At 65.3% G+C, this 57,671-nt stretch carries 50 protein-coding genes, 1 tRNA gene and 1 pseudogene (1 of these 52 cut by a window edge); 19 read left to right on the top strand and 33 right to left on the bottom strand.

Translation table 11 applies throughout. From position 1 onward, the window contains the following. The 3 genes in view from G6N15_RS03535 to G6N15_RS03525 are tightly spaced (at most 44 nt apart) and all read right to left on the bottom strand, a layout consistent with a single transcriptional unit that may run on beyond the window. Nucleotides 1-70, bottom strand: partial view of a DUF447 domain-containing protein gene (locus G6N15_RS03535; protein WP_083088538.1) — the 5' end (the start) only. It extends 467 nt beyond the left edge of the window; only the first 70 of its 537 coding nucleotides appear in the window; it begins with the start codon at nucleotides 68-70; its stop codon lies off the left edge, out of view. Between the two features lie 44 nt (nucleotides 71-114). Further along, on the bottom strand, nucleotides 115-1,638 hold the full coding sequence (locus tag G6N15_RS03530) for a multicopper oxidase family protein (RefSeq protein ID WP_083088557.1): 1,524 nt from the start codon (nucleotides 1,636-1,638) through the stop codon (nucleotides 115-117). Continuing rightward, a complete protein-coding gene (locus G6N15_RS03525) occupies nucleotides 1,635-2,090 on the bottom strand; it encodes a hypothetical protein (protein WP_232070340.1) in 456 nt (151 codons plus the stop codon). Before G6N15_RS03525 ends, G6N15_RS03530 begins: the two co-directional genes overlap by 4 nt. 122 nt (nucleotides 2,091-2,212) lie before the next feature. Here G6N15_RS03525 and G6N15_RS03520 point away from each other — a divergent pair, with 122 nt between their 5' ends. From G6N15_RS03520 to G6N15_RS03510, 3 genes are read left to right on the top strand one after another with little or no spacing between them, the layout of a single operon-like run. Further along, on the top strand, nucleotides 2,213-3,049 hold the full coding sequence (locus G6N15_RS03520) for an NAD(P)H-binding protein (RefSeq protein WP_083088537.1): 837 nt from the start codon (nucleotides 2,213-2,215) through the stop codon (nucleotides 3,047-3,049). Between the two features lie 15 nt (nucleotides 3,050-3,064). Further along, on the top strand, nucleotides 3,065-3,514 hold the full coding sequence (locus G6N15_RS03515; RefSeq protein WP_083088536.1) for a nitroreductase family deazaflavin-dependent oxidoreductase: 450 nt from the start codon (nucleotides 3,065-3,067) through the stop codon (nucleotides 3,512-3,514). A 4-nt stretch (nucleotides 3,515-3,518) separates the two neighbouring features. After that, on the top strand, nucleotides 3,519-3,884 hold the full coding sequence (locus tag G6N15_RS03510) for a DoxX family protein (RefSeq protein WP_083088535.1): 366 nt from the start codon (nucleotides 3,519-3,521) through the stop codon (nucleotides 3,882-3,884). Between the two features lie 7 nt (nucleotides 3,885-3,891). Here the strand turns inward: G6N15_RS03510 and G6N15_RS22940 are convergent, their stop codons facing one another. Then, nucleotides 3,892-4,314, bottom strand: a complete 423-nt coding sequence (locus tag G6N15_RS22940; protein ID WP_083088534.1) for a MerR family transcriptional regulator — start codon at nucleotides 4,312-4,314, stop codon at nucleotides 3,892-3,894. Between the two features lie 159 nt (nucleotides 4,315-4,473). On the opposite strand from G6N15_RS22940, the gene G6N15_RS22935 reads away from it, so the two are divergent. After that, complete coding sequence (locus G6N15_RS22935) at nucleotides 4,474-4,782, top strand: MBL fold metallo-hydrolase (protein ID WP_197910679.1); 309 nt, start codon at nucleotides 4,474-4,476, stop codon at nucleotides 4,780-4,782. A 3-nt stretch (nucleotides 4,783-4,785) separates the two neighbouring features. Here G6N15_RS22935 and G6N15_RS03490 read toward each other — a convergent pair whose 3' ends face one another. Together G6N15_RS03490 and metG are read right to left on the bottom strand one after the other, a co-directional pair. Next, on the bottom strand, nucleotides 4,786-5,724 hold the full coding sequence (locus G6N15_RS03490) for a questin oxidase family protein (RefSeq protein ID WP_083088533.1): 939 nt from the start codon (nucleotides 5,722-5,724) through the stop codon (nucleotides 4,786-4,788). 127 nt (nucleotides 5,725-5,851) lie between these two features. Continuing rightward, on the bottom strand, nucleotides 5,852-7,396 hold the full coding sequence (gene metG, locus G6N15_RS03485; RefSeq protein WP_083088532.1) for a methionine--tRNA ligase: 1,545 nt from the start codon (nucleotides 7,394-7,396) through the stop codon (nucleotides 5,852-5,854). A 19-nt stretch (nucleotides 7,397-7,415) separates the two neighbouring features. On the opposite strand from metG, the gene G6N15_RS03480 reads away from it, so the two are divergent. The 5 genes from G6N15_RS03480 (at nucleotide 7,416) to G6N15_RS03460 (ending at nucleotide 13,417) form a co-directional block, all read left to right on the top strand. Continuing rightward, entirely contained in the window at nucleotides 7,416-8,273 is an 858-nt protein-coding gene (locus G6N15_RS03480) for a TatD family hydrolase (protein ID WP_083088531.1), read from the top strand. A gap of 150 nt (nucleotides 8,274-8,423) precedes the next feature. After that, complete coding sequence (locus tag G6N15_RS03475) at nucleotides 8,424-9,551, top strand: resuscitation-promoting factor (protein WP_083088530.1); 1,128 nt, start codon at nucleotides 8,424-8,426, stop codon at nucleotides 9,549-9,551. Beyond that, nucleotides 9,515-10,444 carry a 16S rRNA (adenine(1518)-N(6)/adenine(1519)-N(6))-dimethyltransferase RsmA gene (gene rsmA, locus G6N15_RS03470; protein ID WP_083088529.1) on the top strand — a complete coding sequence of 310 codons (930 nt, stop codon included), beginning with the start codon at nucleotides 9,515-9,517 and terminating at the stop codon, nucleotides 10,442-10,444. Before G6N15_RS03475 ends, rsmA begins: the two co-directional genes overlap by 37 nt. A gap of 77 nt (nucleotides 10,445-10,521) precedes the next feature. Continuing rightward, nucleotides 10,522-11,472 (top strand): 4-(cytidine 5'-diphospho)-2-C-methyl-D-erythritol kinase, encoded by a 951-nt coding sequence (locus G6N15_RS03465; RefSeq protein ID WP_083088528.1) that lies wholly within the window; start codon nucleotides 10,522-10,524, stop codon nucleotides 11,470-11,472. A gap of 310 nt (nucleotides 11,473-11,782) precedes the next feature. Then, nucleotides 11,783-13,417, top strand: a complete 1,635-nt coding sequence (locus tag G6N15_RS03460; protein WP_083088527.1) for a fatty acyl-AMP ligase — start codon at nucleotides 11,783-11,785, stop codon at nucleotides 13,415-13,417. 79 nt (nucleotides 13,418-13,496) lie between these two features. Here the strand turns inward: G6N15_RS03460 and pth are convergent, their stop codons facing one another. The 8 genes from pth to G6N15_RS03420 all read right to left on the bottom strand — a co-directional run bounded on the left by pth (nucleotide 13,497) and on the right by G6N15_RS03420 (nucleotide 19,523). Continuing rightward, nucleotides 13,497-14,093, bottom strand: a complete 597-nt coding sequence (pth, locus tag G6N15_RS03455; protein ID WP_083088526.1) for an aminoacyl-tRNA hydrolase — start codon at nucleotides 14,091-14,093, stop codon at nucleotides 13,497-13,499. A 3-nt stretch (nucleotides 14,094-14,096) separates the two neighbouring features. Next, entirely contained in the window at nucleotides 14,097-14,762 is a 666-nt protein-coding gene (locus tag G6N15_RS03450) for a 50S ribosomal protein L25/general stress protein Ctc (protein WP_083088525.1), read from the bottom strand. Between the two features lie 127 nt (nucleotides 14,763-14,889). After that, on the bottom strand, nucleotides 14,890-15,756 hold the full coding sequence (locus G6N15_RS03445) for an oxidoreductase (RefSeq protein WP_083088524.1): 867 nt from the start codon (nucleotides 15,754-15,756) through the stop codon (nucleotides 14,890-14,892). A gap of 41 nt (nucleotides 15,757-15,797) precedes the next feature. Next, complete coding sequence (locus tag G6N15_RS03440) at nucleotides 15,798-16,454, bottom strand: LpqN/LpqT family lipoprotein (protein ID WP_083088523.1); 657 nt, start codon at nucleotides 16,452-16,454, stop codon at nucleotides 15,798-15,800. Then, on the bottom strand, nucleotides 16,451-16,807 hold the full coding sequence (arsC, locus tag G6N15_RS03435) for an arsenate reductase (glutaredoxin) (protein ID WP_083088522.1): 357 nt from the start codon (nucleotides 16,805-16,807) through the stop codon (nucleotides 16,451-16,453). Before arsC ends, G6N15_RS03440 begins: the two co-directional genes overlap by 4 nt. After that, nucleotides 16,808-17,788, bottom strand: coding sequence for a ribose-phosphate diphosphokinase (locus G6N15_RS03430; RefSeq protein WP_083088521.1), 981 nt, complete (start codon nucleotides 17,786-17,788; stop codon nucleotides 16,808-16,810). Between the two features lie 66 nt (nucleotides 17,789-17,854). Then, the gene (gene glmU, locus G6N15_RS03425; protein ID WP_083088520.1) at nucleotides 17,855-19,330 is read right to left on the bottom strand and encodes a bifunctional UDP-N-acetylglucosamine diphosphorylase/glucosamine-1-phosphate N-acetyltransferase GlmU; all 1,476 of its coding nucleotides are present in this window, start codon (nucleotides 19,328-19,330) and stop codon (nucleotides 17,855-17,857) included. A gap of 121 nt (nucleotides 19,331-19,451) precedes the next feature. Further along, nucleotides 19,452-19,523 (bottom strand) — tRNA-Gln (locus G6N15_RS03420). Between the two features lie 113 nt (nucleotides 19,524-19,636). Here G6N15_RS03420 and G6N15_RS03415 point away from each other — a divergent pair. Continuing rightward, complete coding sequence (locus G6N15_RS03415; protein WP_163748242.1) at nucleotides 19,637-20,230, top strand: TetR/AcrR family transcriptional regulator; 594 nt, start codon at nucleotides 19,637-19,639, stop codon at nucleotides 20,228-20,230. A 4-nt stretch (nucleotides 20,231-20,234) separates the two neighbouring features. On the opposite strand, the gene lysA is transcribed toward G6N15_RS03415, so the two are convergent. Continuing rightward, nucleotides 20,235-21,539 carry a diaminopimelate decarboxylase gene (gene lysA, locus G6N15_RS03410; protein WP_083088518.1) on the bottom strand — a complete coding sequence of 435 codons (1,305 nt, stop codon included), beginning with the start codon at nucleotides 21,537-21,539 and terminating at the stop codon, nucleotides 20,235-20,237. A 205-nt stretch (nucleotides 21,540-21,744) separates the two neighbouring features. Here lysA and mfd point away from each other — a divergent pair, with 205 nt between their 5' ends. From mfd to G6N15_RS03375, 7 genes are all read left to right on the top strand, one after another. After that, nucleotides 21,745-25,377 carry a transcription-repair coupling factor gene (mfd, locus tag G6N15_RS03405; protein WP_083088517.1) on the top strand — a complete coding sequence of 1,211 codons (3,633 nt, stop codon included), beginning with the start codon at nucleotides 21,745-21,747 and terminating at the stop codon, nucleotides 25,375-25,377. Between the two features lie 31 nt (nucleotides 25,378-25,408). Continuing rightward, a complete protein-coding gene (locus tag G6N15_RS03400; RefSeq protein WP_083088516.1) occupies nucleotides 25,409-26,467 on the top strand; it encodes a nucleoside triphosphate pyrophosphohydrolase in 1,059 nt (352 codons plus the stop codon). Between the two features lie 251 nt (nucleotides 26,468-26,718). Beyond that, entirely contained in the window at nucleotides 26,719-27,450 is a 732-nt protein-coding gene (locus G6N15_RS03395) for a lytic transglycosylase domain-containing protein (RefSeq protein ID WP_083088515.1), read from the top strand. 84 nt (nucleotides 27,451-27,534) lie between these two features. After that, the gene (eno, locus tag G6N15_RS03390) at nucleotides 27,535-28,824 is read left to right on the top strand and encodes a phosphopyruvate hydratase (RefSeq protein ID WP_083088514.1); all 1,290 of its coding nucleotides are present in this window, start codon (nucleotides 27,535-27,537) and stop codon (nucleotides 28,822-28,824) included. Between the two features lie 15 nt (nucleotides 28,825-28,839). Next, a complete protein-coding gene (locus G6N15_RS03385) occupies nucleotides 28,840-29,505 on the top strand; it encodes an FtsB family cell division protein (RefSeq protein ID WP_083088513.1) in 666 nt (221 codons plus the stop codon). Beyond that, nucleotides 29,498-29,989: a DUF501 domain-containing protein gene (locus G6N15_RS03380; protein WP_083088512.1), complete on the top strand. Its 492-nt coding sequence runs from the start codon at nucleotides 29,498-29,500 to the stop codon at nucleotides 29,987-29,989. The genes G6N15_RS03385 and G6N15_RS03380 overlap by 8 nt, the downstream gene beginning before the upstream one ends. Beyond that, on the top strand, nucleotides 29,980-30,924 hold the full coding sequence (locus G6N15_RS03375) for a Ppx/GppA phosphatase family protein (protein WP_139797889.1): 945 nt from the start codon (nucleotides 29,980-29,982) through the stop codon (nucleotides 30,922-30,924). The genes G6N15_RS03380 and G6N15_RS03375 overlap by 10 nt, the downstream gene beginning before the upstream one ends. 27 nt (nucleotides 30,925-30,951) lie before the next feature. On the opposite strand, the gene G6N15_RS03370 is transcribed toward G6N15_RS03375, so the two are convergent. The 9 genes from G6N15_RS03370 to G6N15_RS23060 form a co-directional block, all read right to left on the bottom strand. Then, on the bottom strand, nucleotides 30,952-32,385 hold the full coding sequence (locus tag G6N15_RS03370) for a PPE family protein, SVP subgroup (protein WP_083088510.1): 1,434 nt from the start codon (nucleotides 32,383-32,385) through the stop codon (nucleotides 30,952-30,954). A gap of 4 nt (nucleotides 32,386-32,389) precedes the next feature. Further along, complete coding sequence (locus tag G6N15_RS03365) at nucleotides 32,390-33,817, bottom strand: PPE family protein, SVP subgroup (protein ID WP_163747920.1); 1,428 nt, start codon at nucleotides 33,815-33,817, stop codon at nucleotides 32,390-32,392. 343 nt (nucleotides 33,818-34,160) lie between these two features. Continuing rightward, the gene (locus G6N15_RS03360) at nucleotides 34,161-35,924 is read right to left on the bottom strand and encodes an NAD-binding protein (RefSeq protein WP_083089844.1); all 1,764 of its coding nucleotides are present in this window, start codon (nucleotides 35,922-35,924) and stop codon (nucleotides 34,161-34,163) included. A 930-nt stretch (nucleotides 35,925-36,854) separates the two neighbouring features. Next, a complete protein-coding gene (locus G6N15_RS03355) occupies nucleotides 36,855-37,535 on the bottom strand; it encodes a response regulator (protein ID WP_083089846.1) in 681 nt (226 codons plus the stop codon). Then, nucleotides 37,532-40,144 (bottom strand): sensor histidine kinase, encoded by a 2,613-nt coding sequence (locus tag G6N15_RS03350; RefSeq protein WP_083089847.1) that lies wholly within the window; start codon nucleotides 40,142-40,144, stop codon nucleotides 37,532-37,534. Before G6N15_RS03350 ends, G6N15_RS03355 begins: the two co-directional genes overlap by 4 nt. Next, the gene (locus G6N15_RS03345; RefSeq protein WP_083089848.1) at nucleotides 40,144-41,067 is read right to left on the bottom strand and encodes a potassium-transporting ATPase subunit C; all 924 of its coding nucleotides are present in this window, start codon (nucleotides 41,065-41,067) and stop codon (nucleotides 40,144-40,146) included. Before G6N15_RS03345 ends, G6N15_RS03350 begins: the two co-directional genes overlap by 1 nt. Nucleotides 41,068-41,069: 2 nt before the next feature. Then, nucleotides 41,070-43,226 (bottom strand): potassium-transporting ATPase subunit KdpB, encoded by a 2,157-nt coding sequence (kdpB, locus tag G6N15_RS03340; protein ID WP_083089849.1) that lies wholly within the window; start codon nucleotides 43,224-43,226, stop codon nucleotides 41,070-41,072. A gap of 3 nt (nucleotides 43,227-43,229) precedes the next feature. Then, entirely contained in the window at nucleotides 43,230-44,900 is a 1,671-nt protein-coding gene (gene kdpA / locus G6N15_RS03335; protein WP_083089850.1) for a potassium-transporting ATPase subunit KdpA, read from the bottom strand. Beyond that, nucleotides 44,900-44,989 (bottom strand): potassium-transporting ATPase subunit F, encoded by a 90-nt coding sequence (locus G6N15_RS23060; RefSeq protein ID WP_139798034.1) that lies wholly within the window; start codon nucleotides 44,987-44,989, stop codon nucleotides 44,900-44,902. The genes kdpA and G6N15_RS23060 overlap by 1 nt, the downstream gene beginning before the upstream one ends. A gap of 337 nt (nucleotides 44,990-45,326) precedes the next feature. Between G6N15_RS23060 and G6N15_RS03325 the strand changes: the two genes are divergently transcribed. After that, nucleotides 45,327-45,770, top strand: coding sequence for a CBS domain-containing protein (locus G6N15_RS03325; RefSeq protein ID WP_083089852.1), 444 nt, complete (start codon nucleotides 45,327-45,329; stop codon nucleotides 45,768-45,770). A 58-nt stretch (nucleotides 45,771-45,828) separates the two neighbouring features. After that, the gene (locus G6N15_RS03320; RefSeq protein ID WP_083089853.1) at nucleotides 45,829-47,121 is read left to right on the top strand and encodes an ArsB/NhaD family transporter; all 1,293 of its coding nucleotides are present in this window, start codon (nucleotides 45,829-45,831) and stop codon (nucleotides 47,119-47,121) included. A 16-nt stretch (nucleotides 47,122-47,137) separates the two neighbouring features. Here G6N15_RS03320 and G6N15_RS03315 read toward each other — a convergent pair whose 3' ends face one another. From G6N15_RS03315 to G6N15_RS03275, 9 genes and pseudogenes are all read right to left on the bottom strand, one after another. Then, nucleotides 47,138-48,523, bottom strand: coding sequence for a DUF2254 domain-containing protein (locus G6N15_RS03315; RefSeq protein ID WP_083089854.1), 1,386 nt, complete (start codon nucleotides 48,521-48,523; stop codon nucleotides 47,138-47,140). Nucleotides 48,524-48,608: 85 nt separating this feature from the next. Beyond that, a complete protein-coding gene (locus G6N15_RS03310) occupies nucleotides 48,609-50,432 on the bottom strand; it encodes an APC family permease (protein ID WP_232070339.1) in 1,824 nt (607 codons plus the stop codon). 325 nt (nucleotides 50,433-50,757) lie between these two features. Then, a pseudogene (locus tag G6N15_RS03305) lies at nucleotides 50,758-52,683 on the bottom strand (APC family permease); the annotation flags it as partial. A gap of 716 nt (nucleotides 52,684-53,399) precedes the next feature. Further along, nucleotides 53,400-53,684: a WXG100 family type VII secretion target gene (locus G6N15_RS03300; protein ID WP_163747919.1), complete on the bottom strand. Its 285-nt coding sequence runs from the start codon at nucleotides 53,682-53,684 to the stop codon at nucleotides 53,400-53,402. A gap of 28 nt (nucleotides 53,685-53,712) precedes the next feature. Then, a complete protein-coding gene (locus G6N15_RS03295; RefSeq protein WP_083090076.1) occupies nucleotides 53,713-54,009 on the bottom strand; it encodes a WXG100 family type VII secretion target in 297 nt (98 codons plus the stop codon). 122 nt (nucleotides 54,010-54,131) lie between these two features. Continuing rightward, nucleotides 54,132-55,331 carry a PPE family protein gene (locus tag G6N15_RS03290; RefSeq protein WP_083089786.1) on the bottom strand — a complete coding sequence of 400 codons (1,200 nt, stop codon included), beginning with the start codon at nucleotides 55,329-55,331 and terminating at the stop codon, nucleotides 54,132-54,134. 73 nt (nucleotides 55,332-55,404) lie between these two features. Next, a complete protein-coding gene (locus tag G6N15_RS03285) occupies nucleotides 55,405-56,259 on the bottom strand; it encodes a PPE family protein, SVP subgroup (protein ID WP_083089787.1) in 855 nt (284 codons plus the stop codon). Between the two features lie 211 nt (nucleotides 56,260-56,470). After that, nucleotides 56,471-56,620 carry a hypothetical protein gene (locus G6N15_RS03280; protein WP_163747917.1) on the bottom strand — a complete coding sequence of 50 codons (150 nt, stop codon included), beginning with the start codon at nucleotides 56,618-56,620 and terminating at the stop codon, nucleotides 56,471-56,473. A 632-nt stretch (nucleotides 56,621-57,252) separates the two neighbouring features. Beyond that, on the bottom strand, nucleotides 57,253-57,594 hold the full coding sequence (locus tag G6N15_RS03275) for a DUF732 domain-containing protein (RefSeq protein ID WP_083089788.1): 342 nt from the start codon (nucleotides 57,592-57,594) through the stop codon (nucleotides 57,253-57,255). Nucleotides 57,595-57,671: the final 77 nt, after the last annotated feature.

Raw genomic sequence — 57,671 nt, 5'->3', positions numbered from 1 at the left:
CCTCGTCCACCCGAGACCAGTCGATCGGTTGTGCACCGTAGCCGTCGAGATTGCGCCATGTGATCGTCATACCGATAGAGACCGCTGCCAAGGCGGAAACTCACCGCTACGGGATCATCGCTCGGTAACAAAGTCGGCCATCATCGCCATGTCTTCGTGCTCCAGGTTGTGGCAATGCAGCAGGTATGAACCGGTGTAGTCGGTGAACCGGGTGACGACCTCTACCGCCTCGGACGGGCGGATGTCGACAGTGTCCTTCCAGCCGCGGTCGAATGGTCCAGGGGCGCGGTTGTTTCGAGCGACCACCTGGAACTGGTTCAGGTGCACATGCACTGGGTGGCGGAACTCGGTGACGAATCGCCAGATCTCGACAGCACCGAGCTTGGGCGTCGCCAGCGCACGGCCGGGCTGATAGGCCAAATCGTTGATCGTCCACACGCCGCCGCGGCCTTGGCGGAACAAGAACGTGCGGGTGGCCACCGCCTGATGCGGATCCAAGACGCTGCTGGTGCTAAGCCGATGCGGCACAGCGGAATCATCAGAGCGATCTGCGCCCGTGACGTCGAATCGCATGACCTCAGCGGCGGTTCCAGTACCTAGACGGTTGACCAGTCGAACCTGTGCTCCGTGCTGGTAGCGAGAGAAGTCGACGATAACGTCGAAACGTTCGGCTGGAGCGATGTCGATCCAGTCGTGGGTTACCGGTCGGGTGAGCAGTCCGCCGTCGCCGCCGATTTGCACCAACGCGGAGCCGCCGGGCGGCTGCGGATCCAATTGCAGTCGGTAGCGGCGGGCGTTCGACGCATTGAGCAGTCGCAGCCGATACCGCGCCGGATCGGTGTGCAAGACCGGCCATGGTGCGCCGTTGACGAGGATGACGTCTCCCAGCACACCGTTCATGTAATCGCTTGTGACACGGGCGGATTCCATGGCTGGATAGCGGAAGGAGCCGTCGGCCGCGAATGCCCGATCGGTGACCATCAGCGGGATGTCACGATGGTCGCGGGGCAGTGGCAGCGCGTCTTCCTCGTCGTCGTGGACCAGGTGAAACCCGGCCAGACCGCGCCACACCGCCGCGCCGGTATAGCCCATGCGGTGATCGTGGTACCACAGCGTGGCAGCCCGCTGGTGCATCGGATATATGTACTCCCTTTGTCCGACAACGGCATTGCGCGCCATGCCCTCGGCCATCGAGCCCGATGTCGGCCAGATGAGGTCGGTCGGGTAGCCATCATGGTCGGCTGGGGTGTGGCCACCATGCAGATGCACCACCACTGGCACTGGCAGGGTATTGCGGTGGCGGACGACGGTGCGCCGGCCCGAGCGTGAAACGATCGTCGGTCCGGGAAAGCTGGTGCCGTACGTCCATGCTGGTGTCCTAAGCCCAGGCAATATCTGCAAATTCGTCGTCTGCTGGGTGACCTGGTAATAGTCGGCGACCCCATCGCTGGTGACCGGTTGCAACCGCTCGGGTATGGGCAGTGGCACCTGACAGGGGGCGGGCAGTCGGGTTTGACTGCGCAACAGCCGACCTGGCTCTGGTGAGCCCAGCAGCGCGTTGGCCAGCGGCCAGCTCGAACCCACGACGGCGAGGCCGGCTGTGGCGGCGCCGAGCCGCAGTGCGCTGCGCCGATTCACAGTGACGCCTGCGAAGGCTCGGCGGGCCGGCGCGTGGTGGGCAACCGCCACACCCAGGCGGTGAGCTGCAGAATAAAGGCGACTAACAGCACTCCGAGTGGGACGTGCAGACCGGTCAGCCGCAATTCGCCGGACGCGAACTCCGCGACCAGCAGTAGCGGGAGAACCAATCCGACCGCCATCAGCCGTCTCGGGCCGCCGGCCCTGATGACGAACACCAGCACGATGACTTGAACGGCCGAAAGCAGCGTGGTGGCTTTGGCTCCCACCGAGTGCAGCATCAGCGCGTTGTACTGGCCGCCGAGAAAACTCCCGGCGAACACCGCCTGTGTCACCGCCAGCACCGTCAACGCTGAGGTGGTGGCGCGGGCCAGCCAAAACGGCCAGCGCCGGTTGCGCTTGGCGTCGACGTCGCGAAACGGCACCTCCGCGTACGGTTTTGCGTCGGTCATGATCTCACGACGAAACAGCGCCACGAAAAGTTACGCGCTCCACGTGTAACTTTCTGAGCTCTCGACTCGTCGTTGCTGACAGGGCCGTACTGGCCACCACATCAAGGAATTGGAGTCAGACCATGACAATCGTCGTCACCGGAGCAACCGGCAATGTCGGCCGCCCGCTTGTTACTCAACTTGTCAACGCCGGCGTGAAGGTGCGCGCCGTGAGCCGTCATCCGGAATCCGCCGGGCTTCCTGCCGATGTCGACGTGGTGGACTCCGCCGCCGCGGCGATCCCGGGCGCATCAGCGGTCTTCCTCAACTCGCGTGCGCTGGGACAGGAGTTGAACGCCGTGGTGGACCAAGCGGTACGAGAAGGAGTCACCCGCTTGGTCGCACTGTCGGCGATCAACGCCGACGACGACTTCTCGCGCCAACCGTCGCGGACACGCGGCGACCGCAACAAGGAGGTGGAACAGTTCGCCGTCGAATCGGGGCTGGAATGGGTGAGCCTGCGGCCGTCGGTCTTCGTCACCAACTTCGTCGGCATGTGGTCGGCCCAGATCCGTGCAGGCGACCTTGTTCGCGGTCCCTACGCCGCGGCGTCCAATGCGCCGATCGTCGAAAGCGATATCGCTGAGGTCGCCGCGAAAGCTCTGCTCACCGATGATCTTGTGGGACGCAAGATTCCGTTGACGGGCCCGCAGGCCCTCACCAACGCCGAAATGGTTGACGTCATCGGCGCGGTACTGGGCCGGAGTTTGCAATACCAGGAGGTGCCAACCGAGCTGGTGCGTCAGCGCTTCGTCGGCCTGGGTTTTCCGCCCGAATTCGGCGATGCCTACATCGCGATGCTGGCCACCACCCTCGACGAGCCTGCCGTGGTTACCGACGAGGTCCCCAAGATATTGGGCCGGCCCGCGCAGTCGTTCGAGCGGTGGGTGGCCGAGCACCGCAACATCTTCACGAACTAGAAAGAGGAACAAGCCATGTCTGATCCAAAACCGCCGCGCTGGCTGAAACCGATGAACAAGTTCATGATCGCGGTGCAAAAGCTCGGCCTCCCAACGGGACCGCCGAGGGTGCTGACGGTGCCCGGTCGCAAGACCGGGCGGCCGCGCAGCACACCGATGACGCCGTTCACCTTTGATGGACATCTCTACGCCGTGGCCGGATTCCCCGGTGCTGACTGGGCGCGTAACGCCCGCGCGGCCGGTGTCGGGACGCTCAGCAAGGGCCGCAAGGCACGACGAGTGAAGATTGTGGAGGTGGCTCCCGAGGAGGCCCGCCCGGTACTGCGTGCGTATCCGGCCGAGGTGCCGGTCGGCGTCAGCTTCCTGAAGCGCTCTGGCCTCGTACGGCAGGGAACTCCCGAGGAAGTCGAGGCGCTCGCCGGCCGGATCGCGGTCTTCCGGCTCGATCCCCTTCCGGGTAGCTGAGGCCATGCACACCGCCTACATTGTCGTGACACTGGTCGCGATTGCCTGCAACGGATTTTCCGGCGTGAGCGCCTTGGTCCACTTCGCCCCGGTCATTCCGGGCATGCAGGCGGCTGGGGTGCCCCTGTCCTGGCTAACGTTTCCGATCGGCACACTCAAGACGCTCGGCACGTTGGGCCTTGTTGTCGGCCTGTGGATTCCGGCCATTGGTCTCGCGGCAGCGGCCGGACTGGTCATCTTTTTTGTCTGCGCGATGTACACCCATGTGCTGGCCCACGACATGTCGCCGCAATTTGGGCTTGCGTCGGTCCTGCTCGCCCTCAATAGCGCCACCTTGACGCTCACACTCGCCACACACCCGATTCTTTAGCTCGGTGTCATCGCCGGTCGCCACGGTTGCCCAGCGGCGAGGCGGCGAAGTCGTCTGTGTTGGCGAAGCCGGCGCATTCGGGACATTCGGACACGATGGGATGCACGCAGCTCAGTACATGCGCGAGGAACTGCTCTGCGCGTTGTAGGTTGTTGATCGCGCGAACGATTCGTTCGCGGTTGTGGCGACAATCCCGATGCGCTCCGCGCGGTTTGCGGCGTACAAGGCACGGATGTCGGCCAGCGACAATCCCGCCCTTTGGCACAGCCGGATGAGGCGCGCACGGGTCAGTAGTTTCGTCGTCATAGCGACGATGACCTGTCGATGTGCGCTGTGGAACCAGCACGCCGACGTCCTCCCAATGCCGAAGGACATGCGGCTCTATTCCCAGCTCCGCGGCGGCGCGCCCGATCGCGACTGTGTCGGCCATCTCACCGAACCTTCCCTTGACTTCAAGTCGACCTTAAGAAATAGCGTCGAACTCGTCCAATACCCCTGTCTGGAAAGGCCGCCCGCCCGTGCCCGGTTCCCCTGTTCGCTCGCCAAGCATCGCTCGCTGCTGCTCGGCGCTGGCCCATATTCCGATCGGATGGCTGCGGCCACGGTTGACCTTGCTGGCCACACCCCGGGAAGCGTGGGCGTACTCGCACACACCGATGGCGGCTGGATCCTATTAGCGGGCGACGCCGCTTGGCACACGCTGCAGATCGACGAGACCCGGCAAAAGACCAGCTATCCCGGTGGGCTTGCCGACGAAGACCGCGACCTGTCCTTTCAAACGCTGCACAGACTGCACAAAGCTCGACGAAGCATGCGCATCATCCCCACACATGACTACGCAGCATCGAGAAGCCTAGTGCCGCAGGGCATCACCTTCGACCGCCACGCGGGTGGCTGAGTTTCACGTCGGCCCTGACCTTTGCCGGATCAGGTTGGTGGCAGCACTTGCGGCGCCGAGATACCGCGGGTCCGGGCGCAAGGCATTCTCCCGCGCGGCAGCCTCGCAGATCTTGATCGCATGTTCGTCGCCGAGTTCAACGGCGGCAGCGGCGAGGTCGCTAAACGTGCGCTCGGTGTCTGGCTGGGCTGGCGTGTCCACCATGCGCTGCCCGCCGAAGGCGACGAACAATTCCCGGTTGACCTCGGCGATGGTGCGCAGCGACAGCGCATGCAGGTCAGCTGGTACTTCGGCCAGGAGCAGTCGCATCGCCGCCGGCGCGGTGATGGTGTGAATCAACGGAACTGGGAAGGAGGGCATGGTCGAGGTGTAGTGACCGGCGTATTCGGCCGTCAGCTCGCTCAGCGCCCGGTCGACGGCGCCCGCATCTAGATTGCCGCCGTCAACGGGGCCGGTTTCCAGTGGCTGGTACGTGGTCGCCCAGAGCGCGAGACCGCGGGCGAGTTCGTCCATCTGAAGCTCGGTGGGCTGAGCGCTATCCCGCAGCGAGCGCACGGCGTGAGCGGTGCGAATCAAGCCGTGGGTGAGTGACCCGGCGCAACCCGGCAACAGCCTCGGCCACCACCTCTGCAGCACATCTCGCCATGCCGCCTCGGCGAGTTCACGGCGAAACAGCTCTACCCAGTCGCCGCCGCGGTCGCGTTGGCCCAAGGAGGTCTGCCACTCGGTGATCGGCTGGGTCGGATCCGGCAGTGGTCCGTGTTGGCGGTGATGGATGTTAGCGTCAACCCAGCCGTCGACCTCGTCGCAGTAGCCGAGCTTGGCCAGCGCTTCGGCGGCCATCGGGCCGTGGTTGGCGAAGAAGTGACCAATGTAAAAACCGGTCGTGCGCAAGCGATCCAACGCAACATTCACCGCTTCGGTGTAGTCCAGCGATCCCATCACACGCCTCCTGCTACTACACCTACGACGGGTCGACCACCTAAAAAGTTACACCGCCGAGCAGACGCAAAAGCACCCTGATTTGGCTCGATTTGGGGACTTTTGCGTCTGGTCGCGCGACCGACGCTCATTCCGTCTGATAGCGCGGGAACACGGCCGTCGGCGGCGGCAAAACCGTGCCCGGGGCGAGCCGAGTCCCGACCGCACTGAACGACCGCGCGTCAGCGGGCTGGCCGAGCAAGTCCAGCAGCTTGGCCGCCGACTCCGGCATTACCGGCTGAACAAGCAGCGCCGCAATGCGGACCACCTCGCAGGTCACGTAAAGGACTGTGCCAAACCGTGCCTGGTCGTCCTGCGATTCGCTCTTGCGCAGTACCCACGGCTGCTGCGCCGAAAAGTACTTGTTGGCCGCACCGAGCATCCGCCAGATCGCCTCCAGCGCCAAATGCATGGCCTGGGTGTCGAAATGGCTCCGAACCTGTTGCAGCAGGGCGTCGGCAATACCCAGTAACTCTGTGTCGTCGGCGCTGAATCCACTTGGGGCGGCGACGATTCCGTCGAGATTCTTGGCCACCATCGACAGCGACCGTTGCGCGAGGTTGCCCAGCTCGTTGGCCAGGTCGGCGTTGATCCGGGTCATCATCGCCTCGTCGCTGTAGCTGCCGTCCTGGCCGAACGGGACCTCGCGCAGCAGGAAGTAGCGGACCTGGTCAACACCGAACGTGTCGATCAGCTCCACCGGGTCGATGACGTTGCCCACCGATTTGCTCATCTTCTCGCCGCGGTTGAGCAGAAATCCGTGTGCGAAAACCCTTCGCGGTAGCTCGATTCCGGCCGAGATCAAAAACGCCGGCCAGTACACCGCGTGGAACCTGATGATGTCCTTGCCGATCATGTGCAGATCGGCCGGCCAGTAGCGGCGGAACAGCTGCGAATCGGTGTCGGGGTAGCCGACACCGGTCAGGTAGTTGGTCAGCGCGTCGACCCACACGTACATGACGTGGTCGGGATGATCGGGCACCGGTATACCCCAGTCGAACGACGTCCGGGAGATGGACAGGTCGCGCAGCCCGCCGGAGACGAAGCTGACCACCTCGTTGCGCCGCACATCGGGACCGATGAAATCGGGGTTGGCTTCGTAGTGGGCCAGCAGCTTGTCGGCGTACGCCGAGAGCCGAAAGAAATAGGTCTGTTCCTCGGTCCAGGTCAGCGGCGCGCCGGTCTCGGTGGCAATCCGAGTCCCGTCGTCGAGCAGCTGGGTCTCCGATTCGACGAAGAACCGTTCGTCGCGCACCGAGTACCAGCCCGAGTAGATGTCGAGGTAGATGTCGCCGGCATCAGCCATCCGCTGCCAAATCGCCTTAGAGGCCGCATGGTGGTCGGTGTCGGTCGTGCGGATGAAGCGGTCGAACGAGATGTTGAGCCGCTCCTGCAGCCGCTGGAACACATCGGAATTGCGCCGGGCCAACGCAGCGGTCGGAATCCCCTCGGCCGCCGCCGCCTCGGCCATCTTCAGCCCATGTTCGTCGGTGCCGGTCAGAAACCGCACGTCGAAGCCGTCCAGCCGCTTGAACCGGGCGATCGCGTCGGTGGCGATGTACTCGTACACGTGCCCTAAGTGCGGTGCGGCATTGGGATACGTGATCGCGGTAGTGACGTAGTAGGGCCTCATCGAGAATCCACCCTATTGTGTGCGCGTGAGCTCCAACCGGACCGGTAAACGCGAGGCGCCCCCCGCCCCGGAGCCGTTGGCGCCGTTGATCGACGCCCACACCCACCTCGACGCGTGCGGCGCTGACGACGCCGACGGGGTGCGCGCCATCGTCGAGCGTGCCGCGGCCGTCGGAGTCACAGCGGTGGTGACCATCGCCGACGACCTGGGCTCGGCGCGTTGGGTGACCCGGGCGGCCGAATGGGATCCGCGGGTCTACGCCGCCGTAGCCCTGCATCCCACCCGCGCGCACACCCTCACCGACGCGGCACGCGCCGAAATCGAGCGACTGGCCGCCCATCCGCGGGTAGTGGCGATCGGCGAGACCGGGATAGACCTGTACTGGCCGGGCCGGCTCGACGATTGCGCCGAGCCGCAGGCACAGCGCGAGGCCTTCGCCTGGCATATCGATCTGGCCAAGCGGACCGGCAAACCGCTGATGATCCACAATCGGGAGGCTGACGCGGAAGTCCTCGAGGTCCTTACATCTGAGAGCGCCCCCGATTGTGTGATATTTCACTGCTTCTCGTCGGGTCCGGCGATGGCCCGCATCTGCGTCGATGCCGGTTGGCTGCTGAGCCTGGCCGGGACGGCCAGCTTCCGCAACGCCCGTGACCTGCGTGAAGCCGTTCCGCTGATCCCGAGCGAGCAGCTTCTGGTCGAGACCGACGCACCGTTTTTGACGCCGCATCCCTACCGTGGCGCTCCCAACGAGCCGTACTGCCTGCCCTACACTGTGCGGGCGTTGGCAGAACTCGTGGGACGACCGGCCGACGAGCTGGCGCAGGTCACCACGGCTAACGCTTGCCGCGCCTACCGGTTGGCAGCCGACTCTTAAGAGTCCGTTAAGAGCGTGGCGCTGGAGTTGCCCTAACTAGGCCAATTCGTTACCGTCTTGTGATCGAACGGGGGGCCTTGTCGGGCCCCTTTCGTTTGTGGCTGCTGACGGTGTCGTTGAAGTGTTGCTTAGGTCGGGGAAATACGAGCGTTGAACGTACTCACGAAGCTGCACCAGACTCCATCACCCATCCTGCGGCTTCTGGTCGCCGCGCTGTTGCTGGTCTTGACGTTCGCGGGCGGGTACGCGGTTGCTGCTCGGAAGACGGTGACGTTGAGCGTCGACGGAAACCGGTTGGCCGTGACCACGATGAAGTCGCGGGTGATCGACGTGCTCAAGGAAAACGGCTACGAGGTCGGCGACCGCGACGACCTGTACCCCAACGGTGACGAGCGCATCCATGACGCCGACGAGATAGTGCTGCGGCGCAGCCGGCCGTTGCAGATCTCCATGGACGGCCATGACACCAAGCAGGTGTGGACCACGGCGTCCACCGTCGACGAGGCGCTGGCCCAGCTGGCGATGACCGACACCGCGCCAGCCGCGGCCTCCCGGGGCAGCCGGGTTCCGCTGGCGGGGATGGCGCTGCCCGTCGTCACCGCAAAAACCGTCCAGATCAACGACGGCGGCGCCATGCGCACCGTGCATCTGGCCGCGCCGAATGTCGCCGGGCTGTTGGACGCCGCCGGTGTGCCGCTGCAGCAAAGCGACAAAGTGATGCCGAGCGCCTCGACGCCCGTCACCGACGGCATGCAGATCGAGGTGACCCGTATCCGCATGGAGAAGGTCACGGAGCGGGTACCGTTGCCGCCGGCCGCGCATCGCGTCGAAGACCCGGAGATGAACGTCAGCCGGCAGGTCGTCGAAGATCCCGGTAGCCCCGGCACCCAAGACGTAACGTTCGCCGTGGCCAAGGTCAACGGGGTGGAAACCGGCCGGCTGCCGGTGGCCAACACGGTGATCACACCGGCCCGCGACGCGGTGCTGCGGGTCGGCACCAAGCCCGGCACCGACGTGCCGCCGGTGCCCGAGGCCACCGTGTGGGATGTCATCGCCCGCTGCGAAGCCGGCGGAAACTGGTCAATCAACACCGGAAACGGCTACTACGGTGGTGTGCAGTTCGACCAAGGCACCTGGGAACGCAGCGGCGGCTTGCGCTATGCCCCCCGCGCTGACCTGGCTACCCGCGAAGAGCAGATCGCGGTCGCCCAGACGGTGCTCGAACGGCAAGGCTGGGGCGCCTGGCCGGTGTGCAGCGGAAGAGCAGGTGCGCGCTGACCATCCGGCTGCTGGGCCGCACCGAGATCAGACGGCTGGCTAAAGACCTCGAGTTCCGGCCACGAAAGGCGTTGGGGCAAAACTTCGTTCACGACGCCAACACGGTGCGTCGGGTGGTGTCGGCGTCCGGGGTGAGCCGGTCCGACCACGTGCTGGAAGTGGGGCCCGGTTTGGGCTCGCTGACGCTGGCGTTGCTCGACCGTGGTGCCGCCGTTACCGCCGTCGAGATCGACCGCGTGCTGGCCGGCCGGCTGGAGCAGACCGTTGCCGAGCACTCCCACAGCGAGGTGCACCGGCTGACCGTGCTCAACCGCGACGTCTTGTCGATCCGCCGCAACGATCTGGCGGCCGAACCGACTGCGGTGGTTGCCAACCTGCCCTACAACGTCGCGGTTCCGGCGTTGTTGCATCTGCTCGCCGAGTTCCCATCGGTGCGCACCGTCATGGTGATGGTGCAGGCCGAGGTGGCCGAACGGCTCGCCGCTGAACCCGGTGGCAAGGAGTACGGCGTGCCCAGCGTCAAGATGCGGTTTTTCGGTCGGGTCCGCCGCTTCGGCACGGTGTCGCCGACGGTTTTCTGGCCGATTCCGCGGGTCTACTCCGGCCTGGTGCGCATCGACCGTTACGACGTGTCGCCCTGGCCCACCGACGAGGCCTTCCGCCGACGCGTGTTCGAACTGATCGACATCGCATTCGCTCAGCGGCGCAAGACGTCTCGCAACGCCTTCGCCGAATGGGCGGGTTCGGGCAACGAATCCGCAAAGCGGCTGCTGGCCGCCAGCATCGATCCCGCCCGCCGTGGCGAGACGCTGTCCATCGAGGACTTCGTGCGATTGCTGCGCCGCTCAGGGGAGTGGAACGACAACACTGCTGCCGGCCAAGAGGCGTCATAGCAGCGGACCGCGGTGCGGCGGTCGCCGCGTGAATCCGTGTGGTTTGCGTGTCCCGGCGATACTCTCGTGCGGTGCCGATGGACGGAAGCACCGCCGCTCAGTGGGTCCCCACTGGGTCGGTGACGGTCCGGGTGCCCGGAAAAGTCAACCTCTACCTCGGCGTCGGGGATCGCCGCGCCGACGGTTACCACGAGCTGACGACGGTGTTCCAGGCGGTTTCACTGGTCGATGAAATTACTGTTCGCAACGCCGACGTGCTCTCGCTCAAGGTCAGCGGCGAAGGGGCCGACGAAGTGCCCACCGATGAGCGCAACCTGGCTTGGCAAGCGGCCGAGCTGATGGCCGAACACGTCGGCCGGGCACCAGATGTTTCGATCACCATCGACAAATCCATTCCGGTCGCCGGCGGGATGGCAGGCGGAAGCGCCGACGCCGCCGCGGTACTGGTCGGCATGAACGTCCTGTGGGAGCTCGGCGTGCCGCGTCGTGACCTTCACGCGCTCGCCGCGAAGCTGGGCAGCGACGTGCCGTTCGCGCTGCATGGCGGCACCGCGCTGGGAACCGGGCGCGGCGAGGAGCTGGCCACGGTGCTGTCGCGCAACACCTTCCACTGGGTGCTGGCATTTGCCGACAGCGGCCTGTCGACGGCAGCGGTGTTCGCCGAGCTCGACCGGTTGCGGGAGGTTGGAGAACCGCCGCGGCTTGCTGAGCCCGGCCCTGTACTGGCAGCCCTCGCCGCCGGCGATCCGCAACAGTTGGCGCCCTTGCTGGGTAACGAGCTGCAAGCGGCCGCGGTGAGCCTGGACCCGGCGCTGCGCCGTGCCTTGCGTGCCGGTGTCGAGGCGGGCGCACTGGCGGGCATCGTCTCTGGATCTGGTCCCACCTGCGCATTCCTGTGCTCGTCGGCGAGTTCGGCGATCGACGTCGGCACTCAGCTGTCCGGCGCCGGCGTGTGCCGCACTGTGCGCGTCGCCAGCGGACCGGTGCACGGTGCCCGCGTGGTGCCGGCGCCGGTGACCGAAGTGTGACCTGAGCCTCAAACTCCGCCACGGTTTGGCGGTTACTTAAGAGGAGCTTAAGATGATCCGCGGTGACGACTAGCGGTCAAACAATGTGCCCAATCGCACCGCCCGCCGGCTATCGCGGTGGGCGGGCAACCAGCCGCCACAGCGGCCGTCTTTCCGCTATCCGTCCAGCCTCTGCCGAGGCATCTTACGCATCACCGATTCGAGACATAACCGCTGCCCAATTGTGTGCACGGCTCTACTGCACATTGCCCGCTAGCAGGGGCAGCATGAAATCCCGGGCCTGGAAAGCGCCGGTGCCAAGGAGGGTGTCGTGAGCAGGTTTACCGAGAAGATGTACCGCAACGCCCACACCAGCCCTCGCGGCATGGTCACCGGCGAGCCGCACAACCCGGTCCGGCACACCTGGCGCGAAGTACACGAGCGGGCCCGCCGCATCGCCGGTGGACTGGCCGCCAACGGCATCGGCCACGGTGACGCAGTCGGTGTGCTCGTCGGCGCCCCGGTCGAGATCGCGCCGACGGCGCAGGGTTTGTGGATGCGCGGCGCCAGTCTCACCATGCTGCATCAGCCCACCCCGCGCACCGACTTGGCGGTGTGGGCCCAGGACACCACCACGGTCATCGACATGATCGAGGCTAAAGCGGTCATCGTCTCCGACCCGTTCATGGCGGCCGCACCAGTGCTGGAGCAGCGGGGCGTCAAGGTGATGACCGTCGAGCAGCTGCTGGACTCTGACCCGATCGACCCCATCGACACCGACGAGGACGATCTGGCGCTCATGCAGCTGACGTCGGGTTCGACCGGATCTCCTAAAGCGGTTCAGATCACGCACCGCAACGTGTACTCCAACGTCGAAGCCATGTTCGTCGGCGTCAAGTACGACCTCGAAAAAGACGTGATGATCAGCTGGCTGCCCTGTTTCCACGACATGGGCATGATCGGCTTTTTGACCGTCCCCATGTACTTCGGCGCCGAGCTGGTCAAGATCACGCCCCTGGATTTCCTGCGCGACACGCTGCTGTGGGCCAAGCTGATCGACAAGTACAAGGGCACATTCATCTGCGGCCCCAACTTCGCTTATTCGCTGTTCGCCAAGCGGCTGCGCAAGCAAGCCAAGCCCGGCCAGTTCGACCTGTCGACCCTGCGGATCGCGATGTCGGGTGCCGAACCGGTGGACCCCGCCGACGTCGAGGACCTGATCGAGGCGGGCAAGCCGTTCGGACTGCGGCCGGAGGCCATCCTGCCCGCTTACGGCATGGCCGAAACCACGCTGGCGGTGTCCTTCTCGCCGGTGGAACAGGGACTGATCGTCGACGAGGTGGACGCCGACCTGCTCGCTGCGCTGCGGCGGGCGGTGCCGGCCACCAAGGGCAACACCCGTCGGCTGGCTTCGCTGGGGCCGGTGCTCGACGGAATCGAGGCGCGCATAGTCGACGAGGACGGCAATGTGCTGCCGCCGCGCGGTGTCGGGGTGATCGAGTTGCGTGGCGAGCCGATCACCCCGGGCTACGTGACGATGGGTGGGTTCATCCCCGCGCAAGACGAGCACGGCTGGTATGACACCGGCGACCTGGGCTACATGATGGAGAACGGTCACATTGTGGTCTGCGGTCGGGTCAAGGACGTCATCATCATGGCCGGCCGTAATATCTATCCCACCGACATCGAGCGGGCGGCGTGCCGGGTTCCCCGCGTGCGGCCGGGCTGTGCGGTGGCGGTGCGACTCGATGCCGGCCATTCACGTGAGACGTTTGCCGTCGCAGTGGAGTCCAACGCCTACGAGGACCCGGCTGAAGTGCGTCGCATCGAGCACGAGGTGGCGCACGAGGTCGTCACCGAGGTCGACGTGCGGCCGCGCAACGTCGTCGTGCTGGGACCGGGCACCATCCCGAAGACACCGTCGGGCAAGCTGCGCCGCGCCAACTCCGTCACGCTGGTTACCTAACGGCGCCGCTTGCCGAGTGGCCACTTACGACACGTTATCCGCAAAAAAAGGCGTGTAATAACTGGCCACTCGCCGCGAATCACCACGCGTGCACACGGTTTTGGGCCGGCTCCAACCCGAGTTCGATGAGCAACTCCGTGGCGTCGGCGGCCTGCTCGCAGATCGTCGGCACCTCGGTGCGCTCAGCGGCGGTGAAGTTCTCCAACACGAACGCCGCCGGGTCCTTCCGTCCGGGCGGACGCCCGATGCCGATGCGCACCCGCTCGAAGTCCTTGGTGCCCAACGCCGCAACCACCGAGCGCAGCCCGTTGTGGCCGCCTTCGCCGCCGCCGAGCTTTAGCCGGATGCGACCGAAGTCCAAGTCCAGATCGTCGTGGATGACGATGATGTCGGCCGGCGGCACCGAGTAGAACTTGGCCAGCGGCGCAACTTGTCGGCCCGACTCGTTCATATAACTGCGCGGCTTGGCCAACACCACTGCGGAGCCTCCGAGTCGGCCGGTGGCGATCTCCGCGCCAGAACGCTTGTGCGCCTTGAACGTCGACCCCAGTCGCGCGGCAAGCAGGTCGGCGACCATGAATCCGAGGTTGTGCCGGGTCCGAGCGTAGTTGGGTCCCGGGTTGCCAAGGCCGACCACCAGCCGGGGCCCCCGCGAAGCAGGGGACGGTTCGGCCATGCGCTACTCGGACTCGGCCTCGCCGGCCTCGGCTTCCTCGGCGGCCTCTTCCGGGGCCTCTTCGCGTTCCGGCACCTCGCCGGCACCCTCTGCCTCCAGTTCCTCGGCCGTCGGTGCGTGGCCGACATTGACGACCAACTGGTCTGGATCGGTGATCAGCCTGACGCCGGCCGGTAGCGCGATCTGCCCAGCGGTGAACTGCGTGTCGGGCTCCGCGCCCTCGACCGACACCGTCAGCTCCTCAGGAATCGACAGCGCCTCAGCCTCGATCTCGATCGTGCTGGTTTCCTGAGTGACCAAGGTGCCCGGCGGGGGCTCACCCACGACGTCGACGGTGACTTCGACGGTCACTTTCTCGCCACGGCGCACCAACAGCAGGTCCGCGTGCTGGATGGTGTGTCGAATCGGGTGGACGTCGATCGCCTTGGTCAACGCCAGCTGCTCCTTGCCGTCAATGTCGAGGGTCAGCACGGCGTTGGTGCCCGAGTGCCGCAACACCGCGGCGAAGTCGTGGCCAGGCAACTCCAGATGCTGCGGCTCACTGCCGTGGCCGTAGAGGACCGCTGGGATCTTGCCGTTGCGCCGGGCCCGGCGGGACGCGCCTTTGCCGGTCTCTGTGCGCACCGACACGCTCAGCTGATTGGTTGACGAACCCGCAGACTTGGCCATGGTGTCGCTCCTTGCGTTGGTCAGGCACGGCCAGCATCGCGACAACCAGGAAGGTCCCCGTCGATAACGGTGGCCGCCAGCGCAGCCACCCTCGCCGTGACGCCCGACAGGCTAGCGCATCAGCGGCTCAAAGCGGAAATTTGACGCCGGTGAGCTGTTCGGAGAGCTCCCACAGTGCGGCGGCGGTGCTTTCCCGCTTAGCCAGCGGGCTGCGGGCTACGGGCTGGGTGCGGCCGAGCATGCCAAAGCGTGGCCCGATGAACGTGTCGCCCGCCAAGTCCTGCGACGCGGCGTACAGCGTCTGGCGGGCGCCGAAGTCGGCGTCGGTGGCGAAAAACCGGTTGCCGATCGCCATCAGCGCGTCTTCGACCCGGTTACCGGAATGCCCCTGCAGATTGGTTCGCGAATAGCCGGGATGGACAGCCACCGCGCGCAGCGGTGAGCCAACCGAATCCAGCCGCCGCTGCAATTCGCTGGTGAACAACAGGTTGGCCAGTTTGGACTGGCCGTAGGCCAGCCACCGCGAGTATCGCCGCGACTGCCAGTTCAGGTCATGAAGGTTGATGCGGCCCATCCAGTGGAAGAACGACGACACCGTCACCACCCTGTCGGTCAGCTTAGGCAGCAACAGATTCGTCAGCGCGAAGTGACCGAGGTGATTGGTGCCGATCTGACTTTCGAAGCCGTCAACGGTCCTGGCCTCCGGGGTGGCCATGATGCCGGCATTGTTGATCAGCACGTCGACCCTGTCGATGGTGTCGGCGAAGTCGCGCACCGAGGCCAAGTCCTGCAAGTCGAGTCGGCGCACCTCGACGTTGCCGGTCATCTGCCGGGCGGCGGCCTCGCCTTTCTCGGTGTTGCGTGCCGCCACGATGACCTGAGCGCCGACCCGGGCCAGTTCGCCGGCCGCCACCGCGCCCAGGCCACTGTTGGCACCGGTGACAATCACGGTGCGTCCGGCGAATGACGGCAAGTCTGCGGCGGTCCAACCCATGGCGGATACAGTAACGCCGCCAAGGCACACGATGCTCCTGGCTACTTGGCGGCGACGGTGAACCCGGCGATGATCGCCTCGATGTCCTGCGCGTCGGGGAAGGCTTGGTCGGCCATGCTGGTGATCGTGAGCTGAACGAGGTAACGCTGCTTGGCCGGAGGGGATCCGGTAGCGATGACGACCCGGTTCCAGCCGTGCAGCCGTTTGCCGTTGAGGTCGTAGCTGCCCTCGATCATCGACGACGGGAAGCCGTGGAAGTCGGCTGTGGACGCGTTCAATTTCTTGAAATTCTCCGAGCGTTCGGCGTCGGCGTTGGCATGCTTGATCACGTCTGCGGTATTGAAGTCCCCGCCCAGCTTGAACACCATCAGCATCGCGATCGGGTAGCTGCCGTTCTTGGCGATCGCCTGGGTGGCCGGAGTGATGCTGGGGTTGTTGAATTTCTCCCAGCCCGGTGGTGTGGGGATCGACACCGTCAGATCGGTCAGCTTGTCGGGGGCCACCTGTTCCCCGGTGACGCCGATGCCTTCCAGGTACTGGCCGAGCGGCTGGGGCTCCGGGGCGGTCGTCGTGGTGCTGGTCGTCGAGCTCGTCGTCCAAACCGACTGGTAGTCAGGTTCTTTCGCGCTACAGCCGACCGCGGTCAGCGCCAGGAGCACGACGGCGCCCGCACATCGCCTGATCGCGGTGAGCCTCACAGAATCTCGTGGACCGCGTCAACCGGACGAGCCAGCCGGGTGCCCTTGGCCGTCACGACGAATGGGCGTTGGATCAAGATGGGATGTTCGGCCATCGCGTCGAGCAACTCCTCGTCGGTGGCGTCGGCCAGGTTCAGCTCGGCGTACAGCGGCTCACGGGTGCGCACCGCGGTGCATACATCGATGCCGGCGTCGCGGATCATCTTCACCAGCTGCTCACGCGACGGAGGAGTCTTCAAGTATTCGACGATGGTTGGCTCGATGCCGTTGTCGCGCAACAACTCCAATGTTTTGCGCGACGTGCTGCACTTGGGGTTGTGGTAGATGACAGTATCGTTCGAGGTACCGGGCATTTACGCGTCTCCGTCGAAAAGCCCTGTCACCGAACCGTTTTCGAAGACCGCACGGATAGTGCTGGCTAACAGGGGCGCAATCGACAACACCGTCAGTTGCGGGAAACGCTTGGTCTCGTCGATCGGCAGCGTGTTGGTGACGATCACCTCACGGGCCCCGCACTCCGCCAACAGCCTGGGCGCAGGATCGGACAACACGCCGTGGGTGGCGGCGACGATCACGTCTCCGGCGCCGTCCTCCTTCAGCAGGGGCACGGCTGCGGCGATGGTGCCACCGGTGTCGATCATGTCGTCGATCAGGATGCACGTCTTGCCCGCGACCTCGCCGACGACGCGGTTGGACTTGACCTGGTTGGGCACCCGTGGGTCGCGAGTCTTGTGGATGAAGGCCAGCGGAACGCCCCCGAGCGAGTCGGCCCACTTCTCGGCGATGCGCACCCTGCCGGAGTCGGGGGAGACGACCACGAGGTCGTGGCCGCTGTAGTTGTCCTTGAGGTAGCCGGTGAGCAGGTTCTGCGCGCGCATGTGGTCGACGGGCCCGTCGAAGAAGCCCTGGATCTGGTCGGTGTGCAGGTCGACCGTCACGATCCGGTCGGCCCCGGCCGTCTTGAGCAGGTCGGCGACCAGGCGCGCCGAGATCGGTTCGCGGCCGCGGTGCTTTTTGTCCTGGCGGGCGTAGGGATAGAACGGTACGACGGCGGTGATCCGCTTGGCGCTGCCCCGCTTGAGCGCGTCGAGCATGATCAGCTGTTCCATCAGCCACTTGTTGAGCGGCGCGGGATGTGACTGCAAGACGAATGCGTCGCAGCCCCGTACGGATTCGTGGTAGCGCACGAAGATCTCGCCGTTGGCGAAGTCACGGGCAGTTTGCGCGGTGACGTGGACGTCGAGTTCCTTGGCGACCTGTTCGGCCAGCTCAGGGTGCGCTCGACCCGCGAACAGCATCAAGTTTTTGCGGTTGTCGGTCCAGTCGTGGCTCACGTGGTGCCCCCGCCGTTCGGATCGCGATATGTGCCTAACAGTGCCTAAATAGTAAGGAGAGAAACATCAAGGTGTCTGGTCGGGTTCATCCGGGTCGTTTACGGTGGCCTGCGCCTTCTCGGCGGCCTTGGCGGCCGCGCTGCCCGGGCGCTTGCGCTGCACCCAGTTCTCGATGTTGCGTTGCGGGCCTGCCGACACCGCCAACGCCCCGGGTGGGACGTCGTGGCGCACCACCGTGCCGGCACCGGTGTAGGCGCCATCGCCCACGGTGACCGGCGCGACGAACATGGTGTCGGAGCCGGTGCGCACGTGGGAACCGATGGTCGTGCGCTGCTTGGTCTCGCCGTCGTAGTTGACGAACACGCTGGAAGCGCCGATATTGCTGTACTCGCCGATGTCGGCATCGCCGACGTAGGTCAGGTGCGGCACCTTGGTGCCGGTACCGATCGTGCAGTTCTTGGTCTCGACGAACGCGCCCAGTTTCCCGTCGGCGCCCAAGACGGTGCCGGGCCGCAGGTAAGTGAAGGGCCCGACCGCCGCGCCGTCACCGATTGACGCCGAGGTGCCGTGAGTGCGGATCACCGACGCGGCCTCGCCGACGGCCACATCGGCCAGGGTGGTGTCCGGGCCGATGGTGCAGCGTCCGCCGATGCGCGTGCGGCCGAGCAGCTGTGTTCCCGGCGCGATGACGGTGTCCCGACCGATGGTGACGTCGACGTCGATCCAGGTGGTGGCGGGATCGGCGACGGTGACGCCGGCCAGCTGGTGCCCGGCGACGATGCGGCGGTTGAGCTCGGCAGCCAGCTCGGCCAGCTGGACTCGGTTGTTCACTCCGGCGACCAGCACGCTGTCGTCGACGTGCCGGGCGTGTACGGTCCGCCCGTCTTGGCGGACGATCGAGATCACGTCGGTGAGGTAAAGCTCGCGCTGGGCATTGTCGGCGGACAGCCGGCTCAGCGCCGAGCGCAGCGCCGCGATGTCGAAGGCGTAGACCCCGGCGTTGACTTCACGAATCTCCCGCTGGGACGGTGTCGCGTCGGCTTGCTCGACGATCGCAATCACTTCATTGTCTTGGGTCCGCAGGATGCGGCCGTAGCCGGTGGGGTCGCTCAGCGTCGTGGTCAACACGGTGACCGCGACCGGTTGGGCACGGTGCGCGGCGATCAGGTCGGCCAGGGTGTCGGCATCCAGCAGCGGAATATCGGCCGAGGTGACGACGACGACGCCGCTGTAGTCATCGGGCAGCGCAGAAAGTCCACACAGCACGGCATGTCCTGTGCCCAGCTGCTGATCCTGCATCGCCACGTCGATCGGGCGACCCAGCGTCTCGGCCAGTTCGGCGACGACGGGCGCGATGCGCTCGCGGTTTTGGCCCAGCACCACGACCAGGTGCTGTGGTGCCACCTTGGCGATCGAATGCAGGCAGTGCGCCAACATGCTGCGCCCGGCGAGCGTGTGCAGCACCTTGGGGGTGTCTGAACGCATCCGGGTTCCGGCTCCCGCTGCCAACACCAGGACCGCCGATTCGCCGTGAGTTGTCATCAAGCCTCCCCGGCTTTCCGCCCGGCCTTCCGCCGCGAGTGTGCGTGTTTGTACGCCGACACGCCGTCAAGCGTGTCATTTTCCGCACGCTCGCGGCAAAAAAGCGCGGTATATGGGCCAGCTCCGTCGCCAGGACTCGAACCTGAACTCTCAGAACCAAAATCTGATGTGCTGCCGATTACACCACGACGGATCGATGTGGCGAGCGGTCGACTACCGCCAAGGACCGCGTCCACTCTAATGCAAGCCGATACGCTGGTAGCCGTGGCAGCACCAGACAAAGAGGTGCGGACGCCCCGGGCCAGGATGACCGGCAGCGAGCGACGGCATCAACTGATCGATATCGCACGCTCGCTATTTGCCGAACGCGGCTATGACGGGACCTCGATCGAAGAGATCGCATTGCGGGCCAACGTGTCCAAGCCGGTGGTCTACGAGCATTTCGGCGGCAAGGAGGGGCTGTACGCCGTCGTCGTCGACCGCGAGATGTCGGCGCTGCTGGACGGCGTCACGTCGTCTTTAACCAACAACCGGTCGCGGGTGCGCATCGAGCGGGTTGCTCTGGCGTTACTGACCTACGTCGAGGAGCGCACCGACGGGTTTCGCATCCTCATCCGCGACTCCCCGGCAGCGATCACCTCGGGCACCTATTCCACCCTGCTCAACGACGCCGTCAGCCAGGTGTCGTCGATCTTGGCCGGGGACTTCGCCCGCCGCGGCCTCGACCCGGAAATGGCGCCGCTGTATGCGCAGGCGCTGGTCGGCTCGGTGTCGATGACGGCGCAGTGGTGGCTGGACACTCGGGAACCGAAGAAAGAAGTCGTCGCCGCGCATCTGGTCAACCTGATGTGGAACGGCTTGACCCATCTCGAAGCCGACCCACGCCTGCAGGACGAGTAGCCGCCTAACCCCTGTCGCGCGCCAGCAAGTCTGCTGTCGTTTCGCGGCGCACCAGTTCACGGGTCCGCCCGTCTTTGACCGCCACCAGCGGCGGCCGGCCGACCATGTTGTAGTTCGACGCCATGCTGTGGTTATAGGCACCCGTGCAGGCCACGGCCAACAAGTCGCCGGGATGCAGGTCGGCGGGCAGCTCGATATCGCGGGCGATCTCGTCGCCGGCCTCGCAGTGCCGCCCCGCCACCGTGACACGTTGCCTTCGTCCCAGCGGGTGCCGGTTAGCGAGCGCCACGGTGTGTTTCGCGCCGTACAACGCCACTCGCGGGTTGTCGCTCATCCCGCCGTCGACGACGACGAAGGTCCGCCCATCCGGCTGCGTCTTCACCGCACACACCCGATACAGCGTGACACCGGCGCGCCCGCTGATGCCCCGGCCCGGCTCGACCACCACGACCGGACGCGGGAACCGCTCAACGGCACACGCCGCGTCCAGCGCCTCGTCGATCACGCCGGCCAGCTCGTCGACGTCGAGTTCGGGGTCACCGGGCAGATACGGAATGCCATGGCCGCCACCGATATTGAGCTCAGTGAGGATGACGCCGTGTTTGGCGCGAATGTCGGCCGTCGCGGCGACCATCCGGCGAATCGCTTCGCCGTAGCTGGCCGGATCGGTGACCTGCGAGCCAAGGTGGCAGTGCAGCCCGATCAGGTCGAGGTTCGGGTGGGCCAGCACACGCGCCACCGCCTCGGCGGCCTGGCCGCCGCCGAGGACGTCCCCGTTGGCCGAGAAGTCTGGGGTCACCCGGATGAGCACCCGTTGGCGTCGGCTGGCCAACCCCGCCAGGTACGTGATCTCCATGCAGGAATCCACCACGATGCGCCCGACCCCGACGCGCACAGCGGCACGCAGTTCCTCGATCGATTTCGCGTTGCCGTGCATGACGATGCGGGCCCGGTCCACGCCACCGGCTATCGCGGTTGTCAGCTCGCCGGCCGAGCAGACGTCAAGGCTCAACCCCTCTTCGCGGACCCACCGCGCCACCGCGATGCTCAGCAGCGACTTGCCGGCATAGACGACCTCAGTGCCGCGCAGCGCCTGGCGGTAGTGCCGGGCCCGATATCTGAAGTCAGCTTCGTCGATCACATAGGCCGGGGTGCGGAACTCGTCGGCGATGTCCGTGAGCGGCACGTCGCCGATGCACAGCCGGCCCTCCTCGTCGGCGTGCGCCGTGACCGGCCAGATGGCCGGATCGAACCGCGGGGGAGCGGCATAACCGATGGACGGCAAAACATCCACCAATGTTGTGGTCATGCTTCCACGGTGCGTTCGGCCGTCGTCGGATGCCGCTGCCCTAACGAATCTTTGACGGCGCCGAGCCCGAAATTGACGGAGTTTTGCAGCGACCGAACGCGTCATTCGCCCGGCAGTCGTAGCGCCGCGTCCGCGGTGTGGCGGCGATCACCTGAGTTGGCCAGAGCCGCAACGTGAATCGAACGAAGCATAGAATGGCCGCATCATGACCGCACCGGGGTTTGCCCGACCAGATACCCCGATCGCGGGGCTCGTCGACTTGGCGCTGAGCGCGCCGACATTCCAGCAACTCATCGACCGGGCAGCCGATCGACCCGCCGAATTGAGCCTGGTCGGACCGGCCAGCGCACGCGTATTCGTGGCCAGCGCGCTGGCTTGCCAGGGTCCGCTGCTGGTGGTTACCGCCACCAGCCGCGAAGCCGACGACCTGACCGCCGAACTGTGCGGCGTCTACGGCGACGCGGTGGCCAAGTTTCCGTCCTGGGAAACCCTGCCGCACGAGCGCCTCTCACCGGGCGTGGACACCGTGGGCGCTCGTCTTATGGTGCTGCGCCGGCTGGCTCGCCCCGACGACGCCCGGCTCGGGCCGCCGCTGCGGGTGGTGGTGACCTCGGCGCGCTCGCTGCTGCAGCCGATGACACCGCGCTTGGGCGACATCGAGCCGCTCACCCTTTCCATCGGTGACGAGGTTGCGTTCGAACACGTCATAGCCCGGCTGGTCGAGTTGGCCTATACCCGGGCGGACATGGTCGGCCGGCGCGGAGAGTTTGCGGTGCGCGGCGGGATCCTCGACGTCTTCCCGCCGACCGCCGAACACCCGGTACGCATCGAGTTCTGGGGTGACGAGATCACCGAGATGCGGATGTTCTCGGTGGCCGATCAACGCTCCATTCCTGAGGTCAGCGTCGACACGCTGGTCGCGGTGGCCTGCCGGGAGCTCCTGCTGTCCGACGACGTGCGGAGCCGGGCCGCCGCATTGGCCGGAAAACATCCCGCGGCCGAGCGCACAGTCACCGGCACCGTCACCGACATGCTGGCCAAGCTGGCCGAAGGCATTCCGGTCGATGGCATGGAGGCGCTGCTGCCGGTCTTGCGTCCCGACGACTTGACTTTGCTGACCGACCAGTTGCCGCAGGGCACTCCGGTATTGGTCTGCGATCCGGAAAAGGTGCGCACCCGCGCCGCCGATCTGATCAAGAGCGGCCGCGAATTCCTCGAAGCCTCATGGTCGGTGGCCGCGATCGGCGGTGATGCGCCGGTCGACGTCGAGCAGCTCGGCCGATCGGGATTCATCGAATTCGACGAGGTGCGCGCCACCGCACGCAAGGCGGGTCATCCATGGTGGACGCTCAGCCAGCTCTCCGACGAGTCCGCGATCGAACTCGAACTGCGCGCGGCCCCGTCGGCGCGTGGCCATCAGCGCGACATCGACGAGATCTTCGCGATGCTGCGCGCCCAGGTCGCCACCGGCGGACACGCTGCCGTCGTTGCGCCCGGCGCCGGTACCGCGCAGCGCGTGGTCGAGCGACTCGCCGAATCCGACACGGCCGCAACGTTATTGGAGCCGGGTGCTGCGCCGAAGCCCGGTGTGGTCGGCGTGCTCAAGGGCCCGCTGCACGACGGCGTGATAGTGCCCGGCGCGAATCTCGTAATCATCACCGAGACCGACCTCACCGGTAACCGGGTGGCCGCCACCGACGGCAAGCGCCTGGCGGCCAAGCGACGCAACGTGGTCGACCCGCTGGCGCTGAACCCGGGCGACCTGGTCGTGCACGACCAGCACGGCATCGGCCGGTTCGTCGAGATGACCGAACGCACCGTCGGCGGCGCGCGCCGCGAATACCTGGTGCTGGAATACGCCTCAACCAAGCGCGGCCAGCACGACACCGACAAGCTCTACGTGCCGATGGATTCGCTGGACCAGCTGTCGCGCTACGTCGGCGGCCAGGCGCCGGCTTTGAGTCGGCTCGGCGGCAGCGACTGGGCCAATACCAAGACCAAGGCCCGGCGCGCGGTGCGCGAGATCGCGGGCGAGCTGGTGGCGCTGTACGCCAAACGGCAGGCCACGCCCGGACATGCGTTCGGGCCGGATACGCCGTGGCAGGCCGAGATGGAAGACGCCTTCGGCTTCACCGAGACCGTCGATCAGCTGACCGCGATCACCGAAGTCAAAGCCGACATGGAAAAGCCGATCCCCATGGACCGGGTGATTTGCGGCGACGTCGGCTACGGCAAGACCGAGATTGCGGTGCGGGCAGCGTTCAAGGCGGTGCAGGACGGCAAGCAGGTCGCCGTCCTGGTGCCCACCACACTCCTGGCCGACCAGCATCTGCAGACGTTCACCGAGCGCATGTCGGAGTTCCCGGTAACCATCAAGGGCCTCTCCCGATTCACCGGGCCGGCTGAGTCGCGCACTGTGCTGGACGGCCTGGCCGACGGCACCGTCGACATCGTGATCGGCACTCACCGGCTGCTGCAGACCGGGGTGCGCTGGAAGGACCTCGGGCTGGTCATTGTCGACGAGGAACAGCGTTTCGGCGTCGAACACAAGGAGCACATCAAAAGCCTGCGAACCCACGTCGACGTGCTGACGATGAGCGCGACACCCATCCCGCGCACGCTGGAGATGAGCCTGGCCGGGATCCGGGAGATGTCGACGATTCTGACTCCGCCCGAAGACCGCTACCCGGTGCTGACCTATGTCGGGCCGCACGACGACAAGCAGATCGCCGCCGCGTTGCGCCGCGAGTTGTTGCGTGACGGGCAGGCGTTCTACGTGCACAACCGGGTCAGCTCGATCGAGCATGCCGCCGCCCGAGTCCGACAACTGGTGCCTGAGGCCCGCGTCGCCGTCGCGCACGGCCAGATGAACGAGGACCTGCTGGAACGCACCGTCCAGGGCTTCTGGAACCGCGAATACGACATCCTGGTGTGCACCACCATTGTCGAGACCGGCTTGGACATCTCGAACGCGAACACGCTGATCGTGGAACGAGCCGACACGTTCGGCCTGGCCCAACTGCACCAGCTGCGCGGTCGAGTCGGCCGCAGCCGGGAACGCGGCTATGCCTATTTCTTGTATCCGCCGCATGCGCCGCTGACCGAGACCGCCTATGACAGGCTGGCCACGATCGCCCAGAACAACGAGCTAGGCGCCGGCATGGCGGTGGCCATGAAAGACCTGGAGATCCGCGGCGCCGGCAATGTACTGGGCGTCGAGCAGTCCGGCCACGTCGCCGGGGTCGGCTTCGACCTGTACGTGCGCCTGGTGGGCGAGGCCGTGGAGGCCTATCGTGCGGCCGCCGACGGCAAGACCGTCACCACTGCCGAAGAGCCCAAAGACGTGCGGATCGACCTGCCGGTGGACGCGCATCTACCGCCGGACTACATCGCCAGCGACCGACTGCGACTGGAGGCATACCGCCGGTTGGCTGCCGCGGCCGACGACGCCGCCGTCGACGCCGTCATCGATGAACTCACAGACCGCTACGGCGCACTGCCCGAACCGGCCCAGCGGTTGGTGGCGGTGGCGCGGCTGCGCTTGTTGTGCCGCCGATTCGGCATCACGGAGGTATCCGCCCCGTCGGAGGCGACGCTGCGGCTGGCGCCGATGATCCTGCCGGATTCAGCACAGGTGCGCCTGGCGCGGTTGCATCCCGGCGCCCGTTACCGCGCCACCACGTCGACGGTGCAGGTTCCGATTCCGCGGGCCGGCGGCATTGCGGCGCCGCGCATTCGCGACGTCGAGCTGGTCCAAATGGTGGCGGACCTCGTATTGGCGCTCCATGGAAAGCCCCAGGCAGAAGTTGGTATAACGAATTCGGTACCGGCCCGGTGACGTTGCTGGCCGGGATTGAGGAGTGGCGCCCATGACTGTCGTCTTGGTCGACCCGCGCCGTCCGTCGTTGGTTCCGGTCGAGGCCATCGAACTGCTTAGCGGCGAGGTGCAATACACCGAGGAGATGCCGGTCGTCGTGCCCTGGTCGCTGCCTGCCGCCCGCCCGGCGCTGACCGGAGAAGACGCCCCGGTCTTGCTGTCGTCTGACCCCGACCATCCCGCAGTCACCGCACGATTGGCCGCGGGGGACCGGTTGATTTCGGCACCTGAGGCGCAGCGCGGCGAGCGATTGGTCGACGCCGTGGCGATGATGGACAAACTGCGCACGGCCGGCCCGTGGGAAAGTGAGCAGACTCACGATTCGCTGCGCCGCTATTTGTTGGAGGAGACCTACGAGCTTTTCGACGCGGTGCGAAGCGGCAATGCTGACGAGCTGCGCGAAGAACTCGGCGACGTGTTGCTGCAGGTCCTTTTTCACGCGCGGATCGCCGAGGACGCACCACAGCATCCGTTCACCATCGACGACGTCGCCGATGCGCTGGTGCGAAAACTGGGCAACCGCGTGCCGGGAGTGCTTGCCGGCGAGGAGATCTCGCTCGATGAACAATTGGCTCAGTGGAAAGAACGCAAGGCGACTGAGAAGTCGCGGAAGTCCGTGCTCGATGACGTTCCTACCGCGCAGCCTGCCTTGGCGTTGGCGCAAAAAGTGATTCAACGCGTTTACAACGCCGGTCTACCGGCCGACCTGATCCCTGAGTCCATCACGTCGATCGCGGTTGCAGCCGACGGCGACGCGGAAAACGCGTTGCGCTCAGCTGTTTTGGAGTTCATGGATACTGTCCGCGACACCGAGAAGGCGATTGCCGCGGGGCGGCGCGGTGACGACATTCCCGAGGAGCTCGACGTCACTCCGCTCGGTGTCGTAACTGAAGAAGAGTGGCGCGCTTACTGGCCACCTGTGCCCGGCGAGTCAATGATCGAGGAGTCCGTCGAGCAGCCGGCTGCTGACCCACCGGACCCGGCTGCGGTCGCGGTGGAGGAAGCGGCAGTTGACGGCGAAGGCGATCGATCTGGCACTGAGCCGCAGTAGGGCCTGCCGCGCCCGGGCACGGCAGTTTTGCGTACCATTAGCCAGCTCGATGCGCAGCCACCGCGGTGATGATTGCTAGTTTGGCGGGTGGTCCTCGCCGCGCATTGAGTTCAGAGTTGCTGTGTGCAGTCATGGTTAACCCATCGGGCCCTGCAAATCGACGATGTTTGCGCGCGTTGGCGGGCGGTAAAGGCCACTACGGCAAGTCACATGGGACGATGGTCGTGACCACGAGTGGTTGAGGGAGTTTTGTGTCGCCGGTGCGTTGGCTGCGGGCGGCCGCCGTAGTGGGGGCGGCGGCGTTGCTTTTAGCGTCGAGTTGTACGTGGCAGCTCGGCACCTATATCCCCAAGGGAGTGCCGCCGCCGGCAGGGGCTCCGGTACCGCCTGTGGACACGCATGCCAAGGGTCGGCCTGCCGATCAGTTGTACGGCTGGGCGGTGGAGCGCAGCGAGGCGCTGAAAATTCCGGTTATTGCGCTGGAGGCCTACGCCTACGCTGCGCGCGTGGCCGAGGTCGAAAACCCGAACTGCCGTATATCGTGGACGACTTTGGCCGGCATCGGTGAAGTGGAGAGTCACCACGGCACGTACCACCATGCGACGCTAGCCCCCAATGGCGATGTGCGCCCGCCTATTCGGGGCGTGCGCCTGGACGGCAGCGGTGGCACGCTGCACATCGTCGACACCGATGCAGGTGGCCTCGCCGACGACGACGGCACGGTTCGGGCAATGGGGCCGATGCAGTTCATTCCCGAGACGTGGCGGTTGTACGGCGTCGACGCCAACAATGACGGAATCATTAGTGTCGACAACATCGACGACGCTGCCCTCTCGGCTGCTGGCTATCTATGTTGGCGCGGAAAGAATCTCGCGACGCCCAAAGGATGGATGACGGCCCTGCGGGCCTACAACGATTCCGACGTCTATGCGCGCGCCGTACGTGACTGGGCTACGGCCTATGCGTCGGGTCACCCACTGTGAGTGACCTGGCGCAAGCAGCCTCTAGGCTACTGCTGGTAGCGACGGACGCCCAGGCGCCAGCCTGAACGACGCAAGGAGAATTCAGTGCCGATTATCGAGCAGGTCGGGGCCCGCGAAATCCTCGATTCTCGCGGCAACCCGACGGTCGAGGTTGAGGTCGCCCTGATCGACGGGACATTCGCGCGGGCAGCTGTGCCGTCCGGCGCGTCGACCGGTGAGCACGAGGCCGTGGAGCTGCGCGACGGCGGCGACCGCTACGGCGGCAAAGGTGTGAAGAAGGCCGTCCAGGCGGTTCTCGACGAGATCGCGCCCGCTGTGATCGGGCTCAATGCAGACGACCAGCGGCTGGTCGACCAGGCGCTGGTGGATCTGGATGGCACGCCGGACAAGTCCCGGCTGGGCGCCAACGCGATCCTCGGTGTCTCGCTTGCCGTCGCCAAGGCCGCCGCGGATTCCGCCGAGCTGCCGCTGTTCCGCTATCTTGGCGGCCCGAACGCGCACATCCTGCCGGTGCCGATGATGAATATCCTCAACGGCGGCGCGCACGCCGACACCGCCGTCGACGTGCAGGAGTTCATGGTGGCCCCGATCGGGGCGCCCAACTTCGCCGAGGCACTGCGCTGGGGCGCCGAGGTGTACCACGCGCTCAAGTCGGTGCTCAAGAAACAAGGTCTCAGCACGGGGTTGGGTGACGAGGGTGGCTTTGCGCCCGACGTGGCCGGCACCAAGGCAGCGTTGGATCTGATCAGCCTGGCCATTGAGTCGACGGGCCTGAAACCAGGCGCCGACGTGGCGTTGGCGCTCGATGCGGCAGCCACCGAGTTCTTCGCCGAGGGCACCGGCTACAACTTCGAAAGCCAGACTCTCACCGCGGCGCAAATGACAGATTTCTACTCGGAGCTTCTCGGCACCTATCCGTTGGTATCCATCGAAGACCCTCTCGCCGAAGATGATTGGGACGGATGGGCAGCGCTGACGACCTCGATCGGTGACCGCGTGCAAATCGTCGGTGACGACATCTTTGTCACCAACCCTGAACGGCTCGAAGATGGTATCGAGAAGAACATCGCAAATGCCTTGCTGGTCAAGGTAAACCAGATCGGGACGTTGACCGAAACACTGGACGCGGTGGCGCTGGCGCACCACAGCGGATACCGCACGATGATGAGCCACCGCAGTGGCGAAACCGAGGACACCACAATCGCCGATCTCGCAGTGGCCGTCGGGTGCGGGCAGATCAAGACCGGCGCACCGGCGCGCAGCGAGCGCGTCGCCAAATACAACCAGCTGCTACGGATCGAGGAAGCGCTGGGCGACGCCGCCCGCTACGCCGGCGACCTGGCATTCCCCCGATACGTACCGGAACCCAAGTAGCCGGCTTCGACCTCGATGTCCGAAGGGAAGCGGCCCGATCCCAAGCGACGGTCCCCGGCCTCGCGGCCGGGCCGACCCCGCGATTCGGTGCCGAGCCCCCGGCGCAAGTCGCCGGGTTCGCCTCGGGGTCGCGGTGAGTCCCGGGCGGCGCCGGAACCGGTCGCAGAGCCCATCAAGCGGTCGATCATCGAGTCGGCTGAGCAGCGCTCCGAGCAGCGGCTGGGGTTTACCGCGCGGCGGGCGGCGGTGCTGGCCGCCGTGGTGTGCGTGTTGACGTTGACGATCGCCGGTCCGGTACGCACTTATTTCGCTCAGCGCACCGAGATGAATCAGTTGGCCGCCACCGAGGCCGCGCTGCGTCGGCAGATCGCCGAGCTGGAGCAGCAGAAGGTCAAGCTGTCGGATCCGGCGTACATCGCGGCGCAGGCCCGTGAGCGCCTCGGCTTCGTGAAGCCCGGCGACATCCCGTATCAGGTCCAGCTTCCGCCGTCGGCGGCATCACCCACCGAGCCCGGGCCGCAAACGGCGACCACCGCCGCCAATCAACCGTGGTACACGGCGTTGTGGCACACCATCGCCGACACCCCGCACGGTCCGCCCGCGCCGCCGCCACCACCGGGTCCGGCCCCACCTCCATCCCCGGGCTCCGGACCGACTCATCCGGTACCGCCCGGTGGTTGATTGTGCCGACCTCGAGGCGATTGCGCGGCAGCTCGGCCGCGAGCCCCGTGGGGTATTGGAAATCGCTTATCGTTGCCCCAACGGTGAGCCAGGTGTGGTAAAGACAGCGCCGAAACTTCCTGACGGAACGCCGTTTCCGACGTTGTACTATCTCACGCACCCGGTGCTGACCGCCGCTGTCGGCCGCCTGGAATCGGCAGGGCTGATGCGGCAGATGACCGAGCGGCTGCGCCACGACCCCGAACTGGCCACCGCCTATCGACGAGCCCACGAGTCATACCTGGCCGAGCGTGATGCGATTGAGCCGCTGGGAACGACGGTTTCGGCCGGCGGTATGCCGGACCGGGTGAAGTGCCTGCATGTGCTGGTAGCACATTCGCTGGCCAAAGGCCGCGGGGTCAATCCGCTCGGTGACGAGGCGCTGGCGATGCTGTCCACCGACCCCGCGATGGCCGGCATTCTGGTGGCGGGGGAGTGGATATGAGCCGGGTAGCCGCAATCGACTGCGGCACCAATTCAATTCGGTTTTTGATCGCCGACGTGGTCGAGGGGCATCTGCGCGACGTCCACCGCGAGATGCGCATCGTGCGGCTGGGTCAAGGAGTTGACGCGACCGGTGCGTTTGTGCCCGAGGCGCTGGAGCGTACCCGCGCCGCGCTCGTCGACTACGTCGCTCTACTGAAGTCACACAATGTCGAGCGGGTGCGCATGGTCGCCACCTCGGCCGCCCGCGACGCCGCGAATCGCGATGTCTTCTTCGCGATGACCGCCGAGGTGCTAGGTGCCGCGGTTCCGGGCGCAGTGGCCGAAGTGATCACTGGCGCCCAGGAAGCCGAACTGTCTTTTCGCGGGGCGGTCGACGAATTAGATTGCGCTGCAGGGCCTTTCCTGGTCGTGGACCTGGGCGGCGGCTCCACCGAAATTGTGTTGGGGCACGAGGAACTAGCGGCGAGCTTCTCGGCCGACATCGGTTGTGTCCGGCTGACCGAACGATGCCTGCACTCTGATCCGCCGACGCCGGCGGAAGTGGCGGCTGCCCGGGAAGTGGTTCGTGAACGGCTCGGCGTGGCACTGCGTGCAGTCCCGGTCGAGCAGGCCCGGACGTGGGTGGGGGTGGCCGGGACCATGACGACACTAGCGGCGTTGGCGCAAGATATGGCTACGTATGATTCTGCGGCCATTCATCTTTCACGTGTCGGCCACGAGAAACTGATGGGGGTCTGCGACCGGTTGATCGGTATGACGGCAGGACAGCGCGCCGCGCTCGGTCCGATGCACGCCGGTCGGGCGGACGTGATCGGCGCCGGCGCGATCATCGTCGAGGAGCTGGCCGACCTGCTGCACCAGCGCGCCGGCATCGAGGAGTTGGTCGTCAGCGAACACGACATTCTCGACGGCATCGCGCTCTCGATCGCCTGACCCGTCTGCACGTCGAGGCGCAAGGATTCAGCGGCCGAGAAGGCGTTTTTTCTGCTCGGTGAATTCTTCGTGGGACAGTTTTCCCTCGTCGCGGAGCTTAGCGATCTCGCGTATCCTCGCCGCGATACCGGTCACCACGAGCCGTGGATTGCTCTGCGACGGTTGGGCTTTGCTGTCAGCCGCCGTACTGTGACCGGGAGTTGCCGCGCGTCCGGCGCGAGCCGCCACACGTTCACCCGGTGCCGCTTTGCCGCGATCCTGGCCGCCGGTGCCCAGGGCTCCGCCCATAGCGCTTCCGGTCAAGCCCGCTAAAGCCATGTTGGTGAACGGGTTTCCCGGCGCCCCAGTGATTCCCTCCTCGGCGGCCTCCGCAGCTGCGGCCGTGCTGGTGGTCGGCAATGCCAGTGCTACCGGTCGTACCGCCGGCGTCGCGACGGTCCACGTCGGCGGCACTGACAAAGCGCCAACCCTGTTCGCCTCGCCTAGGCCCGCCGACACCGATGACGCCGGCGCCGCCGCCGCCAGCGGGCCGGGGTTCGTGATGATCGCCGGGAATTCCGTCGGAGGCGCCGATCCTGTGCCGGGCCAGGGCTGCACCCCTGCCCAGCCGCTGACGATCTGATCCGTGTGCAAACCGGAAAGAGCACCTTCAACGGTGAACGGAAGATCCACTGGCGCCAAGATGGCCATTGGAGCGTTGACGCCAAGTGCAGCCAAGCCGCTGGGTAAGTTGACGAAGACGGAAATCAGGTTGGCCAGCGTGCTCAGCGGGTCCGGGGGATCGGCCGCGGCTGCTGGCGCCGCCGCGAAGCTCTGCAGTGCGCTCGGCACCGCCGAAAAGGCTTGCTGGGCCGACGAAACGGTGCTTTGCACATTGCCGGCGGCGGTACCGGTGGCATGACCGACGGTGGCGGCCTGGGTAGCAGTACCGCCGGGATTGGTACTCGACGGCGGTGCCATAAACGGCTTGAACGCGGTCGCCAATGCCGATGAAACCGCATAGCCGTACATCGCGGCGGCGTCCTGGGCCCACATCTCCATGTAATGGGCCTCTGTCGCCGCGATCGCCGGTGTGTTCTGCCCCAACACGTTCGTCGCTACCAGCGCCGTCAATTGCGCGCGGTTGGCCGCGATCACCGGCGGCGGCACCGTCGATGCGAACGCCTCTTCGTAGGCCGCCGCCGCCGCTTTAGCGTGGACCGCCGTCTCCTCGGCTTGCGCGGCGGTGGCGCTGAGCCACACCACGTAGGATGCGGCTGCACTCGCCATCGACGCCGACGACGGGCCCAGCCACGGCCCAGCGGTCAGTCCCGAGATCACCGACTTGTATGCGTTCGCCGCCGAATGTAGCTCAGCCGCCAGCCCTTCCCAGGCCTCGGCAGCCGCCACCATCGGTCCCGACCCGGGACCGGCATACATTCGACCGGAGTTGACCTCCGGTGGCAACATCGCGAAGTCCATGTTTTCAGCGCCCGAGCAGACGGTTTTTCTGTTCGGTGTACTCCTCTTCGGTCAAAATCCCCTCGTCGCGCAGCCTGGCGAACTCGCGCAGCTCGGCCGCGACACCGGTCACCACAGTTCGCGGTTGGGTCTCCGGCCCCTCACCTTCGCGGTCACCCGCGGCGCTATCACCGGTAGTCGCGGTCCGCTTATCGGCAGACGTGACGCGGTCGGTGGGAGTCGCCTTGCCGCGATCCCGGCCGGTGCCGAGGGTTCCGGCCATGGCGCGCCCGGCCATACCCGCCAGAGCCATGTCGCTGAACGTGCTGCCTGAGGCACCTGTCACTCCCTCCGCGGCGGCCTCTGCCGCCGCGGTAACGCCGGTCCCGGGCAAGGCCGGCAGGGTCACCGCGACGGGACGTACCGCTGGCGTCGACACGGTCCACGTCGGCGGCACCGACAACGCCCCGACCGTGTTCGCCTGGCCCACACCCGCAGAGACGGCTGGCGCCGACGGCGCAATCGGGCCCGTGATAATCGCGGGGAACTCCGTTGGCGGCACTGTGCCCGTCCCGGGCCAGGGCTCCACGCCTGCCCAGCCACTGACGATGTCGTCGGTGTGGAAACCAGTTAGCGCACTGACTACGTCGAACGGGAGAGCCACCGCCGACAACGGCGCGAGTGGCGTATCGATGCCGAGGGTAGCCAGGCCGCTTGGCAAGTCGACAAAAACGGAAATCAGGTTGGCCGTCGTGCTCAGTGGATCCGGAGGATCCGCCGCCGCGGCTGGTGCCGCTGCCAGATTCTGGAGTGCGTTGGGCACCGCGGAGAAGGCTTGCTGCGTAGACGAGACGGTGCTCCGCGCGTTGCCGGCGGCGGTGCCCGTGGCTTTGCCGACGGCGGCCGCTTGGTTGGCCCCGGCTCCGGGGTGGGAGCTCCGTGGGGGCGGGTCGAACGGTGTCAGCACGGTTGCGGAGGCCGCCGCCGTCGCGTAGCCATACATGGCGGCGACGTCTTGGGCCCACATCTCTGAGTACTGTGCTTCGGTCGCCGCGATCGCGGGGGTCTTCTGTCCGAGGATGTTCGTCGCCACCAGCATCATCAAAAGGCTGCGGTTCGCCGCGACCGCCGGCGGCGGGACGGTTGCGGCGAAAGCCGTCTCGTAGGCTGCGGCCGCCATTCTGGCCTGAGCGGCCGTTTCTTCGGCCTGCGCCGCCGTGGTCCTCATCCAGGTCACATAGGGGGCCACTGCGGCAGCCATCGAAGCCGATGCGGGCCCCAGCCATGGCCCGGTGGTGAGTCCCGCAACGACCGATTGATATGCGTTTGCTGCTGCAGACAGCTCAGCGGCCAGCCCTTCCCAGGTTGTCGCCGCGGCCAGCAGCGGCCCCGAACCTGGTCCGGTATACATCAGACCGGAGTTGACCTCTGGCGGAAACATCGGAAAATTCACTGCCGCCGCCTCATTAGGCCCGCCGAGTCGGTGGTCTGCGCGGCGATGTCTATAGAACTCAGTGCTGACCGTCGACCAGCGATCCAGGGTGAGATGCCCGCCGTCATGGCCACCGGCGCCGACTGAAAGGCTACGAGAAACACGGGCTCCCCCCGGTGACTGCTGGGCAAACGTAATTGCAGATTACGTTACGGCTAGGTTGCCCATCAAAGACTGGCGTGACTGCCAGGCAAATCCAGTATGAGTTCTTGACCGAAACTGTAGGAATTCGTTAACGACTTCTTAACGGTTTTTCGCGACCCCTGCCGGCAATTCACGGTTCTCGGAAAACCGGCTACTTGAGTTACCGTCGGCTGACCTCTTGATCTTCGCGCGGGCGGTCGTCTTGGGTACTGGACTGCTGGGGCGGCTGTCCCTTGCGCAAAGTGTCGAGCAGTTCTCGGTAGGGGCCGACGAGATAGACCGTGTCGCCGCCTCTCAGCAGGGCATCGCGGCGCGGATGCAGCTTGACGGGTTCGTTCGGACGGGTGATCGCGATGACGCGCGTCTGGGTGGACATATCAAACATTCGCAGCCCGTCGAGTTCACTGCCGGGTTCGACGTGCATTGCACCGACCACAAACGAGCTCTGCCCGACCGAAAACGTCCCCAGCACCTGCAGGCCCATCGCGGCACCGATGAACCATGGTGCGGCCAGTTCGACGGTCGAGCGAACGTTTTGGAAGTCGAACCTTTGCGCCACCGCGAAGCCCAGCGTGCGGTCGTAGACCCGCAGCACAATCGGAACGTCCCGCCACCGGTTAATATCGGGCCACACCCGGGGTCCCAACATCTCCCGGAGCACGATCCCGGTCTCGATATTGATGATGTCGTCGCGCGTCAGGACAGCCACTGCGCGGGCGCGGTCGACGCGGGCCGCTTCCAGCGTCTGGGGCAGCGTCGCGTCCCCGAATATCACCGGCACGTCGAGCTCTGCCGCCGACGACAGGAAGCGGTTATTCTCGTCGTGTTCAATCACCGCGACGTCATAGCCGGCGGCGATCAAGTCGCTGACGACGCGGATGCCGAGCGCGCTCAGCCCGACGACGATGATGTGGTTGCGCAGATGACGCACCCTCGGCCGTCCGGCCGAGTAGACGAAGCGGCGCGACAGCAGGACGTCGGCAATGAACGAGACAAGCAGAGCAATGGTCGTCACGCCACCGAACATCAACATGGCGGCGAACAGTCGCAGCCATGTCGGCTGGTGGCTGAAGCTGAAGTCGCCGTAGCCCGTCGTGGTGATCGTCTCGGTCGTGAAGTACAACGCGTCAACCCACGACATCCCGCTGCGCCCGGTGTAGGTGAATCGCAACACGGCCGTTGCGCCGAACAGCAGGGCGAGCACCGCGGCGATCACGGGGTAAAACGCCGGGTTGATGTCGTCGCGTAGGGTGCGTGCCGCGTCGAGCACTCGCCGCAGCCGCGGCTGACGCGCGCGTGTTCCGGTCGGGCGCGGCACCTTGATGGCGCGGGCGGCCAGTTCGTCGGCTGTCCCGATCATCGCCGTCCAGTCGCCGGCATGCACCCGCAAATCGCGGCCGGGACACACCACCACCTCGTCGGGCGTGGGGGAGTTGTCTCCATGGATCACCGCCACCGGTGCCAAGTCGCCGTAGAGCTCGCGCAGCGTCGCGTCACGCTGTGCTTCGGTGCCCCAGACAACGAATTTGATGCCGGCCGCCTCGAACGGGTGCATGGTGTGCGCCAGACACGCCTCGACGATTGCCGGCGCCGCAAGGTCAGCGACGTTGAGGATTGCGCCCGGCCCGTTATCGGCGGCCACCGCTTCTCGGAGCACGTCATTGGCCAGCCGAGCCACCACGCGGGTGTCCGGGTTGGCTTTCCTTGCCAGCAGCGCGATTTCGAGATTTGTCGCGTCGTCATCACCTGCGCACACAACGGCCACTGCTCGGGCGACCCCTGCGGCGGCAAGCTCTGTTTGGACCCCCGCGTCGGAAAATTCAGAGTTGGCGAGCTTGGCTATGCTCGCGCCGGCGCTTTTCAGCTCCTCGACGATCGTTGTCGCCAGCGCGTCTTCACCGCTGACGATTATGTGGCTCTGCATGGCCTTGTCCGTTATACCCAAAGCTCGATTGCGGTCGAGCGGTCGAAGACTTCAGCGGACCAGGTTTGCCGGAAAAACGCGGCCGACCGCGATGGACAATGGTCCCGATATCGCCCGACGTCGTGCCAAGCCGAAAGAACTCGACCTGGTTGTCTCGACCGTTACACCACGGCTTCATATTGTCAGGCATCAACCCCCTTCGACTGACATTGATGGGCATGACTATAAATCGACCGGCCAAGCGCCGCCGGTTAAATCACCGGAAGGTCGAATGGCGCCACGAGCGACTGAACGAGGGAAGGACTACGGCGACGCACCGATTGCATAGGTGTGCTGAGCAAAAATTTTGACATTGCCGTAAGGCAAAATGGGGTCGGCAACGCGCAATCCCGCGGCGCGAAAACCGCACTAGGCAGGCAAGTTTCAGTGGTGCTGCGAGTGCGCTGGGCGACCTGTCGAGGATCGCGGTTCTGGTTCTTCGCTCGACGGTCGGCCTCAGTAGCTCGCGCTGGATGCCGATGGCGGACAACCCCGAGCATCCACGCGCTTAACAGAAAGTTAATACGGCAAGTAGCGCCCAGCTCACCGGAGCAGCACTCGGTGGCTCATCCTCCCGCGCCTCCGCCTCCGCCACTGTCGGTCCCATAATTGTCGGTGCCATCGCCGGGGTAATTGGCGGGCTCACCGGCGTTATTGCCCTCGTTGTGCATAGCGCCGGCCATCGCACGACCGGTGTGGTAGGCCGTAGCCTGCCAGCCGCCAGCCCACCCAACAGCAATTTGGGTCCCCGCCAAACCCGTCAGTGCGATACCAGCGGCAACGGTGACCGCCATAGGCAAATGCGCCACATTTTTCATTGGCGGGACTCTACTAGCAAATACCTAAAGAATGAATTTGAAACGCGTTACGATTGATTGCGCGGAATTAACATCATGTTTCGAAGCGATATCCCATGCCCGCCTCGGTGAGCAGATGTTTAGGTCGCGATGGGTCGTCTTCGAGTTTGCGTCTCAGCTGCGCTAAATAGACACGCAGATAGTGTGTTTCGGTGGCGTACGCCGGTCCCCACACCTCTTTGAGAAGCTCTTCGCGACCCACCAGCTTGCCGCGGTTCCGAGCCAACACCTCCAGCATTCCCCACTCGGTCGGCGTCAGGTGAACTTCTGCACCGTTTTTGATCACTTTTTTGGCAGCCAAATCGACTGTGAAAGAAGAAGTTTCGATAACCGGCTGATCGATCTCGGTTGCCGCGGCGTTGCGGCGCACCGCTGCGCGTAGCCGGGCGAGGAACTCGTCCATACCAAACGGCTTGGTCACGTAGTCGTCGGCGCCCGCATCGAGCGCTTCGACCTTGTCCGACGAGTCGGTGCGCGCCGAGAGCACGATGACCGGTGCATTGAGCCAGCCGCGCAGCCCGGCCAATACCTCGGTGCCGGAGATGTCCGGCAGCCCCAGATCCAGGATCACGACATCCGGCCGGTGTTCGGCCGCGGCACGTAGCGCACCGGCGCCGCTCGCGGCGGTAGTCACTTCGTAACCGCGCACGGACAGGTTGATCCGCAGCGCCCGCAGGATGTGCGGCTCGTCGTCGATGACCAACACACGTGTCAAGTGCGCCGCTCCTCCTGGACGGTGACGCTGGTCGCGTCGCGCTGAATCGGCGCGGCCCCATCCCCCTGCGGCGCAGCGAGATCCACGACGACCGTCAATCCGCCGCCCGGCGTGTCGGTCGCCTGGATCGTGCCGCCCATGGCCTCGACGAAGCCGCGCGCCACTGACAGCCCCAATCCCGCACCGGTGGTGTTGTCGTGGTCCCCCAACCGCTGGAAGGCCTCGAAGATCTGTTCCTCGCTGCCGCGCGGGATTCCGCGACCTTCGTCGATCACGTTGATCAGCACGCGATCGCCCACCCTTCCTGCGTTGACGCGCACCACACAGTTGGGCGCGTAGCGCAATGCGTTGTCGATAAGGTTCGCCAAAACTCGTTCCAGCAGCCCGGCGTCGGCCATCGCGACCGATCCGTCGACGTCGACCTTGACGCGGTCGATACCGGATCTGAAGAAGCCAGTGGCGCCCTTGCCGATGCTGACCAGCGCGCGCTGCACCGCTTCCTCGAGGTACACCCGATGCAGCTCGGGGCGAATTGCGCCGGCCGCCAACCGCGACGAGTCGAGCAGATTGCCCACCAGCGCGGTGAGCTGGTCGATCGATTCCTCGATGGTGGTGAGCAATTCGGCGGTGTCCTCGGCGGAGAAGTCGACATCTTGGGCCCGCAGGCTGGAGACCGCGACCTTCGCCGCTGCCAGTGGTGTGCGCAGATCATGGCTGACCGCCGACAGCAAGGAGCGGCGCAGCTTGTCGGCCTGGCCGATCGCTTCGGCCCGGCTGGCCTCCTGGGCAAGCTCACGCTGTTTGATCAGACCCGCGGCCTGCTTGGCCACCGCGCTCAGCACGCGGCGATCCCGGGCGGCCAGCTTCTTGCCCGCCAGCAGCATCCAGAACTCGTCGTCGCCGACGTCGATCGCGGTATCGGCGGAATCGACTGTGGTGCACGGTTCCCTGCCGACTGCTGCCGCGACGTAGCGACTGCCGTCGCCGCGCTCGCGAAGCACGCTGACCGCACGCTGCGCGTAGGTCTCACGCACCCGCTCGAGCAGTGTCTCCAGGTCCGCGCCGCGCAGCACCGATCCCGCGAACAGCGTCAACAGCTCCGCCTCCCGCGATGCCCGTCCCGCTTCGCGGGCGCGTTTGGCCGCGCCGTCGACGAGAACTGCCACCGCCACGGCCATCACCAACAACACCAGCTCGGTGACCGCGGCGTCGGGCTCGGCGATGGTGAAGCTATGGATGGGAGGGGTCAGGTAGTAGTTGAGCAACAGACCGGACAGCACCGCCGAAAGAGCCGCCGGGGCAACGCCTCCCAGTAAGGCAACCACCAGCACCCCGACGAAGAACAGCGCGCTTGCCCCGCTGGTGGTCAAAAACCGCTGAAGCCAGGCGACCGTCACCGCGCAGATGACGGACGGGACGATCAGGGCCGCCAGCCACGATGCGGTGCGGCGTTCGCGCGGCGAAATCGATGCCGTCCGAAAGCCCTGCTTGGATTCCTCGTGAGTGACGATGTGCACGTCGATCTTGCCGGACCGCTGCACGACCGCGGCGCCGATGCCTTCGTCGAAAACGCGTGCCCACCGAGAGCGCCGCGATGTCCCGATCACCAGCTGGGTGGCGTTCATCTCGCGAGCGAAATCCAGTAGCGCCGTAGGCACATCGTCGCCAACCACGGTGTGCAGCGAAGCATCAAGGCTGGCGGCCAGTTCCCGGATCTTGCCCATCCGAGATGCCGACACACCCGAAAGCCCGTCGCCGCGCAGGACATGCACCACCATCAGCTCGGCGCTGGCTTTCGAGGCGATCCGGGATGCTCGGCGCACCAGTGTCTCGGATTCCGGGCCACCGGTGACCGCCACCACGACGCGCTCGCGGGCCTCCCAGGTGTCGGTAATCCGTTTGTCGGCACGATATTTGGCCAGCGCGGCGTCGACCTGGTCAGCCAGCCACAGCAGCGCTAATTCGCGAAGCGCGGTGAGGTTTCCGCTGCGGAAGTAGTTCGACAGTGCCGCGTCGATCTTTTCCGGCGCGTAGACGTTGCCGTGGGATAGCCTGCGCCGCAGCGCTTCTGGCGTAATGTCGATGAGCTCGATCTGGGAGGCCTGGCGTACCACCGAATCCGGTATGGTTTCCTGCTGCTCGATCCCGGTGATCTGGGCGACCACGTCGTTGAGGCTCTCCAGATGCTGGATATTGACCGTGGAGATCACCGTGATACCGGCGTCAAGCAGCTCCTCGACGTCCTGCCATCGCTTCGGGTTCTTGCTGCCAGGGACGTTGGTGTGGGCGAGCTCGTCGACCAGGACCACCTGCGGATTGCGGGCTAGCACGGCCGGCACGTCGAGTTCGGCGAAGGAGCTACCGCGGTACTCGATGCGGCGGCGAGGAATGACCTCGATGCCCTTGAGCAGCTCCGCGACTTTGCGGCGGCCGTGCGTCTCCACCACACCGGCTACCAGATCGGTGCCGCGTTCCAGCCGCCGATGGGCCTCGGACAGCATCGCGTACGTCTTGCCGACGCCCGGAGCCGCACCCAGATAGATGCGCAGCTCCCCGCGTTTGCGGCGATGGTCAACGACGCTCATGTGACCATCATCCACCTGCGACATCAGCGTGCGACCGGAAACCTCTGGTCAAGCTGCAGGTTGAGCTGCAACACGTTGACCCGCGGCTCACCGAAGATGCCCAGATCACGCCCACGCTGGTTCTCGCCCACCAACTCGCGTACCTGAGCCACTGTGACATGACGTGCCCGGGCAATCCGGGTGACCTGGATGTCGGCGTAGGCCGGTGAGATATCGGGATCGAGACCGCTGCCGCTGGCGGTCACGGCGTCAGCCGGCACCTCGGGAGTGGAGGGCGCTGAGCCACGGATGGGCACGATTTGACCGATCGAGTAGTCCTCGCCGAAGCGTGCGCACTCGACCCGTACCCCTTCGTAGGTCGCGACAAATGGCTCGCTGGTGGTTGCGCAGGGCTCGTTGACGCTGACCACCCTGGTCGGGTGCACCACATTGCCGCGTGCATCGCGGGGCCCGATCACCGACAGCACCGCCCCGACACCGCCGCCGGTGCAGAACGGACGCGATCCGCCGACCTGCTCCAGTTCGCCGACGTCCTTGCTGCGCGAACACACCAGGGTGAGCAGGCTCGGCTTGAATCCGGCCTCGGCAGGCTTGGCACCGGCTGCCAGCTTGGCCGGGTCGGCCGGGGTATCGACGACGCTTTCGGGTCCCAGATTGCCGGCGCCACTGGCGGTGGGGTCATAGCCGTCGCCGGCCGCCGACGGGCGGCTCTGGAAATACTGGGGCAACGCGCGGCCGGCGGCGTCGGTGAACGATTGGCCGATCAGCCGGCTGCCAACCGGTTTACCGTGGGCCCGAATGATGGAGCCCTCCGCCTTATCATGCAAACCTGGAAGCTGCGCGACCAACCAAATGAGCAGCGGGTATCCGGCACCCAGGATGACGGTGAACACGAGCAGCGCGCGCAAGGCGGCCCAGTGTTGGCGTACCACGTTGGTGAACTTCATCTTTAAGACATCCCGGGTAGCAGTTGAACCACCAAGTCGATCAACTTGATTCCGATGAACGGGCTGACGATTCCGCCCAGTCCGTAGACGTACAGGTTGCGGCTGAGCAGTTTCGACGCGCTGCTGGGGGTGTAGCGAACACCGCGCAGCGCCAACGGAATCAGGGCCACGATGACCAGTGCGTTGAAGATGACGGCCGATAGGATCGCGGACTGCGGGCTGTGCAGCCGCATCACGTTGATCAGGTCCAGACCCGGAAACAGGGCGACGAACATCGCCGGGATGATCGCGAAATACTTGGCGATGTCGTTGGCGATCGAGAACGTGGTCAGCGCGCCGCGGGTGATCAACAACTGCTTGCCGATCTCCACGATCTCGATGAGCTTGGTGGGGTCGGAGTCCAGATCCACCATGTTGCCGGCTTCCTTGGCCGCGGTGGTTCCGGTGTTCATCGCCACCCCCACGTCGGCCTGAGCCAGCGCCGGTGCGTCGTTCGTGCCGTCGCCGGTCATCGCGACGAGCCGACCACCCTCCTGCTCCTGTTTGATCAGCACCAGCTTGTCTTCGGGGGTGGCCTCGGCGAGAAAGTCGTCGACGCCCGCTTCGTCGGCAATTGCCTTGGCGGTCAACGGATTGTCACCGGTGATCATCACGGTTCGGATGCCCATCCGGCGCATGGCGTCGAACCGGTCGCGCATGCCTTGCTTGACGACGTCTTTCAGGTAAATGACGCCGAGCACCTCGGCCTTTTTTCCGCCGTCGACCGCCGTTACCTGCCCGACGACAAGCGGAGTTCCACCGGCAGCGGCGATTCCGTCGACGATCTCGCCCAGGATGACGGGGACCTTTCCGCCGTGGCCGCGTATCCATTCGGCGACGGCGCTGGCCGCGCCCTTGCGCAGCTGGCGTCCGTCGACGTCGACACCAGACATGCGGGTCGTGGCGGAAAACTCCACCCACGAAGCGTCGGCGAGTTCGCCCGGTGTCCGGGCGCGCAACCCGTAAGCGTCTTTGGCGTACACGACGATCGAGCGGCCTTCGGGCGTTTCGTCGGCGAGGCTGGCCAGCTGCGCGGCGTCGGCCAGGGCCTCGGAAGTCACGCCGCTGAGCGGAATGAACTCCGACGCTTGCCGGTTGCCCAGCGTCACCGTTCCGGTTTTGTCCAGCAGCAGGGTGTTGACGTCACCTGCTGCTTCGACGGCGCGCCCGGACATGGCTAAGACGTTGCGCTGCACCAGCCGGTCCATTCCGGCGATGCCGATCGCCGAGAGCAGCGCACCGATCGTGGTGGGGATCAGACATACCAGCAGCGCTACCAAGACGATTCCGGTGACGCCGCCAGCCCCGACAGCGACGGTGTCGGGCACACCGGGGTTGTTGGCCTTGGAGTAGATCGCCAGCGGCTGCAGCGTCGCGACCGCGAACAGGAAGATGATCGTCAGCGCGGCCAGCAGGATGTTCAGCGCGATCTCATTCGGCGTCTTTTGCCGATTGGCGCCCTCCACCAGCGCAATCATCTTGTCCACGAAGCTTTCCCCGGGCTTCTGGGTGATTTTGACCACGATGCGATCCGACAGCACGGTGGTTCCTCCGGTGACCGCCGAGCGGTCGCCGCCGGATTCCCGGATCACCGGTGCCGATTCGCCGGTGATGGCCGATTCGTCCACCGAGGCAATGCCTTCGATGACGTCACCGTCTCCCGGGATGATCTGGCCGGCTTCGACGACGACGATGTCACCTTGCTGCAGCAGCGGTGCGGGAACGCGTTCCTCGATGCCCGCGGCCCCGGGCACCCAATCGCGCAGCCGGCGCGCGATCGTGTCGGCCTTGGACCTGCGCAGGGCGTCAGCTTGCGCTTTACCTCGACCCTCGGCGACCGCTTCGGCCAGGTTGGCGAATAGCACTGTCAGCCAAAGCCAGAACACGGCAAGCCACCCGAACCAGCTCGGTTCGCCGATCGCCAGGACCGTTGACCACACAGCGCCGATCTCGACGATGAACATCACCGGGTTGCGCCACAGGGTGCGGGGATCGAGCTTTCGCAGGGCATCCGGCAGCGACGTCACCAGCATCTTGGGGTCGAGCAGACCGCCGTGAACCCGTTCCGCCGGCGCATGGCTGGCATGTGGTGCGCTCGAACCCGTTGCGACGGAGACCATTTTTCAGTGAATCCCTTCGGCCAAAGGTCCCAGTGCCAAGGCGGGCAAGAAGGTGAGGGCAACCAAGATGATCGTGACGCCGACGACCAAGCCGACGAACTGAGGCTTATGCGTGGGTAGCGTGCCGAGCGACTCCGGCCTCCTGCCCTGACCGGCGAGCGAACCGGCCAGCGCGAGCACCAGAACGATCGGCAAGAATCTGCCGAACACCATCGCAAGTCCGAGGGCAGTGTTGTACCAGGTCGTATTTGCCGACAAACCCGCAAACGCGGAGCCGTTGTTGTTCGCCGCAGAGGTGAACGCATAGAGCACCTCCGACAGACCGTGCGGTCCTGTGTTGGCCATGCCGGCGCGCGGGCCCGGCAACGCCATCGCGATGGCCGTGCCGAGCAGCACGATCAGCGGGGTTACCAGGAAATAGCCTGCGGCAAGCTTGATTTCGCGCGGCCTGATCTTCTTGCCGAGGTATTCCGGGGTGCGGCCGACCATCAAGCCCGCCACGAAAACCGTGATGATCGCAAGGATCAACATGCCGTACAGACCCGAGCCGGTGCCGCCGGGCGCGACCTCGCCCAGCTGCATGTTGAACATCGTCATCATGCCGCCCAGGCTGGTGTAGGAGTCATGCGCGGAATCGACAGCGCCGGTGGACGTCAGCGTCGTCGCGTCGGCGAAGATCGCCGAGTCGGCGATCCCGAAACGCTGCTCGACTCCTTCCATCGCCGCTCCCGTTGCCGTGGGGACGGTGCCGTGATGATGCAACTGAAACAGCATCATCATGGTGATGCTCATGGTGGCGATGACACCCATGACCGCAGCAATCGCGTAACCCTGCTTCTTGTTGCCCACGATGCGGCCAAAAGTGCGCGGCAGCGAGAAGCTGATGACCAGGAGTAAGAAGATCTCGACCCAGTTCGTCCATACGGTCGGGTTCTCGAACGGGTGCGCGGAGTTGGCGTTGAAGAACCCGCCGCCATTGGTGCCGAGCTCCTTGATCGCCTCCTGGCTGGCGACCGGACCGCCCGTGATGGTCTGCGGAGAACCGGCCAGCGTGGCGACCACCTGGTCGTGCAGATGGAAGTTCTGGATAGCGCCGCCGGCGAGAAGCAGGACGGCGCCGACGACGGAGATGGGCAGCAAAATTCGCAGGGTGCCCCGCACCACGTCGACCCAGAAGTTGCCGAGCTCACTGCTATTGCGGCTGGCGAACCCCCGGACGAGTGCGATGGCGACCGCCATGCCGACCGCTGCGGACACGAAGTTTTGCACTGCCAAGCCGGCCATCTGCACCAGATGTCCCTGGGTCGATTCACCGGAGTAGCTCTGCCAATTGGTGTTGGTGACGAAGCTGACCGCGGTGTTCCAGGCCAGCGACGCTGTCATCGGTGTGGCCGGATTGTGCAGGTGCAGCGGCAACTTGTCTTGCAGCAGCTGCAAGCAGAACAAGAACACGATGCTGACCGCCGAGAACGCGAGCACACTGCGCGCGTAGGCGGCCCACGGCTGTTCCGAACTCGGGTTGGCGCCGATGAGGCGATAAATGAGACGTTCTATGCGCGCGTGCTTTTGGGCCGTGTAGACCCGGTACATGTAGTCGCCCAGCGGCACATGGGCCACCGCCAGCGCCGCCGCCAGCAGCACGACAAACAGCACCCCTGTTGTTGCGCTGCTCACTAGAACCGCTCCGGAAAGATCAGGGCCGCACCGAGCAACAACGCGAGCAGGACGGCCAGCACCAGACCGACAATGTTCGCGGCGGTCACAATCGTTCGACCAGCTTCAGGACCGTGCCGAGCAGAGCGAAAACCGCAACCGTCAGCACAAGGTAGAGCACGACAGACACCTGTTCTCCGTTCACGACAACCCCGACTGGCCGATGCATCGACCACATTCGAAGCAGCATTAACTGCGCCCTCCCTGGTGAGGCCTGCAATGACGGTAAGCGCGTCGGTGCCCGGAGGGCAGGGACGTTGACGCTTTCTTTACGCCTCGCCTACCGTCGCGGACCTCCATCTGCGCCGGGCGCAGCAACTCGACCGCTTGACCGGCGGTGAGCCGGTTGGCCCTGCAGTCGCTGACGGGCGGTAGTAACTTCGCCGTATGCGCGCTGCCGATATGGCTGAGGATTTTCCGGTCTTGACCACCGATTCGGAGGCACTCGAAGCTGTTCGCATGTTAGCGCTGCGGCGCCTACCTGGAGTCTTGGTCGTCGACGCCTCGGGCAGCCCCTATGCGGTACTACCGGCCTCCCAGGTGGTCCGCTTCATCGTGCCGCGCTATGTGCAAGATGATCCGTCACTGGCGGGTGTGCTGCAGGAGTCGATGGCTGATCACGTTGCGGAAAGGTTGGAAGGCAAGACGGTCGGCGACATGCTGCCCGAGCACCTGACCGACGTACCGCCGGCCGATGTCGACGACACCATCATCGAGGTAGCGGCGGTGATGGCGCGGCTGAGAAGCCCGCTGATCCCGGTGACCAAGGACGGCGGGTTGCAGGGCGTGATCACAGCATCGCGTCTGCTTGCCGCCGTGCTCAAATCTTGAGCGCCGTTTCGGTGCGCGCTCCACTGCCGGGCGAGCGTGCACAGCGGCGGGGGAGCCGATGAGCGCCATCTATGCGGCCACGATATTCGTGGTCGCGTACGCGTTGATCGCCAGCGACCGCGTGAACACGACGTTGGTGGCACTGGCCGGCGCGACGGCCATGTTCTTTTTGCCGATGATCAATTCCGATGAAGTCTTCTACTCACGCGCGACCGGGATCGACTGGGACGTCATCTTTCTGCTGTTGGGGATGATGATCATCGTCAGCGTGGTACGCCAGACCGGTGTCTTCGATTACGTGGCGATCTGGTCAGCCAAGCGCGCCAAAGGTTCCCCGCTGCGAATCATGGTATTGCTGGTGCTTGTCACTGCGTTCGGATCGGCCTTCCTGGACAACGTGACCACGGTCTTGTTGATTGCACCGGTCACGCTTTTGGTGTGCGAGCGGCTGGCGGTCAGTGCCGCGCCATTTCTCATGGTCGAGGCGTTCGCCGCCAACATCGGGGGTGCGGCGACCCTGGTCGGTGACCCGACCACGATCATCATCGGCACCGGAGCCAAGCTGAGTTTCATCTCCTTCCTCGTCCACATGGCGCCAGCCGTGGTCATTATTCTCGGCGCCCTGCTGGCGCTTTTGCCCCGCATGTTCCCCGGCGCTTTCACCGCCGACGCCGAGCGGGTCGCCGATGTCATGTCATTGGACGAGGGAGAAGCTATCCAAAACCGTCGACTGCTGATCCAGTGTGGGATTGTCCTCGTTGCGGTGTTCGCAGGCTTCGTCGCGCACAAGGAGATTCACATGGAGCCGTCGCTGGTGGCGATGACCGGTGCCGGCATCCTCATCGTGATGTCCGGTCTGACCCGTGAGTTCTACCTGTCCAGCGTCGAGTGGGAGACTCTGCTGTTCTTCGCGGGCCTGTTCATCATGGTCGGGGCTTTGGTAAAGACTGGTGTCATCAACGCGCTGGCCCATCTCGCTAGCCATGCGACCCACGGCAATGCCTGGCTCACGACGATGTTGATCCTCGGAGTGTCGTTTCTGTTCAGCGGGTTCGTCAATAACGTCCCCTATGCCGCAGCGATGACGCCGATCGTCGCGGAGTTCGCCTCGTCGATTCACGACCACACCAACCAAGGCGTGCTGTGGTGGGCCCTGCTGCTTGGCACCGTCCTCGGTGGCAACCTCACTGCCGTCGGGGCCAGCGCGAATATCGTGGTCGCCGGAATCGCCCAGCGTGCAGGCACTCCCATCTCGTTTTGGGATTTCACCCGTAAGGGGGCGATCGTGACCGGGACCTCGTTGGTACTTTCCGTCGGTTACCTATGGGTACGTTACTTCGTCTTAGGCTAAGAGTTGACCCGGAACGCTACTGAATCACCGTAATTGGCGGGTGAACGCCTTCGGGCGATGCCGGTGCAAGGGTCGGGCGCAGCAGTGCCATTGTCATCTCGTAGCGCTGCGTGACGTCATCGCGGTCCATGGGTTCGACCACCGTGGCCAGATTAGCGCGCTGGATCGCCTCGGCCTGGCGGATCAACACCGTTCTCCGGGTCCGGTCGGGGGTTTGTTCGATGACCTTGGCCAGCGCGTCGAGCTGGCGAATCATGATGGCCGGCACGCCGGCTGCGGCCTGACGGATGGTGTCGAACGTACGCTCTACCAGGCGATCGAAATCGGCTTGGTAGGCGATCACGCGAACGCGACCCTCTGCGTCACGCCGGATCCGTTGCGGGCGCCATGAAGTGGAGATCCGGCACAGGCAGTCGGCGATCCAGTCGACGCACGTCAGCGCGGTGAACGTGTCGTTGACCGCCGGCGACAGCGCACGCAACGCTATCTCGACCAACTGATCAAAGCCGAACGAAATATCCTGTGGCAGAGTGCGATAGGCGCCGGTAACGTGGCCGAGCGCAAGGCTCTTTTCGATAGATCCGGCAGCATCGGGTGGCCACACCCAGGCCATTACCTGACCTGCGACCAGGAAATGCCCCGGTCGATAAGGCAATTGAACGACAGCATTGGCCGCAGAAGCGATCTTCAGCAGTGTGTCGTGGCGGATGACCTGAAGATAGCCACTGCGCGGAGTGCGGATCGGGGCGCCTGACTCAGCTAACTGCGCCAACAATTCTTCGGCTGAGGGGCCGCGTGCCGCTCCCACACCGAACACGCCACCACGATCTTGTGCTGCGATTTCGTCGGCCAGCGTGCCGGCGATCCGCGCGATCACCACCGGAAGCTGAATCATCGAGGCGATGTGATTGAGGAAGTAGATCAACACGCCGACGTCCGCCAAGGTCAGGATCAAAGTGACGGTGATCGACAGATGCGGAACGAAATCGCCATGCGGGCCTCCGCCGACCGATACCAGGCTGATCATCGCGTAGCAAAACGACGCGACGAACGTCCCCAACACAACTTGAGTTCCCCTGTCGCGCACGAAAATACGCAACATTCTAGGCCCAAACTGCGTTGAGGCCAGGGTGAGGGCCACGATGGTAATCGAGAAAACGATGCCGACCACGGTGATGATCGCCGCGGCGACCGTGGCCAAGACCACTCGAGCCGAATCCGCCGTACCGCTCAGAACCCATGACGGCAGCGCGATTATCCCGTTGTACGCCGCACGGTCCGCCCAGAAGGTGAGGGCAAACAGCAGCAATATCGCCAGCGTCTCCGCCACCGGGACCACCCACAGGTTGGTCCGCAGTGCCTCCCGCCGCCAATCAGCCTCGAAGTAGGCCTGCCCGAGCATCAGTGCACGACCGCGCGACGCCAGCCGGTCGTGTCCGCCCGGCTAAACCCTCGAATGCGAACGTCGTTCACCGAACGATCGCGACCTAGTGTTTCTCGATGCGCAGCATGCGCGGCTCCGATTGGTCGTTGTCTGGCGCGCCCTGCTCTGCAAATATCTCCGGTGCTGCCCCCGTTAGCCGGGACTTGATGTCGTAGGGCACGATAATCGCGGTCGCACCGGGAATGCGGCTGACGGCCCGGGCCATTTTGTCGGCGGTACGGTCGTGCAGCAGCCGGCCCAGCAGCGGCGAAAATGTTCGACGCGGCAACAACACCGTCACTTTCGAGCCCGGATTGTCGTGCAGCGCCTGCATGACGAACTCTTGGGCGGCCCGGCTGAGGTGGCGATCCGGACAATCGACCAGACTAAGGCGGGTGTCGTGATCGAAGCGCTCCCAGCGCTGCCGCAACTGTGCGGCGTGATCCGTGTCCACCACGAAATGCACCGCGACCAGGTCGTCGGCCTGCAGTCCCTTTCCGTATCGCAGTGCCTCGACCTCGGCGAGGTCGACCGAGTCCACGAAGACGAAGACCCGAAGTCGGGCATGCTTGGCTATGTCGGGAGGCTCTGTGCGTGACATCTCGAGAACCGAGGCCTCCGCGCGGTACTGGCGGTTGAGGCGCATCAATGCGAACACCAGCAGGGGGAAGACGACGACTATCAGCCAGGCTCCCTGAGTGAATTTGGCGACCACGAAGACGCCGACCACCACCGTCGACATGATTCCCGCGGCCACATTGACCATGGCCTTGTGTCGCCAGCCGGGCTCACGATGTCTGAGATGGTGTTTCGTCATGCCATAGCCGGCCATCGCGAAAGCGGTGAAAACGCCAATCGCGAAAAGCGGCACCAGTTCGTGGACCGACCCGCCAGTTACCAGTAGCAGTGCCACAGCCAGTGCGGTAAGTGTGATGATGCCGTTGGAGTACACCAGACGATGACCGCGTTTTGTCAGCGGCCGCGGCAGGAAACGGTCACCGGCAACGAAACTGGCCAGCGCAGGGAAACCGCCGAAGGCGGTATTGGCACCGGTGAATAAGATGGCAGCGCTCGCCGCCTGGACGAGAAAGTACAGGGTGTTCCCGCTCGCCCCGTTACCAAAGACCGCCCGGGCAATCTCTGACAGCATTGACGGATACCCAGCGACATAGGGCGTCGCGTGGGTGATGTGGGCAAGGTAGGCGACGCCCGCCAACAACAGCCCGAGGATGCAGGCCATCGCGGTGAGGACGCGACGGGCGTTGGGACCTTGCGGCTCCCGAAAGACATTGACGGTGTTGGAAATCACCTCTATCCCCGTCAGCGACGAACCCCCGTTGGCAAATGCTCGCAGCAATACGAAAATCGTCGCACCCGCCACTAACCCACCTTCATGGACCGGCACCGCCCCCACAATATGTTGTGGGTCGTATTTCGGTAGCTCCCAGAAGATTTCGCGGATGACGCCGGTAACGATCATCAGTGTGAGCATGCCGACGAAAGAGTAAGTCGCTATGGCGAATGCCCGGCCCGACTGACGCAATCCACGCAGGTTGGCAATACAAAAGACGAGCACCGCAGCCACCATGATTTCCAGGCTGTAGGGACGGAGCGCGGGTATGGCCGACACCACCGCCACCGTCCCGGCCGCAGGCTGTATCGCGACGGTGACCACATAGTCGATCAACAGCGCAGCCGCGGCGACTTGTGCTAACCGGGGGCCGAAGTTCTCCCGCGCGACCACGTAAGAGCCGCCCGCTTGGGTATAGGCCATGACGACCTGGCGATATGAGGCGGTTACCGACGCCAGGATAAGCAGAATGACACCGGTGATCGGAAGCAACAACACAAATGCAGCCAGCCCCACATGGGGCAGCAGCGTGATCATGATCTGCTCGGGACCGTAGGCGGTCGACGAAATCGCATCCGGCGAAAGTGCCCCGAGAGCAACCGGATTCGACAGTCTCTCTGATTCGAGCTGCTCGCTGGTCAGTGGCTTACCCAGAAAAATCCGTTTACACGCATCGGAGAATGACGGCGGTAGCTCCTGCCCGCTGCCCGACGTAGTCACAACGCATCACTTCCTAGGTTCACTCGACCACACCGGGTGCAGGGTCGACCATGGACATGGGCCGGTTGCCGTTTGGGCTTATCGTTCCGGCGGTCGGCAGCATTTCCCTAGGCCGAGAATCGGCATGCGGGCCCTTGGAAACCTGCGCTATGCGCGACTTTATGTCGTAGGGCACGATTTGCGCGCTGGCACCCGGGATCCGGCTGACGACTTTGGCGATCTTGTCCGCGGTGCGGTCATGAAGCAGTCGGCCCAACAGCGGCGAATACGTTCGACGCGGCAACAGTACGGTGATCTTGGAGCCCGGATGCTCGGTGAGCGTTTGCTGGACCAGATCGTGGGCGGCCCGGTTCAGTTGACGATCCGGGCAGTCGATCACCCGCAGCGGGGTATCGCCGTCGAAGCGCTTCCAGCCCCGCTGCAATCGTTCTGCACGAGCCGCGTCCAGCACAAAGTGAACAGCCACCAGCTCGTCGGCCTGCAGCCCCTTGCCGTAGCGCAGTGCCTCGACCTCCGCAAGGTCGACGGAGTCCACCAAGACGAACACCCGATGACGTCCATGCTTGGTGAATTCCGGTGGCTTGGTGCGAGACATCTCCAGGGCGGAGGCCTCGGCACGATACTGCCGATTCAGTCGCATCAATGCGAACACCAACGCAGGGAAGACCACGACGATCAGCCAGGCTCCCTCGGTGAACTTGGCGACTGCGAAGATTCCCACCACGAGTGTCGACAAAATTCCCGCGGACAAGTTGACCACCAGCTTGTAGCGCCAGCCCGGTTCACGGTGGGTGAGATGGTGTTTCGTCATGCCGTAACCGGCCATCGCGAACGCGCTGAACACGCCCATCGCGAAAAGCGGCACCAGCGCGTTGACCGAGCCGCCGGTCGCCAGCAGCAGTGCGACCGCCAGGGTGGTGAGGGTGATGATGGCGTTGGAGAACACCAGGCGATGGCCGCGTTTCATCAGCGGCCGTGGCAGAAAGCGGTCCTCGGCAACGAAGTTGGCGAGGGCGGGAAAGCCGTTGAAGCTGGTATTGGCGCCGTTGTACAAGATGGCGGCGCTCGACGCCTGCAACAGGAAGTACAAGATGTTCCCGACCATGCCGTTGCCGAAAACTGCGCGGCCGATTTCGGAAAGCATCGACGGATAACCGGCGGCATACGGAGTCGCGTGGGTTGCGTAGCCGAGCCACGCGACACCGGCCAGCGAGAGCCCGAGAATCCAGGCCATCACGGTGAGAACTCGCCGCGCGTTCGGGCCTTCCGGCTTACGAAAGAGGTTGACAGTATTGGAGATCGCCTCGACGCCGGTCAGCGACGAGCCGCCGTTGGCGAACGCCCGCAACATCACCAGGACCGTCGCACCCATCACCAGGCCGCTGCCCTGATGGACCGGCACGGCACCGACAATGTGCTCGGGATCGTATTTCGGCAATCCCCAGAAGATCTCACGAACGATACCGATTACGATCATCAAGCCGAGCATGGCCACGAACCAATAGGTCGGCACGGCGAATGTCCGCCCGGCCTCCCGCAACCCGCGCAGGTTGGCATAGCAGAAGATGAGCACCGCGCCCACGGTGATTTCCAGGCTGTAGGGGCCCAGCACCGGTATAGCCGACGCCACTGCCACCGTGCCGGCCGCGCACTGGATCGCGACGGTCACCACGTAGTCGATCAACAGCGCTGCCGCCGCGATCTGCGCCACCCGCGGACCGAAATTCTCCCGCGCGACGATGTAGGAGCCGCCAGCTCGGGTGTAGGCCATAACGACCTGGCGATACGACGCGGCCACCAGCGCCAGGATCAACAAGATGACGCCGATGACCGGGAGCAGCAACACGAAGGCGGCCAGGCCGGCGGCCGGCAGCAGTTCCACCATGATCTGCTCCGGACCATAGGCGGTGGAGGAGATGGCATCGGGCGAAAGCGCGCCGAGTGCAACAGGGTTCGACAGTTTCTCGTGCTGGAGCGCGTCGGTGATCATCGGCTTGCCCAGAAAGGCACGCTTACATACGTCGGTGATCGAGAGCGGGATGCCCAGTCGGCCAGCCGGTGATGTCATACCCACGTTCCTTGTCCGATTGGTGCGATAGTGCAGATATTCCGAGGCATTGCAGCTTGGGTCCTCGGTTGGTGCGCTGGCAGCCGCGTGTGAGACGGCGTACGCGATGACGGTGCGCCCATCAGGGTGAGGAGCGCTCGACCCGCAGACGCGGGGGTCACGTAGGAACTTTCCGGAAGCCGCCGCCAGGCACGCCGTCGAGGCGGCGACGACAACCGGCCGAGCGCAGTGCGAAGCTCATAGTTATTCGACCAGCCTGTGGAACAGCCCGGCAACGCGAAGGCCCCACTGTAAGGGCGGCGTAGGAAACTCCCGATACGGCTTCTCCCTTCGCGCCCCGATTGCCCCGGTTTGCGACCACGCGATCAGATCGGTCGCCGACCGTACGGGGGCACTGCAACATAGCCCTCGGCGCTGAGGAGCCCCGACGGTGGATCCGGGAATGAAGTTAGGCCCGACGGTGTGCGGCCGCTTCGTAGTTAACGGGTTCTTAACGGTTTACCAACCATCTTTACGCGCGTTTCAACCCGCCTTTACGCAGGCTCGGCGACGCCGCTAATCGGTGGGCATGGCGGGATTCACCAAGTCGGGTTGCGCCCCAAGGTGATCACGCGTTCGCCGATCGCCGGCTAAGCCCACTGGCGTAGCTGCAATCGCTCGGCAACGACGATGGCCCGCACACCGCGTGGGTGTGCGGGCCACGTCTTGCCCCGTTGTCAGGCCCAGCTGGAGCCGACGGCGGTGTCGGTGCTGTTCATGTTGGCACTGGCGGTTTGCACCTTTTGGCCGTGGGCGTTGGCCTGCTCGTAGATCACCTGGAAGTTGCGGCCCAACTCGGTGATGAACTGTTGGCACGCCGTCGACCCGGCGCCACCCCAGAAGTCACCGGCGGCCAGCACGTCGCGGATGATCGCCTGGTGCTCGGCCTCCAACGCCGCAGCCTGCGCCCGAATCGTCGCACCGTGGGCGTCGACGTCACCGAATTGATAGTTGATCGTCATGTGGGTTTTCTCCTAACGGTTTTCGTTGCTAGCTGCGCAGGATGTTCTGGGACGCTTGCTCTTGCTGCTCGTAGTTGTTCGCGTCGCGGATCAGCCCGTCACGCACGCCGTGCAGCATGTTGACGATGTTGCGGAAGGCCTGGTTCATCTGGCTCATGGTGTCGTAGGAGGTGGCCTGTGCAGTACCACTCCAGCTGGCACCGGCGATGTTGACCGACGACGCCCACATCTTGCGGGCCTCGTCCTCAACGGTCTGAGCGTGCACGTCGAAACGGCCCGCCATCGCCCGCATCTGGTCCGGATCGGTCATAAAACGGGTGGGCATTTGGATGTCTCCTTATCTTGAAAGTCTTCGCTGGTTGGTGCGGGCTACGCCGCCCGGTGGACAGGGAAGGCGTGGTGATGAACGCCTGAAGTCAAGCAAGTTTCATGTTCCCCCTTTTCTCGTCATACCAAGACGGTCTTGGGCATCACGGTGGGTTTGAAGCCGTAGCGCGGCGCGCCGAAGCCGGCGCCGGCGCGGCCGGCTGAAGCCACCGAAGGCATCCCGGCTGGCATGGTCGCCACCGGCGGAGTTTCTTCAGCGGCAACAGCCCAGCCCGAGCCCTCCAACGCCGAGGCCGAACTCACCTGCGGGGTGGCCGCCGACCACGTGCCTGGCACAGACAACTTGCCGACCGCCGACGCTTGCCCCATGCCCGCCATCACCGGCGCCCCGCCGAAGCCGCCAGCACCGGCCGGCGCCGACGTGCCCGCCAGAACGGGGCTGGCCAACCCACCGGCGAGAGGAGCCTCGGCGCTCATCGCGCCAGCGGCGGCGGCAGGGGCGTTGGCGTTCCCGAGCGCGTTCTGCAGCAAAATCATGTTCGGGATGATGTTCATCACGTTCCATGCCACAACGTTGTTGGCGCTGTTGATCGAGTTCGACACGACCGGGATCCCGAAGAAGTCGTTGATCGTGCCCAGGAGTCCCGGCGGGGCCGCGGGCGCAGCCAGCGGCGAGGCAAACGATTGCACAGCGCTGGGCAAGGTCGAAACAAGCTGCGGCAGACCGGCTTGCGTGCCTGTGGCGGTCGCGGCGGTTTGGCCGACTGCGGCGGCTTGCCCCATCATTGCCCCGGGGGTGGCGATCGGCGCCGGGTCGGTCAACGGGTTCAACGTGCCGGCGCTGGCCGAGGAGGCGGCGTAACCGTACATGGCTGCGGCGTCTTGGGCCCACATCTGCATGTAGTGGGCTTCGGTCGCCATAATCGCCGGGGTGTTTTGGCCCAGGATGTTGGTGGCCACCAGTGCCGCCAACTGTGCCCGGTTCGCCGCGATGAGCGGCGGGGGCACCGTCATCGCAAACGCCGTCTGATAGGCAGCCGCCGACGCCGTGGCTTGTGCCGCCGCGCGCTCAGCGGCAGCGGCGGTGGAGCTCATCCACGCCACGTATGGCTGCACCGCCGCGGCCATTGCCGCCGACGACGGGCCCATCCACTCGCTGGTCAATTCGGCGATCACCGCCTGGTAGGCGGCCGCTGTCGAGCCCAACTCGGCCGCCAGGTTGTTCCAAGCCGCCGCGGCTGCCATCATCGGTCCCGAACCGGGACCGGCGTATATCCGCGCGGAGTTGATCTCCGGGGGTAATGCTCCGAAATCAAACATTGGTATTCCGTTCCTTCAAACCGTCGTTCCGCTGGTAAATCACTGGCTTCGAGGGCATTTCGAATCCCGACCGTCAGACGACTTCCGGTTTTGGCATCACAGTCGGCTTGACGCCGTAGCGTGGCGCACCCAAGCCGGCGGCTTTGCCGGCGGTCGCCACCGACGGCATCCCGGCCGGCACTGTGGCCACCGGTGTGCTTTCCGGTGCCGCAGCAGTCCAGCCCATGCCCGCCAATCTCGCCGGCGCAGGGCTGGATACCGCGCCGGCCTCGCCGGCCCAACTGGGCGGCACGGACAGCCGGCCAACCGAGGAGGCTTGCCCCACGCCGGCCATCACCGGGGCCCCGCCGCCCGTCGGGACCGCCGGGGCCGCCTGGGCTGTGGGTTGGGCCGCGCCTGCCACGGCCGCGGTTGCGGCGCCCTCGGCCGGAACGGCGGTCGGCCCGTTATTGCTGGGCAGAAGACCACCGCCGGATAGCGCCCACAAGTCGGACGCCGCCGCACCCCAGTTCCCACTGTTGATGTTCAAGAGGCTGGCGGGGTTGTTCGACAGCAGTCCGCCATCGGTGTATGCCGGTGTCCCGATGATCGGACTTAGCAGGCTTAAAACACTGGGGGGATCGGCCGCAGCACTAGTCGCCGCCTGGTTGGCTGCCTCGGTGGTGCTGTAGGAACCGGCGCTGGCGGCAAGGGTGTTCACAAACGTCTGGTGAACCGCGGTGGCTTGGGCGCTGACCTGCTGGTACCAGGTGCCGTATGCGCTGAACTGCGTCGCTTGCAGCGCTGACACTTCGTCCGCAGCCGCGGGAACGACGCCGGTCGTCGGCGCGGCGGCCGCCGCGTTCTGGGCGGCGAGCGCGGAGCCGAGAGCCTCGAGCTTGCCCGCCGCCGCCTCCAGCGCGATGGGCAGTGTGGTCACGAAAGACATCCGTCCTCCTCAGGGAAATAGGGACCGGCCTTGGGGTGGCGCGGCCGCTGTGATCACAGGGTTGTGTCTGATAAGCGGCTTCACGTTGCGAAAGCCAGCGACTTCGCTTGCCAGGGCACTCTTAGCTGTGTCGTAAGCGCTGCGTTTCGGTGAGTGCGGTGGCCGAACTGGTTGGGCGCCTACGTCGAGCCCGCCCCGGTGGAGTCGACCGTCAGTGCGGAAACGTCATCGGCCGTCGCGGAAACGACACCGTTGCCCGGGCTGCGTCGGCCGGGTTCGGGGCGGCCAACGCGGAGCCGATGCGCTGCATAGTGCCGGCGGTTCCCCTCGACGGCGCCGGCTGTGTAGTCACCAAGGACATTGCCCCCTCCTAACGCGCAAACAATCCCGACCCCCTCGATGGGTCAGCTACTGGCGTGGTGTCGTGTTAGCGATGCCACGGCTCCACGGTTACCCGCCGGCGGCGCTCAGTGATCCGTTGTTAACGGCTTTTTAACGCAGGCGGCGGGTTTGCTGACATAATCATGACGCTCGCACGGATTCACGAACGCCTACGGGATTCCGGCCAGCGCCGCGTTCGCGGCCACTATGCGCGCTGTTAACGACCCCGGCGTCTGCTAAGGCCCTGCTGCGTTCCGGTGCGGCACCCACGGGCAGGCCTGTTGCAACTCAAGTGAGGGTTCCTTAACTGCTGCTTAACGCTCAGGGTCCGGTTCGGGGACTGAGGCTGGTCGAGTGCAGCGCCTTTGCCCGATTCCCGAGACAGCTCAACCTGCGATCTCCAGAAGGCCATCACCAGCAATCTTCCCAGTCGACGACGAGTGGTCGACAATGACGTTGATCACTCCCACAGACCTGCCCGCCGCCGCGCTAGCGCGAGTCCAGCGCGGCACCCGCGGCTGAGCCAGCTGCCTGGCTGGAGAGTCGATGCTTACCTCAGCGGTGGTGGTCGACGCGAGTTGGGCGGCGCCGCAACGCTTCCGGCGGATTGCGTTACGGGTGAGTTCCTGTGGTGGGTTGGGCAGCGACATTCAGGTCGGGGCAGTAGTGTGCGACGGCGTCGGCCACGAAATAGCTGGCGCCCTGGGCAGTCAGCTTCGGGTTTTCCGACTGGATGCGGTTGACCAGTTCGCCCGCTGGGAGTCCGGTATGGAGTGCCGCGCATACTTGCTTGGCGTAGTTGATGATCCGCGTCGGGTCCGTGTAGGTGACATGGTCCTGATCAAGCGCCGCCAGGAACGAACTGTCGGTCTGGTCGGCGTAGGCCACGCCGGCGCCAAGCCATGTAATCGTCCCTACGGCAGCGATGCACAGCCCGCCGGCTGCTCGATTCATGGCGAGATGTTACTGCGTTGACCGGTTGTCTTCGACTTGGAGCAGCAGCAACGAGTGGTCGCGCTCCAGGAAAGCCC

Source organism: Mycobacterium noviomagense, assembly GCF_010731635.1.
In the GTDB taxonomy this organism is placed as follows: domain Bacteria; phylum Actinomycetota; class Actinomycetes; order Mycobacteriales; family Mycobacteriaceae; genus Mycobacterium; species Mycobacterium noviomagense.
Note: the sequence above shows the minus strand (reverse complement) of the source record. Positions and strands in the feature narration are given on the sequence as shown.

Coding starts and splice junctions, on each gene's coding strand:
- G6N15_RS03525 (WP_232070340.1), bottom strand. CDS start 2,090: ATGACCGACGCAAAACCGTACGCGGAGGTGCCGTTTCGCGACGTCGAC.
- G6N15_RS03520 (WP_083088537.1), top strand. CDS start 2,213: ATGACAATCGTCGTCACCGGAGCAACCGGCAATGTCGGCCGCCCGCTT.
- G6N15_RS03515 (WP_083088536.1), top strand. CDS start 3,065: ATGTCTGATCCAAAACCGCCGCGCTGGCTGAAACCGATGAACAAGTTC.
- G6N15_RS03510 (WP_083088535.1), top strand. CDS start 3,519: ATGCACACCGCCTACATTGTCGTGACACTGGTCGCGATTGCCTGCAAC.
- G6N15_RS22940 (WP_083088534.1), bottom strand. CDS start 4,314: ATGGCCGACACAGTCGCGATCGGGCGCGCCGCCGCGGAGCTGGGAATA.
- G6N15_RS22935 (WP_197910679.1), top strand. CDS start 4,474: ATGGCTGCGGCCACGGTTGACCTTGCTGGCCACACCCCGGGAAGCGTG.
- G6N15_RS03490 (WP_083088533.1), bottom strand. CDS start 5,724: ATGGGATCGCTGGACTACACCGAAGCGGTGAATGTTGCGTTGGATCGC.
- metG (WP_083088532.1), bottom strand. CDS start 7,396: ATGAGGCCCTACTACGTCACTACCGCGATCACGTATCCCAATGCCGCA.
- G6N15_RS03465 (WP_083088528.1), top strand. CDS start 10,522: ATGGACGGAAGCACCGCCGCTCAGTGGGTCCCCACTGGGTCGGTGACG.
- pth (WP_083088526.1), bottom strand. CDS start 14,093: ATGGCCGAACCGTCCCCTGCTTCGCGGGGGCCCCGGCTGGTGGTCGGC.
- G6N15_RS03450 (WP_083088525.1), bottom strand. CDS start 14,762: ATGGCCAAGTCTGCGGGTTCGTCAACCAATCAGCTGAGCGTGTCGGTG.
- G6N15_RS03445 (WP_083088524.1), bottom strand. CDS start 15,756: ATGGGTTGGACCGCCGCAGACTTGCCGTCATTCGCCGGACGCACCGTG.
- arsC (WP_083088522.1), bottom strand. CDS start 16,807: ATGCCCGGTACCTCGAACGATACTGTCATCTACCACAACCCCAAGTGC.
- glmU (WP_083088520.1), bottom strand. CDS start 19,330: ATGACAACTCACGGCGAATCGGCGGTCCTGGTGTTGGCAGCGGGAGCC.
- G6N15_RS03415 (WP_163748242.1), top strand. CDS start 19,637: ATGACCGGCAGCGAGCGACGGCATCAACTGATCGATATCGCACGCTCG.
- lysA (WP_083088518.1), bottom strand. CDS start 21,539: ATGACCACAACATTGGTGGATGTTTTGCCGTCCATCGGTTATGCCGCT.
- mfd (WP_083088517.1), top strand. CDS start 21,745: ATGACCGCACCGGGGTTTGCCCGACCAGATACCCCGATCGCGGGGCTC.
- G6N15_RS03400 (WP_083088516.1), top strand. CDS start 25,409: ATGACTGTCGTCTTGGTCGACCCGCGCCGTCCGTCGTTGGTTCCGGTC.
- G6N15_RS03385 (WP_083088513.1), top strand. CDS start 28,840: ATGTCCGAAGGGAAGCGGCCCGATCCCAAGCGACGGTCCCCGGCCTCG.
- G6N15_RS03370 (WP_083088510.1), bottom strand. CDS start 32,385: ATGGACTTCGCGATGTTGCCACCGGAGGTCAACTCCGGTCGAATGTAT.
- G6N15_RS03360 (WP_083089844.1), bottom strand. CDS start 35,924: ATGCAGAGCCACATAATCGTCAGCGGTGAAGACGCGCTGGCGACAACG.
- G6N15_RS03350 (WP_083089847.1), bottom strand. CDS start 40,144: ATGTCGCAGGTGGATGATGGTCACATGAGCGTCGTTGACCATCGCCGC.
- G6N15_RS03345 (WP_083089848.1), bottom strand. CDS start 41,067: ATGAAGTTCACCAACGTGGTACGCCAACACTGGGCCGCCTTGCGCGCG.
- kdpB (WP_083089849.1), bottom strand. CDS start 43,226: ATGGTCTCCGTCGCAACGGGTTCGAGCGCACCACATGCCAGCCATGCG.
- G6N15_RS03325 (WP_083089852.1), top strand. CDS start 45,327: ATGCGCGCTGCCGATATGGCTGAGGATTTTCCGGTCTTGACCACCGAT.
- G6N15_RS03320 (WP_083089853.1), top strand. CDS start 45,829: ATGAGCGCCATCTATGCGGCCACGATATTCGTGGTCGCGTACGCGTTG.
- G6N15_RS03315 (WP_083089854.1), bottom strand. CDS start 48,523: ATGCTCGGGCAGGCCTACTTCGAGGCTGATTGGCGGCGGGAGGCACTG.
- G6N15_RS03310 (WP_232070339.1), bottom strand. CDS start 50,432: ATGATCACGCTGCTGCCCCATGTGGGGCTGGCTGCATTTGTGTTGTTG.
- G6N15_RS03300 (WP_163747919.1), bottom strand. CDS start 53,684: ATGACGATCAACTATCAATTCGGTGACGTCGACGCCCACGGTGCGACG.
- G6N15_RS03295 (WP_083090076.1), bottom strand. CDS start 54,009: ATGCCCACCCGTTTTATGACCGATCCGGACCAGATGCGGGCGATGGCG.
- G6N15_RS03290 (WP_083089786.1), bottom strand. CDS start 55,331: ATGTTTGATTTCGGAGCATTACCCCCGGAGATCAACTCCGCGCGGATA.
- G6N15_RS03285 (WP_083089787.1), bottom strand. CDS start 56,259: ATGTCTTTCGTGACCACACTGCCCATCGCGCTGGAGGCGGCGGCGGGC.
- G6N15_RS03280 (WP_163747917.1), bottom strand. CDS start 56,620: ATGTCCTTGGTGACTACACAGCCGGCGCCGTCGAGGGGAACCGCCGGC.
- G6N15_RS03275 (WP_083089788.1), bottom strand. CDS start 57,594: ATGAATCGAGCAGCCGGCGGGCTGTGCATCGCTGCCGTAGGGACGATT.